The following is a 57,671-nucleotide window of genomic DNA, read 5'->3' on the forward strand; positions in this document are numbered from 1 at the left end:
ATTAAGCGAGTTCATTGGTAACTTCTTTCTAGAATTGATTGGGTAATTACATTCTATCAAAGAAGTCCAATGGACTTTTTTCATTTTTTAATTAGGGCAAGTGTTCAACTTCATTTTACAATTTACCTTTTTACATAATTAAATCCAGAAAAGAAATTACAATATGATCGTGAATAAGTGCTAATCAAATTGATGAACGACGCTTATTATCAAAATCCAAGCAGTGAACTCACACAAATAGAGCGCATAATTGCGCAAGGAAATCTGCCTCATCGCCAAGATTTATTATTAATGATTAAAGGTTATATTGCTTTAGTAACTGATACTATCGCAGAATTAGATACTACAACTAAATCACTCATTAAAGAAAAGATTTTCAATATTGCAAAATTTGACGACCTCTTTCTATCTAGACTTAAATGGACTGACACTCCCACCACCTTCAACAAAAAGCGGCAATTTTTTTCAGTCCTACCGTGCTCACAACGAGCTCTTCACCTGGGCAACAGAGACGACGGAACCCTTGTGGATGAATCGGACAATCATTCTTGTCGCCACGCCTGCCAACATGACCTTCTTTGAAACAGACAACTTAAGCGCACAGGGACTGAACGGGTCGGCTAAGATTGATACTGAACAGATGTCGCAGAAGACCAAGGAGCAGATTTTTATTAATTCATGGATAACGCCGTATAAACCGGTCTTTATTTCCATTGGCGAATACATCAAGGGCGTTCAAAAGGATCTGACCTACACGCTCTACCTCTTCGGTGGTATCGGCGCGCTGCTACTAGTCTTGTCAATGACCTTGGTCTACGCGATCATCCGCATCTACTAGGTTTCTCGGCTACAGTCTTTCCAACATTTACCGCAAGACCTGCTCTTTTTAACGTTTAGCTTCATACTGGAATTGCTCACAACTATCCTGCTGCGTTCGCGTGTCGGTATTCTAGTCGTCAGCATCAAATTCATCCTGCAATTTATTATTCGGATTACTGTATTTGCGCAAATCTAGCGTCAAACAACTGCTATTTAGCCAAAAGGAGGACCAAGAATGACAACACCAATTATTAAACTAGACCAAGTTACCAAGCGCTACGGCCAGCGCAAGAGTAAATTTTTGTCCTATAATGCCCCATTTGGCAGTACCCGCGAATGCGGGCACTGCTTTTTTTATTTTATTAAACCGCGGCAAACCGCGCCGTGCAATCCATAACAAAATTGCAATAACGGATTTTACGTCCCATTTAAGCAGCCACGCACAGACCTCGCATGTTAACATAAAAACCCGTAATTTTATCCACAACAGACAAGGCACAGTGCTTTGCACAGGGTTATGCACAATTCCCAGCTTGTTTAAAAAATTATGCACAGTATGTGGATATTTAGTCGTGTAATTCAGCTCAAGTACTGTTATTATAATAAAAAATATCCACAGGAGATCATGCGAATTCTTTTTTTAACGTGCTTTTTTAAGCAAATTTTGTGTATTCTCACAAAATATTTATCCACATCTTGTTAATTCTGAATTATTTTTATTCACCTGTGGAAAACATCCCGCTTAAATGGTAAAATAGACGTTGCTTATCGTTATCGGAGGGAACTAATTTGTTTGATATCAATAAATTTTGGCAGCATTTTAACAATGAAATGCGCGAACGCTTCAACGAGGTTGCGTACAACGCCTGGTTCAAAAATACTAAACCACTTTCCTATAATAGGGACACCCATGAACTGCGGATCGCTGTCCAGAACCCAGTAACCAAGGGCTATTGGGAGAAGAACCTGTCCTCACAGCTGATCCAGTCGGCTTACGGCTACTACAACATCGAGGTCTTGCCCGTCTTTCAGATTGAGGGCAATTCAACTAGCGAGCGCCTAGTCACGCCTAAGCCGCAGACACAGACAACACGTGAACGGCCTCGGCAAGAGAGCTCCAACGTTTTTGTGCGCAACCTCAAGCTTAACGAAAAATACACCTTCGACAACTTCGTCCAGGGCGAAGGCAACAAATTGGCGGCTGGCGCGGCGCTAGCGGTAGCCGACAGTCCCGGCAGCTTCTACAACCCGCTCTTTATCTTCGGCGGCGTCGGGCTCGGTAAAACCCACCTGATGCAGGCAATCGGCCACCAAATGCTGGCGGAACGCCCGAGTGCCAAGGTTGTTTACATTCAAAGTGAAACTTTTGTTAACGACTTTATCAATTCCATCAAAAATAAAACGCAAGATCAATTTCGTGAAAAGTATCGTACCTGCGATTTATTATTAGTCGATGATATTCAATTTTTTGCTAAAAAAGAGGGAATTCAAGAAGAATTTTTCCATACTTTTGAAACACTTTATAACGATCAAAAACAAATTGTAATGACTAGTGATCGCTTGCCGACCGAGATTCCTGATTTGTCAGAACGGTTAGTATCACGCTTTACTTGGGGATTACAGGTCGAAATTACTCCACCAGATCTAGAAACACGAATTGCAATTTTACGCAAAAAAGCCGAAGCCGAGAATTTAACGATTGATGATAGCACTTTAGATTACATTGCTACTCAAGTTGACACGAATATTCGTGAACTAGAAGGTGCGCTCGTTAAAGTGCAAGCACACGCAACTATTGAACATGAAGACATTAATGTTAATTTAGCTCGTGAAGCATTAGCAGACTTAAAATTGGTTCAGAAAAATCAAGGACTTCAAATATCAAAAATTCAAGAAGTAGTTGCAAATTATTTTCAAACTTCCACCTATGAATTAAAAGGAAAAAAGCGCGTGCGGCAAATCGTAGTACCACGACAAATTGCAATGTACCTATCACGAGAATTAACAGACTCAAGTCTTCCTAAGATTGGTCAGGAATTTGGTGGCAAGGATCATACAACTGTCATGCATGCATATGAAAAAATTAGTCGTGAAATTAAAACCAATTCCGAAATCAAAACAGCAGTATTTGATTTAAAGCAGATGCTTGATCGTTAAAAAGTTATTAACTGTGGAAAAAGAATAAACTTATTCACATTTTTTGAACCAGTCGAATTACGTTATTTTAAGCGTAAATAACCTTTTCAACAGAAATCACAGGACCTACTAATACTACTAACTTATATATATAATTAAATAAAAACAATTATCATCAGGAGGCAATTATGAAATTTACAGTAAACAGAAATCTTTTTGTAGACAATCTCAACAATGTCATGCATGCAATCTCATCGCGGGCAACTATTCCAATCTTAAGCGGCATAAAACTTAGCTTATCTGAAAATGAATTACTTCTAACTGGAAGTGATACAGATATTTCTATCGAAATTCGTATACCAGTAAGTGAAGATTTATCAGTTGAGTCAACTGGATCAATTGTTTTACCAGCAAGGTTTTTCAGTGAAATTATTAGACGATTACCTGGTAAAGAATTTTCACTTGAAGTAAAATCCAGTTTTCAAACGCAAATTATTTCAGAAACCAGTGAATTCACGATTAATGGATTGGATGCTAATAATTATCCAAGATTACCGGAAATTCCTGATGAATCAACTTTTACAATTTCTGGTAAAACCTTCCATGAAATTATTAATGAAACCCAGTTTGCGGTTGCGACTCAAGAAAGTCGACAAGTTTTAACGGGAGTTCATTTTACTTTTAGTCCAACTCAAATTCATGCTGTAGCAACTGATTCACACCGGTTATCTAGTCGTGCAATAGATTTGGAAAATGGACCACAAACTAAGACTGATTTGATTATTCCCGGTAAGAGTTTACTAGAACTGGCGCGTATTATCGGTGAAACTGATCCTGAAATTAGAATTTGTCCTGGAAATAATCAGGTATTATTTGAAATTGGTAATATTTTATTTTATTCTCGTTTGCTTGAAGGTAGTTATCCAGATACTGAACGATTAATTCCCAAAGAAAGTACTACTAGTGTGGAATTTGATTTAGTAGAACTTTCAAGTGCTTTGGACCGCGCTAGTTTGTTAACTCACGCTGGTCGCAATAATGTAGTTGATTTAACAATCGATACAGGGAAAAAGACGGTAATACTTTCTGGTGAGTCCGCTGAGATTGGTAATGTTGAAGAAGATGTTAGTTTCAATAAACTAACTGGAGAAAATTTAAAAATTTCGTTTAATCCGGATTATTTGCGTGACGCACTGAGAGCTTCAGTTTCTGATACTATTGTGATGGATTTCACGAAGCCGCTTCGACCTTTTACAGTTAATCCTAATAAAACGGACATCAACTTTGTACAACTAATCACACCGGTTAGAACTTTTTAATTACAAACAAAAAAGTCATCGAATGATGGCTTTTTTTATGATCATTTTTGTCAGATTCGCTTAAATAAGTACTTATTTTTACTTTTTAGCTATTTATTGTTGAAGTATTTGTTTTATAAAAACCGTTTAAATGGCTTTATATTGGCTTTTGAGTTGTCTTTTACTTGGGAAACGAATATACTTATTATAGGTATTTATAGTGGTGAAGGTGGATATTATCAAAGAATTTAAAGTAAAGGGTAATTACATTACCTTGAGTCAATTTTTGAAGGAAGAAAGCATTATTTCTTCCGGTGGACAAGCCAAGTGGTATTTGCAGAATAATCCCGTTTTACTGAATAATGAAACAGAAAATCGACGGGGCAAAAAGCTCAGACCAGGGGATAAACTAGAAGTTGCACAAGAAAAGTATGAATTTCGGTAACTAAGTAAATGTACCTTAAACATTTTAATGCACAAAATTATCGTAACTTACAACAATTGGATATTGAATTTGATCCCAACGTCAATATTTTTATTGGACAAAATGCGCAAGGTAAAACCAATATGCTTGAAGCAATCTGCTTTTTGGCGTTAACACGCTCACACCGGACTAGTAACGACAAAGAACTCATTGCTTTTGGCAAAGATTATGCGAATATTACTGGGCACGTTTATAAGAGTCAAATTGATTTGTCATTACGTGTTTTGCTTACTAAAAAGGGGAAGAAAGTTTGGATTAATCGGATAGAGCAATCCAAATTATCCAAGTATGTTGGGCAACTGAATGCAATTCTATTTTCGCCTGAAGATTTAGAACTTATCAAAGGAGCCCCCTCATTGCGCAGGCGCTTTATGGATCAAGAATTTGGTCAAATTAGTGCTGAATATTTGTATTTTGCTGGTAAGTATAAACAGGTTCTACAGCAAAAGAACAATTACTTAAAGCAATTAGCCAATGGTTCCGCACATGATATGATGTTCTTAGATGTCTTATCCGATCAGTTAGCAGGAGTAGCTGCAGAAGTAATTGTTCGTCGGTTTAAATTTTTAACTTATTTAGATCGGTATGCTCGCGATGCCTATGCTTATATCAGTGCTGGTAATGAGGAATTGAAACTTGTTTATCGACCATCGGTACGAGAAATTAATGAAACTGATAGTGTTGAAGAAGTTTATCGCAAACTACTGATCAGTTTCCAAAGAAATCAATCAGGTGAAATTGTCAAAAAAACCACTTTAAGTGGTCCACACCGTGATGATGTTGAATTTGAACTTAACGGTAAAGATGCTCATTTGTATGGCTCGCAAGGTCAGCAGAGAACAATTGCTTTAAGTATTAAACTTGCAGAAATACAATTGGTTCACCACTTAACTACTGAGTATCCACTGCTTTTGCTTGATGATGTGATGAGTGAACTTGATCACAAAAGGCAGAGTGCGCTGCTTAATTACATTCATGGTAAGACGCAGACCTTTATTACTACGACAGATTTAAGCGGTATTTCCTGGGAAATAATTAAAAAACCAAAAGTATACCGAATTGAATCTGGACAAATTTATTTAGAAGAGGGGAAATTGAATGGCAGATAACGACAATCAAAAAGAAAATTTTGAGCAGATCAAGCAATATGAAAAAGAAGCTGATAAATATAATGCCAGTCAAATTCAAGTTTTAGGTGGACTTGAAGCAGTTCGAAAGCGTCCAGGGATGTACATTGGTTCCACTAGTTCTCAGGGCTTGCATCATTTAGTCTGGGAGATAATTGATAATGGAATTGATGAGAGTTTGGCAGGCTTTGCAACCAAGATTGAGGTAACAATTAATAGTGATGGCAGTGTTACAGTTCAAGATGATGGTCGTGGGATACCTGTCGACATTCAAAAGAAGACCGGCAGACCTGCACTTGAAACTGTTTTTACTGTTCTGCACGCTGGTGGTAAGTTTGGCGGTGGCGGATATAAGGTTTCTGGTGGACTTCATGGTGTTGGTGCATCAGTTGTTAATGCGCTATCAACTAAACTTGATGTTACGACGATGAGAGATGGGAAAAAATATTATATTGATTTCGATCACGGTCGTGTTAATACCGAAATGAAGATGACTGGGACAGTTTCGTTATCAGAACATGGTACAATTGTTCATTTTTTTCCAGATCCAGATATCTTTACTGAAACAACTTCCTTTGATGACCAAGTATTGAAGAATCGAATTCGGGAATTGGCATTCTTAAATAAAGGCCTAAAGTTGACTTTTACTGATCAACGCAAAGAAAGCGCTGAAACAGATGTCTATCATTACGAAGGTGGTATTCAAGAGTATGTTTCTTTTTTGAATAAGGGAACCGATGTTTTATTTAATGAACCAATCTATGTTGATGGTGACTACAATGATATTAATGTCGAGGTAGCACTACAATATACCACCGGTTATAAGACAACTTTAATGACATTTGCCAATAATATCCATACTTATGAAGGCGGAATGCACGAAGCAGGTTTTAAAACGGCATTGACTCGTGTAGTAAACGATTATGCGCACAAAGCAAAATTGTTAAAAGATAATGATGATAATCTCTCTGGTGAAGACATACGAGAAGGTATGACAGCTGTTGTTTCGGTTAAGCATCCAGATCCACAGTTTGAAGGACAAACTAAGACTAAACTTGGCAATTCTGATGCTAGGACAGCAGTCGATCATTCATTTTCCGAAACTTTTAATAATTTTTTGATGGAAAATCCGCAAGTTGCACGCAAAATTGTTGAAAAAGCACAGTTAGCTGAAAGAGCGCGGACCGCTGCCAAGCGGGCTCGTGAGGTTACTCGGAAAAAGTCGGGGCTTGAAATTGCCAATTTACCTGGTAAATTGGCCGATAATACTAGTAATGATCCAAGTATTTCAGAATTGTTTATTGTTGAGGGGAACTCTGCTGGCGGTTCTGCTAAGCAGGGCCGCTCACGATTAACTCAGGCAATTTTGCCTATTCGTGGCAAGATTTTAAATGTTGAAAAAGCTTCAATGGATCGTATTTTGGCTAATGAAGAAATCAGGTCCTTGTTTACTGCTCTTGGAACTGGATTTGGAGCTGATTTTGATGTTTCTAAGGCTCGATATCATAAATTAATTATCATGACGGATGCCGATGTCGATGGTGCTCATATTCGAACGTTACTTTTAACTCTATTTTATAATTATATGAGACCTATGATTGAAAAGGGCTATGTCTATATCGCTCGTCCGCCTCTATATCAGGTTCGTCAAGGAAAGGTAATTAAGTACCTTGATACTGACGAAGAATTACATGATTATTTAGGTAGTTTACAACCAAGTCCGAAAGCAACAGTTCAAAGATACAAGGGGTTAGGTGAAATGGATCCTGAACAGCTATGGGAAACAACTATGAATCCTGAAAATCGGCGGCTTGATAGAGTAAGCCCTGAGTATGCTAAAGATATTGATGATGTATTTGAACTATTGATGGGCAACGATGTTGCACCAAGACGCAAATTCATTGAGACCAACGCTAAGTACGTTGAGAATATAGATGCATAGGAGGTTTAAATGGATAACGACAATCAAGGTCAAGATCATAGAATAAGAAATGTTGATTTGACTAGTGTAATGAATAGCTCATTTCTTGATTATGCCATGTCAGTTATAGTAGCGCGGGCACTACCTGATGTTCGCGATGGGTTAAAACCAGTACAACGGCGTATTTTATATGGAATGAGTGAACTAGGCGTTACACCGGATAAACCATATAAAAAATCAGCCAGAATTGTTGGTGAAGTCATGGGGAAATTTCATCCTCATGGGGATTCTTCAATTTATTTAGCGATGGCACATATGGCGCAAGATTTTAGTTACCGCTATATGCTAGTAGATGGACATGGAAACTTTGGTTCTGTTGATGGCGATGAACCAGCCGCAATGCGTTATACTGAGGCACGAATGAGTAAAATTGCGGTAGAAATGCTTCGCGATATCAATAAAAATACGATTGATTGGCAACGTAATTACGAAGACTCAGAAAATGAACCAGTTGTACTGCCGGCTCGCATTCCCAATCTCTTGGTAAATGGGACTAGTGGAATTGCAGTTGGTATGACAACTAATATACCACCACATAACTTATCCGAAGTTATTACAGGGTTACATATGTTGATGGATAATCCTGATGTTACAACAAAGGATTTAATGAAAGCAATTCCCGGACCTGATTTTCCTACTGGTGGAACTATCATGGGTCGTGGAGGAATCTATCGTGCTTATGAGACCGGTCGTGGCAATATTGTTGTTCGGGCTAATACAACGATCGAAGCAGAGAAAAATGGTCGTGAGCGAATTGTTGTGACAGAATTGCCTTATTTGGTAAATAAAGCCGAATTGATTAAAAAAATTGCCGACTTGGCTCGTTCAAAAACAATTGACGGTATTACTGGGGTACGGGATGAATCTGATCAGACTGGTATGCGTGTTACAATTGATATTCGCCGAGATGCCAGTGCTAGTGTCGTTTTAAATAATTTATTCAAACTGACTCAAATGCAGGCTAATTTCGGCATGAACATGGTGGCTATCGCTGATGGTGCCCCACACTTTTTGAGCTTAAAACAGATGCTGGAATATTATCTTAAGCATCAAGAAGATGTTGTTACTCGTAGGACTAAGTTTGAATTAGAAAAGGCTGAAGCTCGAGCACATATTTTAGCCGGCTTAAAAATTGCTCTAGATCATATTGACGAAATAGTTCATATTATTCGTCAAAGTGATTCGAGTGATATTGCTAAAGCGGCTTTGATTAGTCGTTTCGGACTTGATGATAAGCAATCGCAAGCTATTCTAGATATGCGGTTGGTTCGCCTTACAGGGTTAGAACGGGACAAAGTTGAGGCAGAATATAAGGATTTACAACTTAAAATAGCTGATTACAAGGATATTCTTGCAAAAACTGAGCGAATTCATGAAATAATTTACAATGAACTTCTCGATACACAAAAGCGTTTTGGTGACGATCGCCGGACTAAGATTAGTGAGGGTGATGTTATTTCAATTGAAGACGAAGACTTAATTGAAAAGCAAGATGTCTTATTGACCCTGACTCATAGTGGTTATATCAAACGGATGCCAATTAATGAATTTAAGACTCAAAATCGCGGTGGTAAAGGTATTAAAGGAACGGGCATTAAGGATGGAGACTTTATTGAAAAATTGATCTATGCCAGTACGCATGACCTGTTGTTGTTCTTTACTAATAAGGGTAAAGTCTATTCCAAGAAAGCATATGAAATTCCTGAACTAGGTCGTACAGCCAAAGGATTACCAATTGTCAATCTTCTTCAATTTGAAAAAGGGGAGAAGATTGAAACAATCATTAATATACCCGAGGATGCATATGACAAGTACCTCTTCTTTATTACTAAAAAAGGAACTGTTAAACGCACGCAGGTGAGTGAATTTGCTAATATCAGAAATAGCGGATTAATTGCATTAACTTTGCGTGACGGGGATGAGTTAACTAATGTATTGACTACTGATGGTAAGCAGGACATTTTGATCGGTACACATTTGGGTTATGCAGTACGTTTCAGTGAAAAAGTTGTTCGTTCTATGGGTAGAACAGCCGCTGGAGTACGTGGTATTAATTTGCGTGACCATGATTATGTAATTGGATCCGACATTATTCGTGATCAAGATGAAGTTTTAATTGTTTCTGAAAATGGTTATGGTAAGCGGACTTCTGCTACTGAGTATCCAGTTAAGGGCCGAGGCGGTAAGGGAATCAAGACCGCAAATATAACTGCAAAGAATGGACCACTTTCTGGTGTAACTGTAGTCGATGGTACACAAAACATTATGGTTATTACCAATGACGGAATTATGATTCGATTCAAGATTGAAGATGTTTCGCAAACTGGCCGTAGCACGATAGGCGTTCGCTTAATTAAGGTTAACGACGGCAACAAAGTTGCTAGTTTGGCACTTGTTCCGGTCGAGGATCAAGTGGCTGAAGAGTCTAAAGAGTAGATGGACTAAAAAGAATAAATAATTAAATAAAACAAAAAATTATCAAATATTTTTACGTACTTGTTACTAGAGAAAACGAAATTTCTCATAGGATCACGTGAAGATACTTTGGTAATTTTTTATTTATGTGCTAAAATTAGAAATTGTGAGTAATGAATGATTACTCTCCTTGTTCTTGAATTTTAGCAAGAACCATTTAGTCCAGAAGGAGGTGCACTAGTATGACAACTACTAAGTACGAAATAACTTATATTATTAAGCCGGATATTGACGAAGAATCAAAAAAGGCTTTAGTTGAAAACTATGATAAGGTTATTACCGATAACGGTGGTACGATGGTTGAATCAAAAGACTGGGAAAAGCGTCATTTTGCATATGAAATCAATAAATATCGTGAGGGAACTTACCATATCATGACTTTCACTGCTGATAATGCTGACGCAGTTAATGAATTTGATCGTTTATCTAAGATTGACACTGCTGTTTTACGTTCAATGACTGTTAAAATAGATAAATAGGCAAAGCTTTATCTTTATCGTTTTCGTGATTTAGGAAAGGGAGGACCTATAGTATGATTAATCGAGTTGTACTTGTTGGCCGTTTAACGCGTGATCCTGAATTACGTACTACTGGGAGTGGAATCTCGGTTGCTACGTTTACTCTTGCCGTTGACCGTCAGTATACTAACGCTCAAGGTGAGAGAGGTGCAGATTTTATCAGTTGTGTCATTTGGCGTAAAGCTGCAGAAAATTTCTGTAACTTTACGTCTAAAGGTTCACTTGTGGGTATTGATGGCCGGATTCAAACCAGAACATACGATAATAAAGACGGGCAAAGAGTGTATGTGACTGAAGTTATCGTTGATAATTTTTCACTACTTGAATCACGTAAAGATCGTGAAACCCGTGGCCAAAATGGTGGTTTTACACCAAATAATAATGGCGGTTTTGGTAATTCAAATGCCACTAGTTCGCCAAATATGGGACAATCAAATCAGAATACTCCGATTAATAATCAGCCGGATACAACACAGGATCCATTTGCTGGTTCAGGAGATACAATTGATATTTCTGATGACGATCTTCCATTCTAACTTTTAAAAGAAAGGATCTAGGATATGGCTCAACAAAGAAGAGGCGGCCATCGTCGTCGTAAGGTTGACTTTATCGCAGCCAACCATATTGATTACGTTGACTACAAGGACGTTGATCTGTTGAAACGTTTTATCTCAGAAAGAGGTAAAATCTTACCACGTCGTGTCACTGGCACTAGTGCTAAGAATCAACGTAAGGTAGCTAAGGCAATCGAAAGAGCTCGCATTATGGGCTTGTTGCCGTTTGTTACTGAAGATTAATTAGCTGAATAAAATAAAATACACTAAGCCAATATTGGCTCAGTGTATTTTTGTATACAGATTTAAGCTTTATGGTAAGAGTTTCTTATCCCGTGAATACAAGGTATAATAATACTAATGTAGTTTACATTAATTTAGGAAGGATCTTACATGAAAGATTTTTTACGTAAGCTTGAATTTCCTGCTTTTATCAAGGATTCACGGTTAACGGCTTCAGTCCTAGTTATCTTGATTCTGTCGCTATTAGGCAGTATTGTAGCGATGATTATGAATCCATTATTCGGATTAGCAATGGTTGTAATTTTTATATTAACTGTTGCCTGTACCGTTTATGGTGCCTATGTCTTGGCTGGCAATGCCAATAATTTTGCTGTTAGCTTGTCATATCGAATTAAACGTAGCGAGCAAGAAGCGATGATCAAGATGCCACTGGGAATTTTGCTTTATGACGAAGATAGGCAAATCCAGTGGGTAAATCCATATTTACAACTTTATTTAAAAGATGATGATTTGATAGGACACACAATTAAATCGGTTGACCCAGATTTAGATGAATTAATTGACGATTCAATCAAGTCTAAAACTGCAGAAAATCATGTTGTTAACTGGGATGGACATCAATTTGAAATGGTCATTCAGGATAATTTAGGAGTTGTTTATTTATTAGATATTACGCGTTACGCTAAAATTGAACAACGCTATAACAACGAACTATTGGCGATTGGTCAAATCTTTATCGATAATTATGATGAATTAAGTGAAACAATGGGTGATCAGGAACTAACAGCGACGAGCTCTTATGTTCAAAATACTTTGAGTGAATATGCCAAAAAATTTAATGCATACTTAAAGCGAATAGATGAAGATCATTTTTTGTTGTTAGTTCATATGCAAGATTTGACAAAGATGGAACAAGATAAATTCTCTGTATTAGATAAAATGCGAATGGAAACGAGCCGTAATAATACACCATTGACTTTATCAATTGGGATTGCCTTTGGAAGCAGTCTGATAACTGAACTGGCTGATCAGGCACAATCTAACCTTGACTTAGCATTGGGACGTGGTGGCGATCAGGTTGTTTTGAATCAACCTGGCAAGGCTGCGCGTTTTTATGGTGGAAAATCTAATCCAATGGAAAAAAGAACCCGTGTGAGGGCTCGTATGGTTTCGCAGGCAATTAGTGAGCTGTTTAAAGAAGCGGATCAGGTTTTTGTTGTTGGTCATGCCAATCCAGATATGGATTCAGTTGGTAGTGGTATTGGTGTAGTTAAAATTGCTAGATTACATGGTGTTAAAGCAAATTTTGTCTTAGATCTTAATAAGACTAATTATGATGTAGGACGATTAGTGATCCAAATGAAGCAGGCTAAAGATAACGCAAACTTGTTTGTTTCGCCTGATCAAGCTCTAAATAGTGTGACAAATAAATCAATGTTAGTAATGGTTGATCATTCAAAATACTCAATTACGTATTCGAAAGATTTGTATGATCGATTGAAGAATCGAATTATTGTCATAGATCATCATCGCCGCGGTGAAGAATTTCCAGAAAATCCAATGCTGACATATGTTGAACCATATGCTTCTTCTGCTAGTGAATTAGTAACAGAAATGGTTGAATATCAACAACCAAGTTCTGGTAAACGAATTTTAACTGATCTTGAAGCAACAGCAATGTTAGCTGGAATTACGGTTGATTCTAAGGAATTTTCTTTACGAACGGGAACAAGAACCTTTGATGCTGCTAGCTATCTGCGTTCAATTGGTGCCAGCTCGGTAGGTGTGACTGAACTGCTCAAAGAAGATATTGAAAGCTTTTTGGAAAGGATTCGTTTAGTTAGCAGTCTAAAGATGATCAAGCCGAAGATGGCGGCTTTATGTGGATCGAATGATAAAATCGTCGATCCAATTGTTACGGCACAAGCTGCTGATACTGCTCTTGATATAGAGAATGTTGAAGCGAGTTTTGCAGTTACACGTCGTGATAAGGATACAATTGGTATTTCTGCTCGTTCAATGGGTGATATTAATGTTCAGGTTATTATGGAAAAGTTAGGCGGTGGCGGACACTTATCGAATGCTGCAACTCAGTTAAAGAATATAACGATTGAGCAAGCACTTGATAAATTGGTCACAGCGGTTGATACTTATGAAAAAGAAAATGAATAAAAGGAGAACAAAATGAAAGTTATTTTTACTGAAGACGTTAAAGGTCGCGGCAAACGTGGTGAGGTTAAGAATGTTCCTGATGGTTATGCGCAGAACTTTTTAATTAAACGAGGATTAGCCAAGGCTGCTACCAAAGCTAATATGCATACGCTTGAAAGAATTAATGCTAATGAAAAGGCTGCTTATGAAAGTGAAAAAGCCGAGGCAGAAAGGATTAAAGCACTTCTGGAAAAAGATGAAACAGTTGTCAATTTCAAGTCAAAAGCCGGTTCTGATTCACGTTTGTTTGGATCAATTTCAAGTAAGAGAATTGTTGAAGGACTAGAAGAGCAATTTGATATTAAGATCGATAAACGTAAATTAAGCTTATCTGAGCCAATTAAAACGCTAGGGTATACAAATGTCCCGGTTAAATTATTTAAGGGTGTAGAAGGCAAAATTCGCGTTCATATTACACAGCAAGATTAAGCTTTGAATTGGATTCTGATAAAAAGTGGTCATAACTAATGGATAATATTGTCTCACAGCAAATACCGCACGATGATGAAGCAGAGAAGGCAGTCTTAGGTGCAATTTTTATTGATCCTAAATCAATTGCTGATGCCAGTGCGGAAGTACAACCTGATGATTTTTATAAAAAGGCTAATCAGTTGGTTTTCCAAGCAATGTTGGACATATCTGACCGTGAAGATGGAATTGATCCGCTAACTTTGCAGGATGAATTGACTAAAAAAAATCAACTGGATGATATCGGTGGAATTGCATACGTTTCTGAACTAGCAATTGCAACGCCAACGGCAGCACATGTTGTCTATTATGCAAAAATTGTCCACCGTAAAGCTCTTTTACGCCGGTTGATTTCCGCTAGCCAAAAAATCATTACTAATGCTATGCAGGATTCTGATGATGTGACGGAAATTCTTGATAACGCTGAAAGTGAGATCATGAATGTTTCTTCAGAAAATAGTACAAATGGTTTTCGAAGCATTAAGGAGATTGTTAATTCAACAATTGAAGAAATAAATGATATTCCTGAAGATGGAAACATGGTTACAGGTTTGCCTACAGGATTTGTCGAACTAGATAAAATGACAACTGGTTTACATGAAGATGAACTTGTTATAGTAGCCGCACGTCCTGGTGTCGGTAAAACCTCCTTTGCTTTAAATATTGCCCAATTTGTTGGACTACATACTGAAAAAGCAGTTGCAATGTTTTCCCTAGAAATGGGGGGCGAGCAGTTAGTTCAGAGGATGTTGGCTTCTGAGGGATTAATTAATTCTCAACATTTAAGAACAGGACAATTAGATGAAGAAGAGTGGCGTAAACTAATTGTTGCATCGGGCTCCTTAGCTAATGCCAAAATTTATATTGATGATACTCCGGGAATTAAGATGAGTGAGATAAGAGCACAATCTCGGCGTTTGGCCAAGGAAAAAGGTAATCTTGGGTTAATTGTGATTGACTATTTACAACTTATTGAAGGTCCACGTAGTGAGTCTAGGCAACAAGAAGTTTCAGCCATTTCTCGGCAATTAAAAAAATTAGCAAAAGAACTTCATGTTCCTGTAATTGCATTATCGCAATTGTCGCGCTCTGTCGAGCAACGACAAGATAAGCGTCCAGTTTTGTCTGATATCCGTGAATCAGGTTCAATTGAACAGGATGCAGATATTGTTTCATTTTTATATCGTGAGGACTATTATCGTGAAGAAGATCAAGATGAAGATAAAAATCCTGAAGTTGGTGCAGAAGAAGATAATGGCGAAGTAGAGGTTATTATTGAAAAGAACCGTTCAGGAAGTCGAGGGACAATTAAGTTGATGTTTTCAAAACCGTATAATCGCTTTTCAAATCTCGATTATACTCATCATCAGCCTGAATAATAAAGAACAATATAAATTATTAATCATCAAGCTTCAAGATGATGGTTTGGGGCTTGATGATTTTTTGATTACAAAATTGAGCGTTTTCAGTGACAAACAGTTGTTTTAATTGTACTATTAATAGAGTAAGAGAAATTTTCACTAATTTTTTAGGGAAAGGACATAATATTATGGCTGATAAAGGATTTAAAGATAAGTTAGCTGGTAAAGCTAACGAAGTTAAAGGCAAAATGCAACAAGCTGCAGGCGATGTTAAAGACAAAGCTCAAGACGCAGCTGAGAATGTTAAAGATAAAGTCGAAGATGTTAAAGACAATATGAAGAAATAATCTTCAATTAAATAAGGCTGGGGAACTTAATTGTTTTCCAGCCTTATTATTATGTTCCACATGAAACAACTAATGAAGTTTATCTTGAACATTAGGAGGTAATTCTAAATTAGGACGCTCAGAATCATAGAATTCATAGAAAACTGGTGCTTTATTAGAATCGTTACTCTTGGGGTATAGTTCATAATTATTGGCCATTAGAGGCATAGTTACGTTGTTTTTGTATGAGTTCCAGATATTGCTGAAAATTTGGGCAATTAGTTTGCGCTCTTCTGGATCAAGAGTCATGAGCACCTTGCTCAGTCGGTAAGTACCAACTAGCTTATTATTGGTTAACTGATGCAATTCATGGATATCAGAGTTTTCAAATGCTTCAAATAAATCAGAAAAAGTTTCATCCCTCTTTTCTTGAGGAATAGAATTGTTAAAGTTAATTAATGCATGACGAATTACGCGACTGCCAGCAGATAAACCATCAGCTAAGGTAAAACTATCACGCCCCACTGACCAGCGACGTGGATCGTGCTGATTACGCATGGCAGCCGTGCTTTTGACAACGATAGTTTGTTCGGGATGGTCAAGCATTGCTCCAAAAATTGAGCCTTGAGGGATGTATGTTCTCATTTTTGCCATCGTTTTAATAAAACCGGGACTAGTAGAGACTTTGTGAAAATATCCTGGTCCATCAAAATTAATTGCCTTAAGAACACGTTCTTGAATTTCTGGTTTGACTGCGCTCAAAGCGTATTGCGCAAAATTTCCTCCTTTTGAATGCCCGACTAAGTAAATCCGTTGGTTAGGAAATTTCTTAGCAATTGTTTCTAAATATTTAGCTGCAACATTTTGTCCGTAAATTTCGGGCAAAAAATTCATCCGCATGTCTTCTCTCCAGCCAATCATCGTACCATCAGTTCCACGAAAGGCAATTACAATTGTCCCTTTGTCGATAGCAAAAGTCGCAGCACTAAATTGTAATGGGTGAGGTTCTTTTTCTAAGCGATTAGTCCAATCAAGAATTTTTATTTTACCAATTCTTGGGCTCTCCGGTAATAACATAACTTCAGAAGCAGTTTCTGAATGCATCTGGTTTTGGAAGGTAGGTAAATCTTGTAATTTACCTGCCAATTCGCTAAGTGTATGCTCAATAACAGAATTATCTGCAGGTAAATATACTAAGGATGATAATAAAGAAGCGTCAACGCTATTAAATGGTCTTTCGGCAAATGTAATATCGCCACGCCAACGTAAATAATCTAGTGAACCAGCCATAAAATTATTACTCCTTCCATTAATAAACTATTTCTATTGTATAATCCTTATGACAATAATGATTAAATTAAGACTAAAAAAGCAATAGACTTAACTATTGCTTAAAGATTAGTACTTAACTATTTATCGATAGTGGCATAACTAATGCGCTTAATGTCTGGATACTTGCGCAAGGCCATAATAATATTATTTTCATCGATATTGTTATTAATAATTCCATCTACAAAAAAGATAATTCGTTCATCACTAACATACATGATTTTAACCGAAACATTCTCTACATAATTAGCAGTTAATTCTTTCTCAATTGTCTGTAAAATATTAGGTTGATTTATTGCTTCAATTTGAATATTAAAGCGAATGTGGCGAATAATTCGATCAATTAGGTTGTCATCATGAAACAGCATTTGAATTATAAACAAGAATATGGTTGTAGCTATTCCTACTATGTAAAGTCCTGACCCTATCGCCGTTCCGATAGCTGCAGTGGCCCAAATCCCAGCAGCAGTGGTTAAACCAGAAATTTGCTGTTTTTTAACCAAAATAGCACCGGCGCCGATAAAAGAAATGCCAGTAACAATTTGAGCAGCAATTCGTGATGGGTCCAAGGCAATATTCGGAGTTTTCAATAAATCGGCAAAGCCATATTTGGAAATAATCATAAAGAGTGCAGATGAAAAAGCAACAACAATATGGGTGCGGACACCAGCACTTTTTCTTTGAATGGCACGTTCATATCCAATTAATGCGCCACATAACGATGCTACGATAATTCGCAGTAGCCATGAAAATTCCATGGCAAATTGTGATGAAACAAAAGACATTCTATCCCTCCAATTTTTAGATCATAATGGTATTATAACGCTAAAAGACAATAATAATTAGTACATGAAAAAATTGGAGAAATAATTGAAAAGCACTTGCTTAATCTTTAGGAATATGGTTAAATAAGTATCGTTGTTGAGTTAACAACGCTGACTTAGCTCAGTTGGCAGAGCACGTCACTAGTAATGATGAGGTCGGAGGTTCGAATCCTCTAGTCAGCATTTAATAGATTTATATAGATTGATTAACCTTTATTTATCAACGTTTTACGAAGATAAGTGAGGGCTTATTTTTTTGTATAAAAGTAATTTTGGCACAAAATTTGGAACATGAATTAAGGTATGTGCCACAAGCTAATTTTAAAAGTAGAATAAGAGCTGATATGGTGGGCTTTGATCCTGCTTTTTTGTGTGCAAATTAACTGAGCATAAAAAAATTATTTTATCTAAATAATTTGATATAATGTATAGGAACATATATTCCGCAATGAAAGGAAATTTATGAAAAACAATAATTTAAATCAACGACCTTTTTCAAATCTTAGTACAAATAAGTTTATAGATGAGAAAACAAATGAGTTTTTCTCATAATATAAATAATTGGACATCATTTCGACAAAATAATTTACATCTGTTAGGTGCTGTTCGACAAAAAAATAACTTTAATGCAGGGAAATCTATAATTGACAGAAGTGATTAGAATAAAATGCTTGGTAGGCAAAACAGATGGACAAAAATAATTGCAGATAATAATAAGGCTGTGTTTTCTCAAATTAAACAAGTGCGAAATGCTGCATATGGTAAAGCATATTGGACAAATGCAATAAAAAATCCTACTTCATATTTTAGTCAAATTATTAAAATTACACGTAGCTTTGATAAGATAATTCGACCAGCGCTTCCTAAAATACCTAAAATTTCACCAGGACAAACTTACGATCAGATTATAAAGAATGGTGGTATCTGTTTATCTTTAGAGAGTGATCATTGGATCATTTTACTATCGAACAGTAAAGTAGATAGGGAACTTATTGATGAATGCAGAGCATCACAAAAGTATAGTTTTGATGATATTGCGTGCGCTTTTTATTCAAGAAATAACCACAAAAATATTTTTAGAAAGCTAGATTATTTAATATCTACAAATTATGAAGATAATTCAATAAAATTATCTGATGGTTACCATGATCAAATAATTAGAGTTAAAAAGTTATTACAAGATAACTTCAGCAACGCAGGAGTTTTGGTAAACACTGTTATGAGTTGGCTTGAATATGCGGTGGCAGCTAAATTTGGAGTGGTAGAAGATAACGATGGTTTTAGACTAGGTAAGAAAATTCAAGATTTAGATGAGTTTATTGGAAAAGCAAGTGTAGAAGACTTTAATGCTGATATATTGTCATATTATGCAGTATTTTCTTACTTAAGTGATTTATGGGATCCTAAGAAGCAAAAATTTGAAGATGGAAGAGAAAAGATCGGAATTGGAAGACATTCAGTTCAGCACGGCAGAGTGGATCCTGCTAGATTTGTAATTCATGAAGAAATTATCGAAAAATTAATTTGTGCAGTTTATGCACTAGTAAAATTACCAGATGTAGAGTTTATAAAAAATAGTTTAGTAGCGTAGTAAAGAGATAGGGCAATGTTGTCTCTATCTCTTTTTTTCGAATCTGTATAGAACTATAAAGTATAATATTTGTAAGTTGCTACTGATTAGTAGTAGATGCTATAATGACATAGGAATTCTACTTGGAGGTTTGTAATGGAAGTTGCTGAGGCATTAGCAAGGCTAAAATTCCTTGTGAAGCATGATCATTTTCAAATGGTTCGAAGAATAGACAAAATGGCAATGCCAGTTTCAGTGACTTTGGCGAAAGAAATAGTTAAACAGTTGTCGATCAGTGATTTTGTTAAACATGAACCGAATAGAAGTAATCCATTACAATTTGTCTGGGTATTTAAAAAAAGCGATGGACAAGTTTACTACATTAAATTTGTGTTTACTGAAGATAATCAAAAAGTAGTATTTATTAGTTTCTATCTTGATTATTAAAGGAGGGCTTATATGGCTTACCAGAAGGATTTCACGACTACTTATACCATTAATGGACGTAAGTATACAGTAAAAGCACCTGCTTTTTTTGACAGTCAAACCAATAAACTGATTCCAGATAAGGCATTAGATGATCAAGCTGCTGAAATTGCCCGTCAAAAATATCGTGAAGAAATGGGTTTATTGTCACCAAAAGAAATAAAACAATATCGAGCTAAAGTTGGATTAATACAACGTAATTTAGCAGAATTAACCGGATTGAGTCCAAATACGATTGCTCTTTACGAAACGGGTGCATTTCCAACAAAGGCTAATAATAGGTTGTTAAAATCTCTCATAAAAAGCGATAATGTACTTAAACAATATATTTCTGATGAGAAGAATAATTATTCTGATGAATTGACTGCAAAGGTTAATTCTTATTTGAACAATAGTGATAGTGTTGTGGAATCACAAACTGAGCAGCCTAGATTCACTGCTGTGCAGTTAGCTAATTGGTTTCGAGTTGAAAATTATTTTGAGCGGGATAATGATTTGAATATTGATCCATTAACGCAAATGAAAGTCATTAAACTTCTCTATTTTGCATATGGTAGATTTTTAGCTGAAACTAGAAGTAGACTGTTTTCTTCTCCTATTATTCATTTTCAATACGGTCCATTAATAACTGAAGTACATAATAAGTTTAATGGTCAGCGTGTTTTAGATATTGATAAACCAGATAAAGAGGCCATGGATGACTATAACCTGGTTTCTAAAGATGGTGAGATTATCGATTTACTAGATAAGGTTAATAAGGATTACATTAATTACAACGCTGCTCGGTTAAGTAAGCAGACTCATCGGCCCGGATCACCATGGAATTTAACTCCGGATCGAGAGATAATTAAAGACCAGTTGATTTTTGATTCGTTTAAACGAGGAGTAGAAGAATATTTTGAGAAAGAGTAAATAATAATGGTTGAAGAAGCATATAGTGAGGAATTAGATCATGAAATTGATGCAATAGAAGCAAATAAATTATCAAAGAGTGGAAAATTGAAATCTAAGTATGCTTTTCATTGTCTAGATTCGAAATGTCAAATACCATTAACTTGTACTAATTGGTGTAAAAAGGGACGCCGGTACTATTTTAAACCCTCTAATAATTCAAACCTACACGTAGATAGTTGTTCAATGATTACTTCTGAAGAATTTAAAGTTCAGAATGAAAAAGATATTAACGAGTCGAAAAGTACTATAAGAAATGGTGGATATATAATAATTGATAAGTATCCGGAACGTTCAAAAGTCCAAGGAACGGTTAATAAAAAAACTATTTCGTTATCGAAAAATCAAAAGGGTACTAGACTAAAAAATAAGAATACTGATATTGCTGGTATCAAAAGGCAAAATTCTCATCGTAGTTCTATGTATACATTAATTCAATTCTGGAAAGATGATAATGTTCCAAATGATCATCGTTTTCTGATTTTAAATGGGAAAAAGATGTCGTTGAATGAGTTATTTATTAATTTATCAGATTGTAATCAGCAAGTTGATACTATGCATATTTTTTATGGAAATGCCAGAATATCTCATGAAGAGGGGGGACCTGCTTGCTTTAATTTTTATGGTTTTGACAAGGCCACTCTTTATGCAAATTATGAGAGGTTAAGGAAAAGACCAGCTACATCAAAAATTAATAAATATATATCGTCGAGAAAATATGCGAACGTATACTTTAGAGGTTTCTTGAAAAATAAAAATGGTCAATTTAAATTTTTATCTTTCAATGATTACTTATATCAAGATATCTATATTGATGATTAGCTATGGTAATGCAATCTTATGATTTAAATATAGTAATACATAAAAAATTAGTGTGTTTAGTAGTTGAAAAATACATAGAAAATGTGTCTGCAAAAAACGCAGAAATTAAAAAATACTATTAAATCTTGGCATTAAAAACCTTGATTTATTAGTATTTTTACTTTGAATAAGAATCTAAAATTATTTGATTTGTGTTGTTGGAGTTATTGTTATCTGAAGAGTATTTTACTTTTGGCTTATTAGTGTCTAGGAATTGATCCATTTATTTGTACCTACTCGATACCAAATTATGTCATTGCTATCCTTTTTTCTTCATAAACAGCGTGTTTATCAGTATAGCTCACATTCGTGATGTTTTTACCAGGCTGTTTGTAGACAGCTCTGGTCCCTGTAACATAGAACAAAGCCCTTGAAATTTTAGATTTTCTAGCTAGCTTATGCATGGCAACCCTCTTATATTAGTAGTTCTGATAAAAGTATTTTTACTTAAAACAAAGTATCTCTTGCCTTTAACGCGTTAAGTTTCGTAAACTCGATAAATATGCTATTTTCTAAAGAGCCTGTGATTAATTCTTTTTCCTCTAGAATAATTATATCTGTATGTGCTTTTTATTCGAAAATTGCAATTTTAAGTTGAATACCCTATTTGATTTGATAGATGCAATCTAATCTTCTTTTATATAATTCATCGGGGGTGTGGTAGGCTAAAATCTTGCGCAGCAGGTTATTGCACCATTCTTCAATGCCGTAGATTTGCACTGAGTCATAATCCTTGATGTGTTTGCCTTTAAGGATAAAGCGCCTGATTAACTGGTTATGCTGCTTAATCCCGCCCTTATCACAAGAAGTGTAGGGGTGCGTAGTAAACCAGTGTCTGTGATATTTGTTCTAACTGAGCTAAATCCGCAAATTCAGAACCATGATCGGTGATAATGGTCTTAAAGACCTCATTCTAGTACTCCTGGTATTGGCTGTGTAAGGTTTTAAAAGCTGCCATCACACTAGCAGCCGTCTTATCCTTAATGGTGATAATCATGAACTTGCGCGTCATGTGTTCATATAGAGTTAAGAGGACATTGTCATCTGTAGTTTTATGACCTAAGACTAGGTCGCATTCCCAGTGACCAAATTCGCGGCGCTGGTTAATAGCAGCAGGTCGCTCACTAATACTGCGCCCCAGTCTGCGTTTATGCTGGCGCACGCGTTTGGCTTTCGTCTTGCGGCTTAAGCGTTCGGGCAGGCCCATTGCCTTAATCCGTAATAAGCCGCATTCCACATAATGGTAAAGAGTCTTAGTACTGACTACCTGTTCACGGGTGAAGGCGCCACTGGCTAAGGCCGGTTCACACGGGCATCAAGCGATCAGCCTTGTTTAAAGAAGTGCTGGTCAACATATTGCATGAAGCGCGTTTTGACTAAAAAGGCTTGCTTGCGGCCACAGTTTAGGCGAATTGCCTGATAGCGCTGGTGGGCAATTTTAGCATCATAGCGGTGACGTTTACCGTGATATAAAGAAATTTTGGCCCTACTCAAGCTCATATTTCACGGTTGTCGGTGAACAATTAAGGCTAGCAGCAATTTGACGCAAAGACTGGCCTTGCCTGCGCAAAACTTGGAGAGTCACCCGCTCTTGAAAAGAAAAGTGCTTGCCCTTTAGGTGAGTAGATATGGTAGAAATAAGTGAGTTCATTGGAAATTTCTTTCTAGAATTAGGTTGGTAATTACATTCTATCAAAGAAGTCCAATGGACTTTTTATTTTCTAATCAGGTCAAGTATTCAACTTCATTCTACAATTAACTAATTGATTATCTTTTTGTTCGAACCATTGACGTGCAAAAGAAATTAAAGGATGCAAATTGATTACTTAGATTATACCTTTACTTAATTTAAGTGATTTAACTTCATTTGGATATTTAGCTTCAAAAGTTGTACCTAATTCGTTGAAAACATCATATGAATCCATATCTACAATACGATATTTAGTCCAAATGGTTTTGCCATTATTTTGATATAAATAATCAAGCGAACTATTGATTCCATACGGAATATTTAAAGGTTGATTTTGTGCAATCTCTTTAGCATTGTTACCCCAAATAGCTATTGGTAGATACGGATGTGATTTTCTTACAACGCTTGGAAGATTTCTGAAATATTCAGGAGTAAGTCTTAAACTCTCAGTTTGAAGTGCTCCATATAGTTAGACATTAATCTGACCATTAGGAGTACTTTTTTCATGATTAAATATTCAAGTGATTAAAAAATTGAAATTTGCAGTAAATAATTGTCTCACCAAGAAACTTTAGCTAGTTTAGAGCGAGAATACGGCATTGATCATACTTCAATTAGGGATTGGGCAGAACAAGTCCGCGAACACGGCTTAGCCTTAGTGGTTAACTTCTGAATTAATGCTAAATGTGGTACACTTCTATCATGAATATTAAGTGGGGTACTCAAAGTAGCTGGGGTTTTAAATCTTTCGCGGTCGAGTAGTAAGGCTCTGGCTTGTGGCTTATCAGGCTAAAGGCTACTTTAACCCCACACACCACCAGCCATGACAAAAAAGAAGAGTCAGATGAAGCTTAAGCCCGCTAAGAAACTAACTGAAGTAGAACAAATTGCGTCGATAAGTCGCTGAGTTAAAAGTGCAAAAAACCGACCTAGAACTGGACAGCTTAATTCTAAAAAAGTGGCTGCCCGATATCCGCGCTCACCAACCAGCAAAAAACGGGAATAGTCGTGGAGATTCGGGCTGAGCGACCTCAGGTGCCGTTAAAGGTCTTGCTTAACAAGTTGCAGTTGCATCTCAACTGCAAGCACTGACTAAACCACCCCGACAAGTACGTAGCTGTTAAAGCCGCAATTAAGTCTATCTTCTACCAGGAAAGCGATGAGACTTACGACTATCGGCGCATGTATTGATATACTCTTAGATCAAAGCTTTAGCTATGCGCCCAACATGAACCTGATTAATTATATGCTTACGAAGCTCAAGTAAAAATTGCCTAAAACAGCTCAGCCTATTTTGCATTCAGATCAAGATTTTCAATACCGTCACTGCGGCAATCAAGCTAAATTAAGGCAAATGAAGATTAAGCAAAGTATGTCGCGCAAGGGCAATTGCCACGATAATGCGCTGGGAGAGACAATCTTCAGTCTGATGAAGCGGGAGAAGCTCAACCAAATTAGATCAGTTCACTAGCAGAAATGCAAGCAGTACTGCGCGATTACGTTTACTGGTTCAACCACATCAGAAGATCAAACAGACTAAAATACACGATTCCGATTAAATATCGGAACCGTGCATTGGGTCTCGCGTAATGATAAAGTGTATAACTTTTTAGCCGCATTTTACTGTGAGGGGACGTCTTTATTACTTGGCTAAAAACCTTCTAGCTTAAAGATTAAGTGAAGAGGTTCATTAGCCTTAATTTGAAATTCAGAATGAATAGGGGCACCCCAAGAATCATCTCCACCAACTCCCATTTGTTTAGCAAGAATTCTTATCCTTGTACAATATGGTTGTGGCAACTCATATTGATGATGTGCATTTTGAATCTCATATTCACTAAATGGTAAAACACTTTGTTCAAATGGAGTATTGAGCGCAGTGAATTTTAGACCATGTCCTTCATTGTCGGTCACGTTTAGCCAGCGTGTTTCACGATGATTTCCAGTTTCCTGTGGTACTAAATAGGGTGTAAAGTTATTTTGAGCAGTTCCGCTATAAATGCCTAGCTTGATACCATTATTACGGTCTAGATAATTTTCATCGGGACCTAAGCCATAAAACATATAATTGTCATATTTTTTAGGTAGCCTAAAATCTATACCAAAAGCTGGAATGTTAGGTAAGTTATTATAACCAGGGTAAGTCGCTGAGATAGTTACTGTACCGTCTTGAGTAATAGCATAGGAAATAGTATTGTAAGCTTCTGTAGGTAATTTTAGTTGAAATTTAAAGATGACAGTAACCTTTGTAGTAGTTGATGAAATTTGAGTATCTACTAATTTTTGATATTTACCTGCCAGTAGCCATGCTCCTGACTTAAAACTAGCAGTATAGCCATCGTCATTATTTGTAAGAGCACGCCAATAACTAGTTTTAGGAATCTCAGAAATAAACTCCTGGCCATTGTATCTATATGAGCTTAAACCTCCCTGTGCTTTTGATAGTTGTATGCTAAAGTTTTCACCGTTTATGCCAATATTAGTACTTCCAACGACTAAATGGAGTTTGTCTTGGCGAGAAGTTGGAAAATCTGAAAAAATGTAATGTTTTAGTATCTGTTGAGCAAAACATATTTCAAAACCTTTGTTAGCCCATTTTGTATCGTTTTTAAGTTGAACTGAAATTTCAGCTATATATTCGTTTTGATTATCTTTGACTTGTGCTTGTAGCCAGTTCAAAGGTTGATATAGACTTTTACCAGGACTAATTGATAAACAAAAGTTTTTTTGCCATATTGAATGACCATTCTTTAATATTTTTGCAACAAAAACCATGTCATCGGTAGTTATAAACAGATTCTTGTTATTTACGAAAAAACCATCGCTATCAATTTTAATTTTAATGTTGGAGTAATTCTGTTTAATCTCAACTGCTTTGGGAGATGGGATACGATCTGCAAGAAGGATGCCATTACCACAAAATTCATAATCACTTGGACGATCATCCCAGTCACCACCATAAGAAATACATTTTTTTCCATTAGGATCGATGGATAAAAAACCTTGATCAATATAATCCCAAATGAATGCACCTTGATAATTAGGATATCTATCTTCTAGATCTGTATCAAGCTTCATGCCACCAGTAGAATTTCCCATCGAGTGCATATACTCGCATTGAATAAATGGTCTATTAGGATGCTCTTTTAATTGTTTAGCGCAATCTTGAGGTTTCCAATACATATGGGTATCCATATCTGAAAATTCTCGGTAAGCTCCTCCTCTAAAGAACCCTTCATAGTGTACCAAACGTGAATGATCGTGATTATGAAACCACTTAGAACTTTCAACTAAATCTTTTCCAGCATATGATTCATTTCCCAAAGACCAAATGAGTATTGCGGGATGGTTCTTATCTCTTTGGAACATTGAATTATCGCGATCAATGACAGCTGGCAACCATTCAGGATGATCTCCAGGTATATTCCAGTAGTCTCCTAAATCGTCTATTTGTAACCAACAGCCATGAGTTTCTAAATTAACTTCGTCAATCACATAAATACCGTATTGGTCACAAAGCTTATACCAGAGTGTCTGGTTAGGATAATGTGAGGTTCTAACTGCATTTATGTTATGTTGCTTCATAAATTTAATGTCAAATAGCATATCTTCTCTAGTAATACTATGTCCAAAGCGATAGTCGAATTCGTGGCGATTAATGCCTTTGAAAATTATTCTTTTACCATTAAGAAGCATAATACCGTTCTTTTTTTCAAATCGTCTAAATCCGATTTTTGTAGAAACTGTTTCAATAATATCCCCATGATCAATAATGCTAAGAATTACATGGTACAAGTTGGGCGTTTCAGCACTCCATAAAGCAGGGTTAGATAACTTAAAACTTGTTTGATTTAACTGTTCAAAGGATAAAGTACGATCTATTACGATTGTACTATTGGAATCTGTTAATTGTAAATGAAACAGAGTTTGTGCATCCCAATTTTCGACATCGGCTGTGATACTAAAAGTATCCTCAGATAAATCGGTGCTAAGTTCAGAATGACAATTTAAATCTTTGATATAGGTCTTTGGTACAGCATAAAGGTATACATCGCGAAATATCCCTGACAATCTAATCATGTCCTGATCTTCTAACCAACTAGCACTAGAATATTTAAAAACTTCGACTGCTAATCGATTGGTATCATTGGTTAAATAGTCACTAATTTCAAATTCACTTGGCGTGAAAGAATCTTCACTATATCCTACGAAGTTTCCATTTAACCAAACGTAAAAAGCAGTTTGTACTCCTTGAAATGATAAGAAGACTTTTTTATTTTTAAAACTATCGTTAAGCTGAAATTGTTTGACATAACTAGCTACTGGGTTCGATTTTTTAGGAATGGCAGGTGGCACTAATTCTTCATGTCCATCCCAAGGATACTGTGTGTTAACATAAATTGGGTTGCCATATCCCTGTAGCTCTAGTTGACCAGGCACTGTTATATACGAAAAACCGCTATCATTAAAATTGTTTTTGTAAAAATCTAAGGGTGCCGTTGATAAGTTTGAAGCTATGTGTACTTTCCAAGTACCATTTAGGCTCTGTTTTAAACTAGTTTTTTCTTTAACAAGTTCTGCTGGATTTTTGTAAAATTCAAAATCCGCGTGGGCTTTAATACGATTAACCTCAAAAATCTGTGGATCACTTAGCCAATCTAAATTAGGGTTTTGTAATTTTGTACTCATAATGCTTACACTTTCAAAATGTTTTATTAAAAAAGGCAGAAAAAGTTCCCTGCCTCAAAAACTAGTAAAATTAATTGTTTGTCTTTTCTATTTCAGGCCAAACTTTGTCATAGTCAACACCAATGATTTCTTTAGTGGTGCGTTTAACTTCTTCTGTTGCATCTGCTTTGGAGCCACCAGCCCGAAGCCTTGTAATTTCATTAATAATAATTGTGTGGCTTTGCTTATTTAACTTGTAACCAAATGAAATAAACAATGCGAGGAAAATTAAAGTACCTGAACCAAATAAAATGACATTCAATATTGCATTTTGTGTTGCAACCGGCTGGGTAACAGCATTTTTAACAAATCCGTTATTGTCAAGATACATACCAATAAAAATACCAGATAGGCCAGAAGTAAGACCACGTACGAAACTTATAACTGCTTGGAAAGTACCAGCCTTATTTTCACCATTAAGTAGTTCTCCTAGATCGGGCATAAATGGAAACATGTTCCATGGTAGGAACCAGTCAATAGCTCTTGAAATAATGAAAAGCATCATCATAATGAATAATAATATAAAGGTGTTTTTAGGCTGTAACTTGCCCAAAATATATAGGACTATAAATGTAATTAAATCTATTCCCAGTGTGATACCGTAAAGCTTGCGTGGGCCGAATTTTACAACAGCCCAGCCACCAAGTAAAGTACCGATAAAGCCAAAGCCAGCAAAAGACATAATGTAACCAGCCGTTGTGGCGGTTCCATGTAGGCAGAAGATAACATAATATGTCCAGACCATATTCATTACATCAAAACCAGTAAATGATAACAGATAAATCAAAATTTGTTGAGTGTAAGATTTAACTCGAAAAACACGGATATAGTCTAACAACTGGTGGCCAAGAATTTTCCAGAACGAACCTTTAGGTTTGTTTTCACTGGATGACCCATTTTTTTCTTCTTCTCTTTCAACAACACTTTCAACCTGATTAATTGACATTTCCCAGGTGTTAAAAGCAGTAAGCCAAAGCCCAAATAGGTATACAATACCAAAGAAAACAGCATTGAGAGTCAGTGCCATAGCACTATGTTGACCGAATATTTTAAATAATTGCGCAGGAATGAAATTTGCAAAAAAATTAGAAAATGCAGCAAACACTAATCGTGTTGTAGAAAGCAAGGTTCGTTCGTTAAAATCAGTCGTCATTTCATTTGGTAAAGTTGAGTATGGTACAGTAATCATTTGCTGAATTAACAAAAATGCTAAATAAACAAAAAAGTAATACCAATAGCTCAATCCACCAAACCATAAACAAATATAAGAAAGAATAAATGGAGAGCCAAAAATCAGAAAGAAGTGGCGTCTACCAAAAATCTTACCCAACTTAGTGTGATAAAAATTATCAGTAATTCCTCCTGCTACTAAGCCAAAAATAGCAGTTACCCAACTGCCAATTGCAATAATGGAAGCGCCTTGTGTAGCCGATAAATTGCAGAATGTTGTAAAGAAAAACAACATCCATGCCGATTGAACGGCTTGCGCGCCCCCACTACTAAAATCTGTTAGTCCATAACATATGGCTGTCCAAAGAGTGATTTTTCGTTTTGTATAAATTCGTTTTGAAAGTTTATTCATTTTTAAATAATTGCTCCTAAATCTATTAAGAATCAATAAGTAATCCAATTTTTAGGAAGCGGTTCCAGTATTTATTGTAAACATAAATGTTATGAAAAACCAGCTTTTTTTAAATAATATTTGTCAAAAGATCGGTAAGAATTTATAAGTAACAATAACTATATCAAACAATAAAAAATTTTAAAGAGTGGTCTAAAGTATGCATGATAGTAATAAGTTATTGTTTAGGTAAAAACTTATTATTTCTTGTTATATTGGTATAGGCCAAAGTGGATAATACTAAGTTGTTTTATGAAAATTACTGTGGTAAATTTTAAAATATGGTAGCGGTTCCATGATTGTTGCTAATAAAGTTAGGAGAAGTATCAATGGATTCTAAGGAATATACAGTTTCAAAAAACGGATCTTTAACGGATTTTTTGTTATCGCCAATTAATTATGAACGCCAAACAACAGTTTGGCCACAGAAGTTTCGAGAGGGGCTTCGCCCGAGTCCGTACGAATACGAAATGAAAGGTATTGATAACGAATATCCAGGTCGAGCATATTTTTTAACTCACAAAGTAATTGACAATCAAAAATTAGATAAAACTATTAATTATACTAAAGTATATTCTGGTTTTGAAGATGATTTTGTTACTTTATCTACTGATGTACCAGTACCAACTATTCTGAGATGTTGGGCTAAAACTTACATAGATATGGATGAGCCAAAAGTAATTTCTTTCGAGATTTCAACTCCAGGTGGAATGAAAGTTTGGGTTAACGATCGTTTAGAAGTAACTTATAAAAATTATACGAGAAATACTGCCAAAGCTAAAAATATTGAATTGTCTTTGGACAAAGGTAGTAATGAAGTTGTTGTTTATTTTGATGATCTAGCAGAAAGAGACGCAGATTTTATCTTCTCGATGATCAATTTAAGTAATGAAACTTTACATGGTCATATTCCTGTAAAAGATGCTGAAGCTATTAGAAATGCTCAGGATGTATTGGCGTCAATTTACTTTTTGAAAGATTATTATGACAAGGGCAACATTAAGTTTTTTGTTGATTCACCAATAAATACCACTTTGAGAATTCGGTTTAATCCTCCGACAGAAGACCCATATAGCAATATGCAAAGTGGGAATATTACTGAATTTAAGCAGGGAGATCGTGAAGTAGTAATCACCAAAGGATCTCATGATTACATTGTGGGAAATACTTATGACTTTCAGTTTGCATCACTCACCAATGTCGAATTTGGTATTAAATTGTCAGATGATTCTTGGGTTACTAGAGTTATTAGGCTAACTGTTTACAATACACAAAACTATGAGAATGTAATAACCGGTAGAACACTTGAAGAGCGTAAAAAACAAGCGCTTGAATATTATGCTAAACAAAATCTTGATGATGTTAACATTGCCATGGTTAAGATGTATTTAGGCAAGCCGCTCACTTACACAAAGGGTCACAAGTTACCTTTTGAACTAGAAAGTGCATTTAATCTGGTTGATAATCATGGGGATTGTTCGGACTTTATTTTGGCACCTTTGCTTAGCTTCATGATCAAATATCCTGATAGAATACCAAATTCAATTAAGAAAATGCTAAAGAAAATATGTTTGGAATTTAGATATTGGATTGATGAACCAGGTAATGACGTGATGTGGTACTTTAGTGAAAATCATGCACTACTCTTTCACAGTGCACGTTATTTTGCTGGATATCTATACCAAAATGAAGAATTTAGTGTAAGCAAGCATAATGGACAAGAGCAGTATCAACTGGGTAAAAAGCAAATTGAAGATTGGTTTGATGATTTTTTCAAGTATGGGTTTGCTGAATGGAATTCTTTAACTTATATGCCGATTGACCTAATTGGTTTCTTTAGTTTATACAATGCTGCACCAGATAAGAGCATTAAAGCGCTCGCTAAGAAAGGGCTAGATTTTTGCTTCCAAATTATTGCTATCAATTCGTTTGGTAAAAATTATGCGTCAACTTATGGCCGAGTTTATGAGCACAATTTGAAAAATATTTCTTTAAGTGAAATTGCTAGTTTATCAAAGGTGGCTTTTGATATCGGGTGTTTTAATGATGCTTTGCGAGATGCTGCACCATTTGCACTTTCAGACTATGTTCCAAACGAAAAACTGCGTAAACTATTTGTACCAGCAAAGCCAATGAAATTTGAATATGTTCAAGGAATCAACTGTGCTCATTCATATATTTACAAAACGCCAGAATATGCAATGGCTAGTGTAATTAATTATCAGGTTGACGAGCACGGGGTTCAGCAACATAATATGAATGTAGCGTTAAGGGGTATGATTAATAACATTTGGATAACTAATCCAGGTGAGCATAAATACAGTGGCGATCATAAACCTAGCTATTGGGCAGGAAATAATAGAGAACCTCAAATTAATCAATATGATAATTATATGTTTATGACATATAGATTAACCAAAGAAGATTTTCCGTTTATCCATATGTATTATCCATTTTGGGAATTTGATGAAGATATGGTTGGTAAAAATTGGGTAGCTTTTCGTAAGGTCAATTCTGCTTGTTTTATTCATTTTTCTAACCCGATTAAATTAACTAAATATGGTCCAGAAACTAACAGAGAATTTATTAGTGATGGCACAAAGCACTTTGTGTTCATTACCTGCTTTACTGTAGATGGTAAACTTCCTTCAGAAGATGAACTGCTTGAGCGTTATCAAGTAGATGATACCAAGTATACAGTTAAGGCAAATGAGCATCTGTTTAAAGTTGTGCCAAAAAAACTGTTAGTTGATGATCAAGAGGTAACAACTGATAATGTCAAGTATATGAAAATTGGTGACTTTGTAGAATAATGAATGGAAGGTAACTATGGAAAATGTTGTAATCGGTATAGATTTTGGTGGGACGACTATTAAGTTTGGAATGGTTACTGAAAGTGGCCAAATCAGAAGCAAATGGTCTATTATGACACCTTCTGCAACAGATCCAATGGATACGATGAGAAACATTGTTCGTGAAGTTCGTCAACATTTGATTGATAAAAAAAAACGACTCCTAGGAATTGGATTGGGCATACCTGGTTCTGTACGGCCAAATACGCGGCAAATATATGATTGTAACAATTTAGGTTGGAATGATAATATTGATATTATTACGCCGCTTACTAATAGTTTGAATGTGCCAGTAGTAATTGAAAATGATGCTAATGCTGCAGCAATTGGAGAACAATGGAAGGGTTCTGGCACTGCAAAAGATTTACTATACGTCACGCTAGGAACCGGAGTAGGAGCAGGTATTATAATAAACAATCAGCTAATCCATGGTGGAACTGGAGCTGCTGGAGAATTAGGACATGTTATTGTCAATTCTAAGGGACCTAAATGTACTTGTGGGAATAAAGGTTGTCTGGAAACGATATCTTCTGCTACGGGAATAGTGCGTCTTTATCAAAAGGAGATTAATAACAATAACAAAGATATTACAGCAAAAGACGTGTTTGACTTGGCTAAACAAGATTTTATACCAGCAAATAATGTAATTAATAAGGCTTGCGATTATTTAGGTTTAGCTATAGCAAATGTAGTCAATGTTTTAAACCTTAAAGAGGTAATTATTGGTGGTGGTGTTTCCAATGCTGGCGAATTTCTCAGGACAAAAGTTGAACAAGCGATAAATAAATATATTTACTCTAGCAATAAAAGCTTTACTAAGGTTAGATTGGCAGTTCTTGGGAATGATGCTGGTATTGTAGGTGTAGCAAAATTGGTCTTAAAAAGTAGAGCAATTAGTTAATTACTAAAGTGCTATCTTAATTTAAAATTTATATATATTGTTTGATCTGATTTTAAAGGGTAGATAGAGGTGGAACTTTATCTACCTTTTTTATTTTAGGTAGGTGAAAATAAGATGAAAACGAATTTAAAGTTAAAACTAAGAAGCAATTCTTCTAAAGAAGCTGAAATTAGTAATGGAGTGATAAAAATCTCATTTGATGATGAAGGAAAGGTTAGTCATTTAAGATATAGAGGCAGTGATCTACTTGCTAATTTAGCTGGGGAACCAGATGATCCTGATAAATATAATAGTTTCTACTGTGACTATCATATAGGTACTAAGACGATTAGACTACATCCTACTTCACTCAAAATAATTGAGCAATCTAAAAAGTGTATTCATCTTGCCTATATTGATGATACAGGACAATTAGGCTTAGAATATCATGTTATTGTAAAAGATAGTGATACGGGAATTTATTTTTACATTAAAGCATGGAATAATAGTAAAACAAGTTTTCATATTAACGAGTTACGTACGGTATACCGCTTAAATAGTTCTCTATTCTCCATTGCTTACAATGGTGTACGTATGGGATTGCAACCGCATTCATCCATCATGCTACAAGGTAAAAAATTGCAGGATGAAACTTTTTTGATGAAAGATGGATCTTTATATGATAGTAGTTTGGTTTATTCAAAATATGATTATGCTGGTTATTTTAAGGATACAGATTTTTGGGGTCAATATGGTCCAAAGTTAGGTTTTTGGGTTATTACACCTGATAAAAGTTATTATGGATGCGGTCCATTAAATCAGGACTTGATGGTTCACTATGATGCTATTACTTTAAATTATTTAATCAGCGAGCATTTTGGCAAAGGTATAACTGAAATAAAACCTAATTTTCAAAAAATTTATGGTCCTTGGTGCGTTTATCTTAATAACGGAGATATTCAAGATGTAAAAAAACGAGTCATTTATGAAAAAAAGGCGTGGCCCTATGATGGGATTATTGAACGAGAGTATCCTAGCGAATTATATACTATTACTGGGAAGATTATTTCCGAATACAATAAAAAGAATTGTACTGTAATTTTGACGAATACAAGTATTGAATGTGTTCCAATTTATCACCAAAAGTCCAATTTTGTATATTATGCAAATACCGATAATGAAGGAAAATTCAAACTAACTAATATTCGGCCAGATAAATATTTTCTATATGCTTATGAAAATTTTTCTGATGATGTAGAAACTCACTTATTAAAAGAGGTAATAATTAATAATAACGTGAACTTAAATACTCTCTGGATTGAGCGAAAAACAGAAACTATTTGGCAAATTGGTTTGTGCACACATACCACGTATGGTATGAAATTTAGCGATCAACTTAGAAATTATAGCTGGAAAGATTTGGTACCATCAAATTTAGATTATTATGTTAATTGGACTAATGATTGGTATTATCTACAAAACGATTGTGGTGTATGGCAAATTCATTTTAGAAAAGAAGATATACAGTTTGATGGACAAAATTACGAACTACAAATTTCTCTTGCTGGAACGACACAAAAAAACATGGAAAATAGTGATGGGTGTGCAGCGAGTATTAAGTTCAATAATGGTTTGATTTCAACACTTATTTTTCCCAATGATAGAGCTGCTTATCGATCGGCTATACAAGGTGGTAGTCATCATTTATGGAAGATTAGCTTACCTGCTGATAAAATTTTAGATGATAACGTTATAAGTATAACTACTAATGGCTATTTGATGTATGACACTATAATTTTAGTTAAAAAAATTAGCAGCACTAAGGAAATAAATGATGAGTAAAAACAAGAATGATACATATTCTCTTTCAATGAAGAATGAAGGAACAAAAATACCTTTATGGAGAAAATTAGGATTCTCAGCCTTTCAATTATCTAATGTGATGATCACATTAATCACTACTTGGCTAATGTATTACTATACAACGTTTCTTAAGATACCAATTGTAATTGTTACACTAATGTTTACAATTGCAAAAATTATTGGTGCGGCAATAACCCCCATTTATGGTTATGCCTCGGATCGGTTGTATCAAACAAAATTTGGCCGAAAACATGGACGAAGAAAATCAATGTTTTTAATAGGGATTCCTTTAAAAGCAATTACATATATTTTAATGTGGCTTCCTAGAATGCCGCACCAATTATATTTTGTTTTTTTCTTACTCTATTTTTTGGTGACGCCTATGCTATCGACATCGCAGTTGACCCTAACTTCTGAAATGTCTGAAGATTCAGGTCAGAGAGCGCAGTTAATTGGATTTAACCAGGCGGGGGCAGCTACTTCTGGTATATTTGGTTCTTTATTTATTGCATGGATTTTTAAACTTTGTAGTCAAGATAGTGCCAATAGTTTTCTTATTGCAGCGTTTGTTTATGACATTATTGGAACAATTATGTTGATTGTTTTTTATAATTCTGTTTATGAGAGACCAGTAGATGAATCAACTATTTTAGAAAATAATAATTTGAGTTTGTGGCAGCGTTTGATCAATATTTTTTGGAATTTTATTAGTGCAATTAGAATCAGATCATATTGGACCTACCTATTAATGTGGCAATGTGAGGAATTGTTCCGAACCATTCGCGGTGATATTAATACTTACTTTATTATTTTTGTCCTACTCCTAAGTCCTACTGAGGTTGCCGTTTCTACAAGTGCTGGCTATTTCTTTGGCATTATATTTTTACTTTTCTTTATATGGTTGCAATCAAAAACGAATGGCATGGTCTCATATCGTGTTGGTGCGTGGGAAGCGATTATTGTCTTTGTTGGTATTCTTATCTTAGCAATTCTTAAACCTACGCAATTGAATATGTGGTGGATAGTTTCTATGATAGCGCTTAATTTTGGGGTTACAGGTGTTGTTAATTCATCGCAATATATATTTACTTTTTTACCTGATGTGGATGAAATGGTCACTTCCAAAAGACGTGAAGGTGAATATGCTGGAATTAATACAACTATTGATACAGTTTTAGATTCTCTATTCACTTTGATTGTTGGTATTATTTTGCAAGTCACTGGCTTTAAAGCTGGTGCTAGGGTACAGTCACCTGCTACTATTAAAGCTTTATTAATTTTATATTGTATAGTTCCAATTGTTTTGTTACTTCTAGGGATTACTTTTTCTTATATTTGTAAGTTGAATGTAGAGAATCATAAAGTTATATTACAAGAAATTAAACGATTGCGGAATGGTGGCTCCAAAAAGAATGTTACGGAAAAAACGAAGTCTGTTGTTGAGAACTTAACTGGTATACCTTATGAAAAGTGCTGGGGCAATAATAATATTATGGATATTGTTAAAAAGATAGAAGATGAATATTAACTATGAAAAATTTCTTACTTGATTTTCAACAAAATATTTTTTCAATTGAAGCAAGATACTATTTTTGTAGTTATCCGAAGCCTGCAGTTGGTTGGGAAGATGGTATATATTATCCTAGAACAGCTTATATTGAAAAAGCTCACATTATTCAAAAAAATTTACTTGGTTTGAAATTGATTAATAAATCATGGTATGAAGTTAGTAAGGCATTATATGGGGACACTAAAACTTGTGCACATAATGTTTATGCTGAAACGCTTCACTTGGTTTTAGATCTAGATATTGCAAATTATCGGGTTTCTTTGATCCTCAGCAATGACAGCGAAGACGATAATCGAGTGGATATTATAGTTAATCATATTAACGAGAAAACTGTTTTGGTTCCTGCTAAGGGGCAAATACATGTACAATTAAATATCGCGCTATCAGTGAATACTTTTGACTTATCTATAATTAATCATGTTTGTCCACCAAGTTTAAGTCAGAGCAGAACAGCATATTTATGGTTAAACCGCTTAAGCTTGGAAAAACTACCATTAAAAAAGAAAACAGACAAATTAGGAATTTATATAGCTTCGGATTCAACCGCACAAACCTATTCCGTGGAAGAAGTACCCCAATCAGGGTGGGGTGCCGAACTATATCATCAAGTAAAAAGTAGTTTTGTAGAACTTAAACAATCTTCCTTTTACTCTCAATCAGTTCGGTATGACTGTGAAAAAGTCTTCATTGATAACCGTTCAATTGGAGCTAGATCTTCTAAAACTTTTATTTATGAAGGTAGACTAGAAGCAATTTTGCAAGATATCAGGCCGGGAGACTATTTACTCGTTCAATTCGGCGATAATGATGCTACATCTTATCGACCTGATCGGTACGTTTCACCAATTAACTTTGCTAAGTACTTGCAACAATATATTGAAGGTACTATAGCAAGAGGAGCTAAGCCCATATTGGTTTCACCGCCCGCCCAATTTAAGTATGACAAAGATAAACTTAAATTTAAACTTTGTTTTAAAGAATATCGAAAGGTGATGCAAATAATAAGTGTACAGCAACAGATACCTTTTATTGACTTGGGTAAGGAATCTACTAAACTATTAAATGATTTGGGGTTTGATGGTGCGCATGCTCTTTACTTACAAGTTAAAAAGGCTGATTTTCCAAATTTGGTTAATGATAAATATGATATAACTCATTTTCGGGATTATGGAGCCTTTACTTTGGGTAAAATCATAGCTAAACAATTATATAAATTAATAGGATCATCATATTTTACTGACCGAGAATTTAATCAAGATTTTAGAACGCTAGTAGATCACCGGTATAATTTGATCCACTTATGTTGGCCCAAGGTTAACAAGGCTGATTTTTATATTATTAAATCTTGTGATGGAGTAGAGCGATATCTGTCAACAAGCGTTAGTCCAAACGTTTGTTTCGAAGAAAAGGGATATAAAAATTTTGTGGTTATTCCATACCATGATAATAAGCCACTGCCTTATAAAGTAATCATAAAGTTGTAATATAATTGATATGAATATTTGTATGATTTATCAATAAAGAAGGATTTGTACATTTATAACACAAATACATATATATGATATTTTAGGAATAAAACTTGGTATAAAATAATTCTGATTAATGTTAGTGTCATTAGTCGAAGGAAAACCATTATGCCCCTTGTTCGGATGGAAGATTATTTCAAGAAAAGAATTAATTTAGGCTCTACAATTGGTAGAATAAAAGACGGAATATGAGAATGTGACAGTAAAACTATATAGTTTTCAATAATGATAATGAAACCATTCTTACTGATATTAAAAAGTAATGGTAGTATTTTGATTTATAGCGATTAGGGGAAATGATTACCAGTAAAAGAGAGGAACAAATTGTAGTACACAAGGGAATTGATCATACATTTATATTAAAGGAATATGATTCTTCAGCAATTTTATTGTTAATCAAGACCAAAAGAAAGTTAACGATGACTACAGATGCACAGGCTTTAGTTGTTTAATAGCAAATGATTTTGTTCATCGTGAAATTGCCCAGAATCACCTAAAATGCATGATGGCTTTACATCTAAGACTGAGTTTATACGTGATTCTACTGGTAAGGATCATATTATAAATAATGATGATTATCATGGTCAGCCTTACTAGAGACGACAATCTGGAATAAAGGCAAAGGTGGACTTAATCAACACATTTTCAAAGTAATTCCGAAAGATAACTTTTTTAACATTTTGTTTATCAAATACTGTTAAGTTATGTAATTAATTTTAAACTTAAGGCAGAAGCATAATTAATATTTACCAAATAGTAAATTTGCCTTATTTAGATAGTGGAGTCAGCCAAATACCCCATAATTAGGTAATCTAATTATGGGGTATTTGTTAAAATGCTGTTATTTAGTAAATCCTTTAAAATTATTTTTGGCAATGATCGAAAATGACATCAGCAACATGTTTGCCAGAATAAAAGACAAATCCTGCTTCTGTTCCGGGCATATTTGGTCCGTAAGTATCGCCAATTAACATTCCTGCGGCGTCATTACCTACAGCGTATAGACCGGTGATTGCTTTACCTGATTGATTTAAGACTGCGTGTTCTGGATTAGTTTTCAAGCCACCCATTGTACAGAAAGCACCAACTCCTAATTCAATGGCGTAGAAAGGTCCATTTTCAACTGGAATCATAAAGTCTATTTTTTTATTAAAGTCAATATCTTTACCATTATGAGCTAATTGATTATAACGCTTGATAGTTTTTTCTAGATTATTTAAGCCAACTTTTTGAGCTAATTCATGAATTGAATCAGCTTTGGTAAGATATGGTGCATGCTCATTAAATGCAGTCTGCATTTCTTCTTTTAAATGAGGTAGCTTGGTATCATGATAATCCCAAGTACCCATAGGCTTATATATTTTGTCTTCAGATAAATGATCAACTGTACTTTGATCTAAAATAGTAAAAATTTTATCTTGAGTAAAAAGTGCATTCCCCGCTAAGGCAAAATTATCAACTACTTCTTCATTGACAAAACGATCACCATTTTCATTAACCCAAAGCAGAGACTGCTGATCTGCTGCACCGTTCAATTCAGAATAGCGATATACATACCCTGGTTTAGTGTGATCTTTAAGATAGCCACCAAAAAGCATTGCAGTTCCCATCGCATATTTTTTTGCACCGACAGACCAAGCGAGTTTTAAACCATCACCAGTATTTTTTTCAGAATTAACAGGAATCAATTGATCGACATTGTAATGGGTCTCATTCTTGATTAATTCTTTACTGTTTAAATAGCCCCCCGTAGCTAAAATGACAGTTTTTGTTGTAACAACTTTTTCTGAATGATCATTCAAATCTTTTATAATTACGCCTTGAATATGTTTTTGATCATCTAAATTGATCTTAGTTACAGTGGTTGAGGTAATTACATCAGTTCCTTGTTTTTTAGCTTTGGGTTCTAGGACATCATGAATAACTGATTTGCCTAAACCTTTAAATAAATGCCAAGTACGGTAACCGCTACCTAGTGGTGCGACATCTAAATAATCAACGCCAAGATCTTTTAACCATTTGATTATACCAGCAGAGGCATCAATGTACTCTTTCCAGACCTGGGTATCCGCGCGATAATGCGAATAGGCCAATTCTTCAACAAGAACATCTTGTTTAGTTAATTTGACATTATGTTGTTTTTGAAGATATGAATCAACTGCAAAGGCTCCTTCGATATATTCACCACTACCACCAGTGTGCCGGCCTTTTTCGACAACTAAAACTGTTAAACCATGATGACTAGCTTCATAGGCAGCTGTAAAACCAGCTGCTCCTCCACCAACAATTACAATATCATAGTTGTTTTTTACTTCCATTTTGTTTATTCTCCTTTTTTGCTATATTATAAACGGTTACATTTATAATGTGATATAGTAATTATTGTCGGGAGTCGAATGTAGAAGTACAGGTAAAAAATGGATAGTGAACAATTAAAAGTTTTTTTAGCGGTTGTACAACAAGGTAGTTTTAAACGGGTAGCGGAGCAGAGATATGTTTCTCAACGGGCAGTTTCTCGGCAGATTTCTCGTTTAGAAAGTGAAATTGGAGTAAAACTATTTAACCGAGAAGCTAATCGTATTAGTTTAACTTCAGCGGGCAAATACTTTGCTGAAAGAGGGCAAGAATATTTAAACAATTTTGATTTAACGATATCCGAATTAAAGAATATTGCTACTTCAATTCATGATACGCTCTATATTGGTTATTTTTCTATTTTTGATGCTTTTATCATGGAACGAGAAATCGTTAATTATCAGACAACAAATCCAGACCTAAAAATAAATTTTTTCACAATAGAAGAAAGTGTTGAACATTGTTTGACTGATTTAGCGTTAAGTAGGTTAGATTGCGCTTATATCAATCAATACGGCAAATACGATATTCCCCAAGCAGATCTTTATGAATATGTTACGGTATATTCTAACGAAATGATGTTGGGAATTAGTAAACAGAACCCTTTGAGTAAGAAAAAGATTATTAATGAAACTGATCTTGTTGGACAGACCCTTTATTATTACAGTAGTGAAAGTTCTGATTTCATGAGAAAGACTTTTACAGCCACTTTATATGAAAATATTTATAATCATCAAATTATCCGAGTTTCTTCTATTGAACAGTTGATGACTAGTACTGCATTAAATCAAGGCATTGCATATATCCCGGCTGGGTTAATCGATTTGATTTTGCAACCAAATCCTGAAATTACTTACCATCATTTTCATTCAAAACAGAAGAATCAGCAGTATTCCATGCAATTAATCTATTTGAAAAATAATAAATCACGAGCTCTAAAAAGATTTGCGCAATCGATCCAAAAATTGAGTTTATAATTAAAAGATTTTAAGTTACTTAGACTCTTTGTCAAATGATATTGTTAGAGTAACTATTAGATATCTTGATGTTCTTTTCTTAACCACAGCTCTTGAATCTTCTAACTTGACACGCGCGACCAGATGACTGACTTGCGATAGTCGTAAGCTGTGCGTTTGATCAGTTTGATCTTGGTTGCTTCCTCGGGACAGCCATTTTTCTGCCTAATTTTCCAGATGTTTGAGACAATATTTCATTTATTGAATATCCTTTACTTTTAAAGCGTTATATAAATATTGTATGAATTTATGATCGTTTCCAACACCGAATCAAGATTTTATGCTATCAGTAATAATCTGTGTTTGCACTTGGCGCTCTTTCAAGTGTCAATTATAGGGGGCCCTGCTTCTTTTCAACTGATCAAAAAGTTTGAGGTAGAGTTAGGAGCATTTGAGTAGGCAGTGGCTGCGCCTAGTTTTGGGGTACATCACTTCATCACCAGAAATAAGTAAGAAGAGTTGGAAGGATAATCTTTATTTGAGAAGGAAAGTAAGGAGTATTAACGAAACATAAAAATTGTTATGTCTTAAGACATGGCTTATGAAAAGATACGTGTTTTGCTGTCACATAACCTTTAACATTATTATGTATACCAAAAAAAGTAGTCGTGAGACTACTTTTTTTGGTGTTCTAAATTTGCTTTGTTTATTTTTCAAGTAAATCAATTGTGCTCTTTTTAAAAATATTCCAGGTAGAACCACATACAAGGCCGATAATTAAACAATAAATGATGATTATTAAAGAGTTAGGGAGCTGACGCAAATAATTGATACTATGACAAAAGTCAAATATTTCTTGTCGAAATAGGTTAGCCACTAATGCCCAAAAAAATGACCAAAGCATCAAAATTCGATTAACGGCTTTTTGCTTAGGTGATCTGTTTTTATATTTTATTTGATTATTTGCTAAATGTGATTTAAATGCATTCAATTTAAGTCCCCCCTAACTAATTTGCTAATTTTAAATTAAAGATATTAAAGCACAATTAAGCGCTATAAGCAACTGCTAATTTTTGATTTGGATTAATAGCTTTGAATTTTATTAAAGGGATAGTAACGAAAAACAACTTTTCCAATTAATGCACTACGTTTAACTGGTCCAAAAAAGCGGGAATCTCTGGAAATATCACGGTGGTCGCCCATTACAAAGTAATATCCTTGAGGAACTTTATAAGTAAAATTAGTGGTAAAGGGTTCACCTGCATCATTGTCAGCTTTTTTAAAATGGTTGTTTAAGTATGGTTCTGGTAATAATCTGCCATTGATATACATTTGATCATTTTTAGAAACAATGGTATCGCCAGGAAGTCCAATAATTCGTTTTACGTAAAAGGCTTCGGGAACGTTTGGGGCAGCTTTTGGGGCACGTAGTACCACGACATCATTGTGTTTAGGTGAAAAGTTGCGCCATGTAACTAAGCGGTCATTATCTTCAAAGTTAGGTTGCATAGATGCACCCGAAACGCGATCATTTGAAATAACAAATCGTAATAGAAGGAAAAAAATTCCCAGAGTAATTGTCGTCATAACGATGACATCAAAGATAAATTTTCCCCAACTTTCTTTTTTAGTGGTTTTATTTGTATTCATAAATTATTCTCCTTTTCTTTATTATATCTCAAATTAAAGTGTATTTTAAGATCAACTAACTCAATAATTTGATTGATTTTTTGATTTTATTTAATATAATATTAATTATAGATTAATATAATCATCTGAAATAGGAGAGGATAATCATCAAAAACTTAGTTAAAAAAGCAAGAGAAAAGCGAAAATTAACCCAAGCTTCACTTGCTGAAAAAGTAGGGGTAAATGAACTGACGATAAATTCGATTGAGCAAGAGCGCTATCAACCATCAATTATTTTAGCTTATAAGTTAGCACAAATTTTTGATACTAATATTGAAACCTTATTTTGTTTGCAGGAGTACTTTGAGAATGAAGAAAAATAATCAAAAAAGGAAATTAATGTACTATTTAGAAGCATTTTTCTTTTTATTATGTTCAGTACTGAGCCTGTATGAATTAGGGCGAGATTTTTTATATAAAGTTGAGTGGATTAAACTGCTTAAAGATAGTGTATGGTTAGTCTTAGCTATCATTGTGACTATTGGTAGTTTTTTGCGTGCAAAAGATGTGGGTACCAGTGAAGATGATGATGAGCGCGATAGGTATCTAACGATGAAAGTAGATCAGCAGGCATATAGAATTACTAAGGTATTATTATTTGTGATTGGCTTTGGTCTTTTTGCTTGGGGTATGATTTTAAGTAAGAGTGTAGGATATAATGAACAAGTAATGGTTATAGTTATTATATCTGCAGTATTGGTAGGGTTATGGAATTTATTACTTTTAATTGAATTAATTTTGGGTCTATATAATTACCTACGAAAATAAGTATTATTTATGATGATTAGTAAAAGCTAATTTCTCATATACAATGAGAAATTAGCTTTTTGAGTTTTAATTTTAAATAATGATAGTAGTCAATTAATGCTGAATGCTCTAAACTGAAAAATAGATATAATGGTTAAAGTCATAGAAGAAGAGGCATAATTATGAAAAAAATTGATGGACACTTGCATTTAGTGCGTGCATTAGCTGGTTTTTCTGCTAAAGGAAGAATGACTTCTTTAGGTAACGGACAGGCGATTTGGGACGATGGAACATTTCTTAATTTAATTCCAGATGGCTGGGGTGATCATGATTTTACAGCGGAAGTAGCAATAAAAGTAATGAAAGATAATCAAGTTGAAAAAGCCGTCTTACTTCAAGGAAGTTTATACGGTTTTCAAAACTATTATTCTTACCAAGCCGTAAAGAAATATCCTGATAAATTTATAGCAGCCTTTTCCGTTGATCCATTTGCCGACAACGCAATGGAGATTGTTCATCGGCATGTTGAAGATCTAGGTTTTAGAGCAATTAAGCTTGAAATTAGTCAGGGAGGTGGTCTACATGGCTACCATCAGCCATTTCGATTAGATACTTCAGCAGAATTAGGAAAAATGTTTCATTATTTTGCTGATTATCCCGGATTTGTGATTACAGTCGATTATGGCGACTATAATCAATTTAGCTATCAGCCCGAAGCAATTGCTAATTTGGCACAACGTTATCCTCAATTAGACTTTGTTGTGTGTCATTTGTCATTTCCAAATGCCGATCATTTAAATCGTTTAGCTAATGCTTTAGTACAGTGGGCACCTTACGCTAATATCAGCACAGAAATTTCCGCAATTCAAGACATTGAAAAAGAAACTACATTTCCGTTTCCTCGATGTCAAAAAGATGTTGCACTGGCTAAAGATATTCTTGGAGCAAAGCGTATTTTCTGGGGTACTGATTCACCTTGGTCAGCCACATTTAATTCATATCATAACTTAGCAACTTGGCTGGAAGAAACGAATATCTTTACTGAGTCGGAATTAGAAGATGTTATGTACAATAATGCTAATCGAATTTATTTTAAGTCACCAAATGTGCAGGCAATGCGCAATAGTAGTGATTCCGTTTTTAAAAAAGAAGGTTAAAGAATGAATAAAGCAAAAGTGTTAGTTACGGGTATTATTCCAGAAGCTGGGTTATCTGAACTGAAACAGAATTTTGATGTCACTTATGAGCCTGAAAAAGAAACACGTAAATGGGTCTTAGCACATTTATCTGAATACGATGGCTTATTATTAATGGGAATGAAAGGTGATCGACAGCTAATTGATGCTGGTACCAAGCTCAAAATTATTACTACTAATGGAGTGGGTTTTGACCATATTGATCTTGAATATGCTAAACAAAAAAGAATTATAGTAGCAAACTGTCCCCAAAGTGTGCGCGTACCAACAGCCGAAATGACCTTTGCCCTTTTGCTAGCGACGGTGCGCCGACTTCATTTTTACGATCATGCGATTCGCTTGGGACAATGGCTTGATGTTTCTAGACAGGAAAACATGGGCATGGGCTTACAGGGAAGAATTTTAGGAGTATATGGAATGGGAAGAATTGGCTCTGAGGTAGCCAAATTTGCCCAAGTTTTTGGTATGAGGGTTATTTACAATAATCGGCACCAATTAGATTCTGCAACAGAGGCTAATTTAAATATTCAATATGTAGATTTTGAAACTTTGATTCAAATAGCAGATGTAGTTACCTTGCATGCACCAGCTACTCAAGCAACAACTGGTATTTTTAATGCACAGGTTTTTAATAAAATGAAAAATTCTGCTTATATTATTAATGCTGCACGAGGACAATTAATTAAGCAGGATGATTTGATTGCTGCTCTTAAAAATGGTGATATTGCTGGTGCTGGGCTAGATGTTTATGAATCTGAACCCAAGGTGCCACAAGCTTTGCGAGAATTAGATAATGTGGTTTTGTCTCCCCATGCTGGTACAGGAACTCTACAAGCACGTACAGCAATTGCACAGGAAGCATCACAAAATTTAATTTCTTTTTTACGTGATAAAAAACCGTTAAATCAGGTTAATAAATAATATAGTTTAAAAAATAGATTAGGTATTAGTAAAAGTAGTTATTTTATTGAAACTTGTTTCCAAAAAATATTGACTTTATGAAACATAGTGATATCATAATTTAATGTAAGCGATATCTTTTAATATGATATAAACTATATAGGAGTAATTAAAATGGCAGAGAAAAAAGAAAATAGTTTTCTTACCAAAAAAATAATTCCGCTATTTAATAGAATTTCCAGCGCTAGGCATATGGTTGCCTTGCGTGATGGAATGACTGCAGCGGTGCCAATGATTATTATTGGTTCGATATTTATGATTATTGGACAATTTCCGGCCCAAGGGTATTTAGATTTTATGGCACATATTTTTGGTCCTAACTGGGCTAATGTAGTGCAATATGTGACGAATGCTTCATTCCATATTATGGGTTTGGTTGCTGTTGCCGGTATTTCTTATAATTTGGCTAAAAGTTATCAAGGAATTGATCCTTTTTCAGCAATGATTGTGGCAATAGCAGCTTTCATTCTGACTATTCCCATGCAGGTTGGTAAAGACGGGGGCTTATTGATTCCACTGAAACAATTTGATTCGTCTGGTTTGTTCACTGCTTTATTAGTTGGGCTGTTTGTAACCGATTTATATGTTTGGTTAATGCATAAAAATCTAATCTTCAAAATGCCAGATACAGTTCCACCTGCAGTAAGTAGTTCCTTCGCAGCTTTATTCCCTGGAGCAATTTCACTATTTGTAGTTTGGTTAATTCGAATTGGTGTTGAAGCTACACCAATGAAGAGCATTCCTAACGTGATTACATTCTTCTTACAAGATCCGATGAGTAAAGTAACAAATTCTTTGGGTGGAGCAATTATCATTGAATTGATTGTATGTGTGCTGTGGTTTTTTGGTATTCATGGTGCCAATGCAATTTCTGGTGTAATTGATCCAATGATGTATTCTGCATTAGCCGCTAATGCAGCGGCTTTTAAGGCCCATGAAGCTATTCCAAATATCATTACCAAAACTTTCTTTGACAACTTTGTCAGAATTGGTGGTTGTGGTGCGACATTGGGATTTGTTATTTTAATGGCTTTCTTTGCCAAGGATAAGGAATTAAAAGCAATAGGTAAGCTCTCAATTGGACCTGCAATTTTTAATATTAATGAACCAGTTGTTTTTGGTGTACCAATCGTTTTGAATTATCAGATTATAATTCCGTTTATTTTGGCGCCGATGGCAAATATTATTACAACCTATACAGCTATGAAAATGGGTTGGGTAGCTAAAACTATTGGGATTTATCCGCCTTGGACAACTCCGCCAATTTTATCAGGAATTCTTTCAACAGGACATATTTCTGGTGGAATTATGCAATTATTTAATTTAGTAATGGACACAATTATTTACTATTTCTTTTTCAGAAGTATGGATCGAACTAAATTAAAGGCTGAACTGCAAGCAGAAAAAAGTTAAAGGGTCAACTAACTAATTATAAGAACTAAATCAGGAAATAACTATTGCGGAAAAAATATAAGCTAACTTCAACACAATTACGAATTTATAATTATATTGTAGCGAATAAGAAAGAAGTAATGGAATCAACTTTACGACAATTGGCGCATACTTTGCAAGTATCGCCTGCATCAATTGTGCGTACCCTAACTGCACTGGGATATAAGCATTATTATGACTTACAAAGTGCAATTGCATCTGAATTGAAAAGAAATAAAGTAGTTGATGATATTACTTACCAGGCGCAATATTATTTTTCTCAAGATGTTTTACCAGATTATGATCAAAAAATAGATTGTTTTAAAAAAATTGCCAAGAAGACAGCTGAGTTTATTTTCTTTGGCATTGGTACATCGGGCGATTTATGTGATTATGGCGCGCGCCAATTTGTTAATAATGGACGCAGTGCTTTTGCGATTGATGATCCTTTTTATCCCGTCAATTTAAGCCGAGACTCCTATCGAAATAAAACGGTTATAGTTTTATCAGTAAGTGGTGAAGGTCAGCCAACGATCGACCAAGTAAAAAGTTTTAGTAAGTTAGGTGCTAGGATTGTCAGTATTACTAATGAAGAGGACAATACAATCGCTCATTTGTCTGATTTAAATTTTGCTTATCATTTGGAGTACAAGATTATTGGACAAACGATTAATTTAACTACGCAGGTTCCTGTTGTATATTTACTTGAAAGATTATCACGAGCTTTATAAATTATTATGAACCAGCAGGAAAAAATACAATAAAGTGGTTAATTTATGTAAAGCTAATTGCTGAATTTACAAAATACATGTGAGTTGTAAAAGAAAAAATGATATGTTCCCCAATTTAAATAAATTTTTGGGAGAGCATATCATTTTTTGATCTCAACTTTTTTATTTTATCAATAATGCAATTGCTTCGTATGGTTTTAAATTTAAATGATCAGGTATTTGAGTTAATTTTCGGTCATAATTACTAATCAAAACTTTTGCTTGCTGATTTTGATAAGAATTAGGTAACTGGTATGATAATTCATTACCATAAAAATTATTGATTACTATTAATATTTGACTTTTATATGTTCGATAATAAGCATAAATTTGAGGATGATTTAGGTCAATCGGTTGATAATTTCCGTATGCAATGATTGGATATTCTTTTCGTAAGTGAATCAACTTTTGATAATAAGAAAAAATTTCACCGTGATTCAATTCATCCGTAACATTAATTTTATCTTGGTTTTTAGGTTTTAGCCAAGGAGTTCCTGTAGTAAAGCCGGCATTATGTGAATTATCCCAGTGCATGGGGGAACGACTATTATCACGTGATTTAGCTTGAATTATTGTGAGTGCATCATGTGAACTCAGTCCTTGATGAAGTAATTCTTGATATGCATTTTTAGTTTCAATATCGACATAGTCATCAATCGTTTGATAGTTAGGATTGATCATACCAAGTTCTTCGCCCTGATAAATGTATGGCGTTCCACGTAGTAGATGTATCACTGTCGCGAGCATTTCGGCAGATTTTTCACGAAAATGTACGGGGTCACCAAAACGACTAAGTGCCCATGGCTGATCATGATTATTCCAGAATAATGCATTCCATCCACCGCCAGAGCTCATTCCTAATTGCCATTCATTTAGTGATTTTTTTAGTTTGAGAAAGTCAAATGGAACTTTTGTCCATTTTTGTCCATTTTTGTAATCAACTTTTAAATGATGAAATGTGAAAACCATTGATAACTCATGTCGATTTTTATTTGTATATTCAACCGAGTTCGCTACATTAGTTGATGACATTTCCCCAACAGTAATTATGTTAGGATTTTGACCAAAAGTTGCTTGATTAAGTTCCTGTAAATATTGGTGAACAATTGGTTGATCAGTATACATTAGTTTGGTGTTAACATTATCAGGTGCATCGGGCAAAGTTTCACTTTTGCCAATTACATTTATGACGTCAAAGCGAAAACCTTTAACGCCTTTATTTTGCCAAAAATTGACAATTTTAAATAATTCTTTTCGGACTGCGGGATTATGCCAATTTAAATCTGCTTGAGTTTTGTCATATAAATGTAAGTAATATTTGCCAGTTTTACCAAATGGAGCCCAAGCAGGTCCACCAAATTTTGAAACCCAGTTATTAGGCAAACTACCATCAGCTTTTGGGCTCCGAATATAAAAGAAGTCCTGGTAATGCTGCTCTCCCGCTAAAGCTTTTTTAAACCATTCATGTTCGGTTGAACAATGGTTCAAAACCATGTCCAGCATCACATCAATATTATTGTCTGCTAGCTTTTTAACTAATTCTTCAAAGTCAGCCATGGTACCAAAAAGAGGGTCAATTGTGTAGTAATTGGCAATATCATATCCATTATCATTTTGTGGTGAAACAAAAAAAGGATTAAACCAAATCATATCAATATGAAGTTGTTTTAAATAAGGTATCTTTTGAATAATTCCAGGCAAGTCTCCAATTCCATCACCATTACTATCGTAGAATGATCTAGGATAAATTTGATAAATAACTTTATCTTCAAAATTCATAAAACAATTCCTCCATGCTTTGTTTTTCGACGAGCAAAGTCAACAAACTTAAACTTATCTGGACGATGTCGTGAAATCGTGTATTGAAAAAAGGATGTGTCTTTTAAATAAGTTAGGCTACGAACAACGACAACTAAATTAGTATCTTTTAGTTGTAATTCGTTAACAATTTTATTATCTGCAGCTTCAACGGTAATTTCTTTTGTGGCATAGTCAATGTTTAATCCTAGTTCCTTCTCAAAATAAGAGTAAAGAGAACCTTGGGCTTGATTTATAGAAATACTGGGGACATATTGTTTTAAAATGTAATCTTCATCAACTACGATAGGTTCATGTTTGCTGAACCGTAAACGTTTGACATAAGTAGATGAAGTAGAAGTTAACGATAATTTATTACTAATATTTAAAGGTAAATCTGCATCCATTAATGATAAAACTTTAGTTGTTGCATGCATCTGCTCTTGGACATTTAATTCATTAAAGGTAGCAATATTAGAAATTGGAAAAGCGATGCGTGTTACGTCAAGTACAACAGATCCCTTACCTTGTAATTTTTGAATTAATCCAGCAGACATTAGTTCGTCTAATGCTCGTCTAATCGTTTCACGTGAAACACAATATTTTTTTGCTAAAATCGGTTCACTTGGTAAAAAATCCCCTACATGATATTTTTTTTGCTGAATTTGCTCTGTCAAATCAGCGGAAATTTTTAAATATTTTGCTACCATCACATATATACCACCTTTTTATTTTAATAATATCATTTATGGTAAAATTTTGACTTTAACAATTAATTAAAGTATTTACAATTTAATAATAAACAATTCATTGACACTTGTCTATACAAGTCATATAATCTATTTTAGAAAGCGATATCATGGAGGCCTAATATGGATAATAAGATTAAGTTAGTAGCACCTACTACTGGGAGGGTAATTAATCTCAGTGAAGTTAATGATCCAGTTTTTTCGCAGAAAACGTTAGGTGAAGGTTTTGGTTTAGCACCTAGTTCTGGGGAAATTATATCCCCGATTTCAGGACAAGTAGTGATGATTGCTGAAACTAAACATGCAATTGGCTTAAAAACTCAAGAGGGAGTTGAAATCCTGATTCATTTAGGTATCGATACTGTAGAACTTAAGGGTAGGCCTTTTACCTTAAATGTTAAGGCAGGCGATAATGTTCATGTAGGTGAACATCTAGGGACAATGGATTTAGAAGCTATTAATGCTGCACATAAGCAAGATACTATTATTGTTGCTATTACAAATACTGCTCAAGTCCTAGATAAAATTGATTTGAATTTAGGTATGATTAAAGCAGGAGAAGTAGCGGCAACTATCAGTTTAAAGCAATCTTCAAAAGAGGCGGTGATTCAAACTAAAGAATCACAATATCAAACAACTGCTCGAGAAATATTAACTGCAGTTGGTGGTATGGAAAATGTAAAGAGTGTTATTCACTGCTTTACTAGACTGCGATTTACATTAAAAGATGATGGTATTCCTAATGATAAGCAGGTTAATGCGATAAAGGGAGTAATCGATGTTGCACGAGCAAACAATCAATATCAGGTTGTCATTGGACAAACTGTCGATGATGTTTACGATGCACTAATTAAGTTGCTTGGACCAAATTATTCACAGCAAACACAAGAATCAGTAGAAAAGTCACCTGTACCGAAAACTGTAGGAGGAAAAATTAAAAATGGTTTCTTTCAATTAATTAGTGTTATTACTGGATCAATGATGCCAGTAATTGGGTTATTAGCAGCTAGTGGTATGTTGAAAGGAGTTCTGAATATTCTGACTAACTTTTACCACATGTCAACAACTTCTCCGACATATACTATTATCAATGCAATGGGAGATGCTGCCTTTTACTTCTTACCAATAATCGTTGGATTCACAGCTGCACAGAAATTAGGATCTAATCCAGTCATAGTTTCTTTAATTGGCGGCTTCTTAATCTATCCTGATTTAGTTAAAATCTTTGCTAGTGGTAAATTCACATACTATCTTGCTGGCGTAGGAATTAATGCTAACTTCTTTGGCATTCCAATTCATATTCCACAATATACATATTCAATCTTTCCCATGATTTTTGCTGCTTGGATGGCGGCTAAAATTGAACCGTGGATTAAGAAGTGGATGCCAATAACTTTGAGACAAATTTTTACACCATTAGTAGAAATTTTCTTAGTTGGGATGACGGTTTTAATCATTGTAGGTCCCGTGATTTCATTTATTTCTGAAGGAATTGCTACAATCTTACAATGGCTTTTAACAGTTAATAGTGCGCTTTCCGGTTTAATAATTGGTGGTTTTTACCAAGTTTTGGTTATTTTTGGATTACATTGGGCAGTGATTCCACTAATTGCTAATGATATTGCGGCTAATGGGCACAGTGTATTGAACGGGATAGTATCAGTAACAATGATTGCCCAAGGTGCTGGAGCATTAGCAGTTTGGGTTAAGACTAAGCATAATCCTGACTTAAAGGGATTATCTTTAAGTGCCGCAATTTCAGCTGCAGTAGGAATTACTGAGCCTGCAATGTACGGTGTTAACTTAAAATATGGGCGAGTATTCTTAACCTCAAGTATTGGCGCAGCGATAGGCGGTTTAGTTAATGGATTGTTGAAAGTTGATATGTATGGTTTTACAGGGAGCTTAATTGGATTTCCATCTTTTGTAGCAAAGGCTGGTCAAGGTAATCCAAATAATTTAATGAATTTCTGGATTGTGTCAATTATAACTATTATTGCTTCTTTTACATTAACTTACTTCTTTGGATATCATGAAAATGATGCAGATAATCCTAAAAATGCACCACAAAAGAAAACTTTAGATAATTTGTAATTTAAGGAAAAAGTACCGGGACGTAGACAGTTCCGGTGCTTTTTTGATAAAACAGAAAAAATTCCAACTAAATTAAGGTGTATAATTTAATTTAGTTGGATATAGTTATAAGCATACGGACTTACCTTACTTTAAATATCTTTAATAGCGATTATTTTGACGATAACACAAGCATTTGACTGCAATTTAAAAAAGGAGCTATTTTTTATGATCTTTAGCAATCTTTGGTTAATTATCTTTGCCACTATTTCGTCTCTTTCTCGTGGTATCATTTCTGTAATTGATCGCTATCAAATGGGTTATCGCAAGCAAAGTTCAGTTGATGTAAATTTTATTAATAATCTATGCAGTTCTATTTTAGTAACCATTTTTCTTTTTTATATCAGAGAACATTATTCGAGTCCTCGATTTACAAATAATTATTTGCTTAAAGTTTTTATATACGCATTCTTAGCCCAAATTGTCGCTTATGGTTATAGTTTTGTCTATCGTAAAGTATCTATTATGCAATCGGTGATTTTAAGTAAGCTAACAGATTTGTTTATTCCGTTAGCAATTTTTTTAACAATGGGCTATTTTAGTAAGGCATCCTACTTGGTATCAATTATTTCAACACTGATTGTTGTTATTTATATTATTTTTGAACAACGTTCGAGTAAGCTGGATTTTCATGTTCTTGGTCAGACTTTCAGTGTAATTGCACCGTTATTAATTTTACAAGCGGCAATATCACCATTACTAACTAAGGGTTTGATAAAACCAATTGATTTGGTCTTTTTTACAATTATGACCATTTATCTACGTTGTCTTATTTCACTAATAACTTTCTGGTTTAAAAATAAAACTTTTAAAATCAGTACTGAAAATCTTTCTAAAAAAGTTTGTATTCTTTATACGGTTCGTGCAATTTTAACCCTATTGGCTCAAACCACCTATACACTTGCAACTTCATCGATAAATTCAAGTATTGCATGGGTCTTTTTGAATATGACCTCTTTATATAGCGTGTTTTTTGGAGATTTATTCTTAAAAGAAAAAATGAAATTAGCGGATATATTAGTGATAATCAGTATTTTGGCATTGGCCATAATTTCCAAAGAATTTTTATGATAATTTTATTGTTACTTGATGAAGTGATTTATCAATAGTACAACTAGTTATACCTAGATAGACAATATTAAGCGATAAATTAGCATTAGTAGTCTATTTGCTTTGAGTTAAAAATTATTTGGCTAGCCAAATTTTCAAAATAGTTAAGAAGAAAAAATGAATAAGTAGATATGTTTTTGTGTTTATTATTGTAATTGTTGAGATCGTTAGTTGAGATTTGTAATAACACACTAATTCTAAAAACAGCACAAATAATATAGTTTCATGAACATTTGTGCTGTTGAATTGTATGTAGTTATTATTTGTTTTTTATACTATTGATATTTATACATTTATGTTTCTTTGGTAGTATTTGAGAAATACAGGTATAGTGAGATAAATTAAGGTTAAAATATATAACAAACAATTTAACAGTCAAGTTGTATTCTACATTTTACTTAATCTGGTAAATGCAATACAAACATCTTTCAAATATACACAAAACTTATTTTTGACAAATTTAATAAATATATTAAGCATAAAATGATAATTATATATCGCTATGATATTAAGATCAGGTCTTTATTTTTTTACAAAAGTTAAAAATAAAAATATTGATTATATTAGCAATTTTTTAATAGCTTAAATATATAGTTATTATTGTTGCTTTTATACTCGCTTGTTTTTAAATTATTATGAAGCAGTAGCATGAAAACTAATATGTAGTAAAAAAGTTTGGTAGATATATAATCATATTTAATTTTTTGAAAATGTTTCTACTTTTCCTTTTATACCTAATTTGTTATATATTTTAGCCTGTAATGCTTTTATTGCCAATTGAGCGCTAATTTTTTGCTGATGAGTAACTCCTTCTATTATTAAAATGGCATTAATTGTTTCTTCAGTTAGCATTGTTCGCTTGCCATCTCGCCAATTAAGGGACCGACAAACTGCTCCCTGATCATCATAATAAATAATTTCTTCTTCACGTGGTGGTTCATTTTTTTCTGTACCTAATGGACAGAAATTTTCATTTCCTTTCGCTAAGCCTAAATGCATTGTTCCAGCGATTGCATCTAAATCTTCACCACCACACGGAACACCATATTCTAATGAAATACTATTATATATGTCGACAAGAGGATTAATGGGTGTAAATGTTTTGTTTTGCTCGACTCGCTTAAGTAAGGCTTCAATTGAAGAGCGTGCACCCTTTTTCTTTTTGAATTGACTGAAAACATTGCGCCATTCACTAATAACTTGATTATCTTTAAACTCAGGTTCGTTTAAAAAAGATTTGGCTTTTTCTTCAGCTTCATGCAACATGTATTCATCTGATTTTAAGTTGAAAGATGCTCGATTATTAATCCCTTTAACTACTAAGGAAAAAATTTGTGCATCAGGGAAAACATTCCAAAAACTATTATCGACAATAAGCGTAGACATCTTTATATCTCCTAATAAGAAATTTAAATACCAATGATTAAAATACTTAATTTTCTAAAATTATACTATAAAAAATATAAAAAAACATACTTTTTATAATAATGTAATATTTATATTTAAATTTATTAACAAAATGTTTTAGTATAAACTTATTAAGTAATATTGGTTTAAAATTTATCTTTGTGAATCTTAATAAATCTGAGGTCTTTGGCAACTATATATTATGCCGTTAAATATTTGTATATATTATATTTATATAAATAACACAATGTTGATATATTTACTTTTAATAATAATCACTTTAATTGTTCAATCAGTGATATAACTATTGCCAACCAAAGGATTAATTAAGCTAATTAATTATATTTTTAATACTTATAAAAATTTATATATTAATTACTTATTATAATTAATTTTATACCATAAAACAAAAATTGTTATTACAAGATAATGATTTTGTTTTTTAATTAGAAGTTATAAATAGTATCTATTATAAAATGATTTCCTGGGAAATATTTATAATGTTATGCATTAAAATCAAAGCAAGTCAAGGCTAATATATTTGCTAGTGATAAAACTGTATTTATTATTGATTACTAATGTACTTATACCGATATAAATCATGCAAAATTAAATTATTAATATTAGTTTTAGCAAGTTGATTTTATAATTTGCTATGGTCGATTAATTACATTTTCTAAAATACACATTAGTTAAGGGATTTATATTTTGTGGTGACATATTAAATACAGGTAGCTAAAAGGTGAAATAATTATTTAGACCGAAAATCGGAAATAAATAAGTTTTTCTTATTACATCTCGAATTGTACTAGTATGTTTTAATTGATGAACATTACAGAATTTTTGGTTTTTTGACTTAATAAATAAAGTTGCTTTTATTTTCTGAGAATAATAGTTCATTATTCGACTAATAGCATAATTATTCTTTTTTGTTTTCTCTAGCCTGTATAATAGCTCTGGTTATATTTTAAATTTATGCTATTTTATATTATATTAATTTGTTTACAATTAACGATAAAGTGAAACAGATTTTACCAACCACTAGCAAATCAAACTAGTGATTGCTTTTATAAGTATTATCGCTATTAATGTTAAATAAAATCATTCCGGCTCAAAAAGAAAGTGCTATCATTAATAATGAAAGGGAGTGACTTCATTGTTGAATTGGATATTAAAGCAGCCAGATTCTACAAAAAAGGTGCCACAAGCTAAAATTGCAAGTACATATAAATGGCGTCAATTTGGAGTTTTACTTGCGACGTGTATCGGCTATATTGGGTATTACATTATTCGCTTGGTATTCACAACTGAACAAAATGATATTATGAAAGAGTATCATTTTACGGCTGCGAATATTGGTTTGATTCTTTCATGTTTTGGTATTGGTTACGGTGTAGCCAAACTGTTTATGGGGGTTTTTGCGGATAAATGTGATGCTAACCGTTATTTAATGGTTGGGTTGTTATTATCCGCTATTTTGAATATCTTTTTAGGATCAACACAGAATTTGTACTTAATGATGTTTTTAATGTTTTTAATGGCTGTTACTCAAGGAATGGGTGCAGCAGCCTGTCAAAAAATGATTCAGCTTTGGTGGGGACCACGCATGCGTGGCACAA

45 protein-coding genes, 1 tRNA gene and 3 pseudogenes (1 of these 49 running past the window's edge) are annotated in these 57,671 nt (G+C 34.3%); 37 read left to right on the forward strand and 12 right to left on the reverse strand.

The features are described from left to right. Positions 1–529 precede the first annotated feature (529 nt). The 15 genes from ACYIAQ_RS05855 to ACYIAQ_RS05925 all read left to right on the forward strand — a co-directional run bounded on the left by ACYIAQ_RS05855 (position 530) and on the right by ACYIAQ_RS05925 (position 16,022). Positions 530–838, forward strand: coding sequence for a hypothetical protein (locus tag ACYIAQ_RS05855; RefSeq protein WP_483564042.1), 309 nt, complete (start codon positions 530–532; stop codon positions 836–838). Positions 839–1,054: 216 nt separating this feature from the next. After that, complete coding sequence (locus ACYIAQ_RS05860; protein WP_483562876.1) at positions 1,055–1,216, forward strand: hypothetical protein; 162 nt, start codon at positions 1,055–1,057, stop codon at positions 1,214–1,216. Positions 1,217–1,608: 392 nt separating this feature from the next. Next, positions 1,609–2,976 carry a chromosomal replication initiator protein DnaA gene (dnaA, locus tag ACYIAQ_RS05865; RefSeq protein WP_483562877.1) on the forward strand — a complete coding sequence of 456 codons (1,368 nt, stop codon included), beginning with the start codon at positions 1,609–1,611 and terminating at the stop codon, positions 2,974–2,976. 167 nt (positions 2,977–3,143) lie between these two features. Next, a complete protein-coding gene (dnaN, locus tag ACYIAQ_RS05870) occupies positions 3,144–4,274 on the forward strand; it encodes a DNA polymerase III subunit beta (protein ID WP_483562878.1) in 1,131 nt (376 codons plus the stop codon). 202 nt (positions 4,275–4,476) lie between these two features. Next, the gene (gene yaaA / locus ACYIAQ_RS05875; RefSeq protein ID WP_483562879.1) at positions 4,477–4,698 is read left to right on the forward strand and encodes a S4 domain-containing protein YaaA; all 222 of its coding nucleotides are present in this window, start codon (positions 4,477–4,479) and stop codon (positions 4,696–4,698) included. A gap of 8 nt (positions 4,699–4,706) precedes the next feature. Then, complete coding sequence (gene recF, locus ACYIAQ_RS05880) at positions 4,707–5,846, forward strand: DNA replication/repair protein RecF (RefSeq protein WP_122017515.1); 1,140 nt, start codon at positions 4,707–4,709, stop codon at positions 5,844–5,846. Next, the gene (gene gyrB, locus ACYIAQ_RS05885) at positions 5,836–7,806 is read left to right on the forward strand and encodes a DNA topoisomerase (ATP-hydrolyzing) subunit B (protein ID WP_122022445.1); all 1,971 of its coding nucleotides are present in this window, start codon (positions 5,836–5,838) and stop codon (positions 7,804–7,806) included. Before recF ends, gyrB begins: the two co-directional genes overlap by 11 nt. Positions 7,807–7,815: 9 nt before the next feature. Beyond that, positions 7,816–10,281 carry a DNA gyrase subunit A gene (gene gyrA / locus ACYIAQ_RS05890; protein WP_483562880.1) on the forward strand — a complete coding sequence of 822 codons (2,466 nt, stop codon included), beginning with the start codon at positions 7,816–7,818 and terminating at the stop codon, positions 10,279–10,281. A 221-nt stretch (positions 10,282–10,502) separates the two neighbouring features. Beyond that, positions 10,503–10,799, forward strand: a complete 297-nt coding sequence (gene rpsF, locus ACYIAQ_RS05895; RefSeq protein WP_122017518.1) for a 30S ribosomal protein S6 — start codon at positions 10,503–10,505, stop codon at positions 10,797–10,799. Between the two features lie 53 nt (positions 10,800–10,852). Further along, on the forward strand, positions 10,853–11,374 hold the full coding sequence (ssb, locus tag ACYIAQ_RS05900) for a single-stranded DNA-binding protein (RefSeq protein ID WP_483562881.1): 522 nt from the start codon (positions 10,853–10,855) through the stop codon (positions 11,372–11,374). 24 nt (positions 11,375–11,398) lie between these two features. Continuing rightward, positions 11,399–11,635 carry a 30S ribosomal protein S18 gene (gene rpsR / locus ACYIAQ_RS05905; RefSeq protein ID WP_090093298.1) on the forward strand — a complete coding sequence of 79 codons (237 nt, stop codon included), beginning with the start codon at positions 11,399–11,401 and terminating at the stop codon, positions 11,633–11,635. Positions 11,636–11,785: 150 nt separating this feature from the next. Beyond that, positions 11,786–13,807 carry a DHH family phosphoesterase gene (locus tag ACYIAQ_RS05910; RefSeq protein WP_483562882.1) on the forward strand — a complete coding sequence of 674 codons (2,022 nt, stop codon included), beginning with the start codon at positions 11,786–11,788 and terminating at the stop codon, positions 13,805–13,807. A 12-nt stretch (positions 13,808–13,819) separates the two neighbouring features. After that, on the forward strand, positions 13,820–14,275 hold the full coding sequence (gene rplI, locus ACYIAQ_RS05915; protein WP_122017521.1) for a 50S ribosomal protein L9: 456 nt from the start codon (positions 13,820–13,822) through the stop codon (positions 14,273–14,275). A 38-nt stretch (positions 14,276–14,313) separates the two neighbouring features. Next, complete coding sequence (dnaB, locus tag ACYIAQ_RS05920) at positions 14,314–15,693, forward strand: replicative DNA helicase (protein ID WP_122017522.1); 1,380 nt, start codon at positions 14,314–14,316, stop codon at positions 15,691–15,693. Positions 15,694–15,863: 170 nt separating this feature from the next. Continuing rightward, positions 15,864–16,022 (forward strand): YtxH domain-containing protein, encoded by a 159-nt coding sequence (locus ACYIAQ_RS05925; RefSeq protein WP_122017523.1) that lies wholly within the window; start codon positions 15,864–15,866, stop codon positions 16,020–16,022. A gap of 69 nt (positions 16,023–16,091) precedes the next feature. Here ACYIAQ_RS05925 and ACYIAQ_RS05930 read toward each other — a convergent pair whose 3' ends face one another. Both ACYIAQ_RS05930 and ACYIAQ_RS05935 read right to left on the reverse strand, forming a co-directional pair. Further along, positions 16,092–17,291, reverse strand: a complete 1,200-nt coding sequence (locus ACYIAQ_RS05930; protein ID WP_483562883.1) for a DUF2974 domain-containing protein — start codon at positions 17,289–17,291, stop codon at positions 16,092–16,094. A 119-nt stretch (positions 17,292–17,410) separates the two neighbouring features. Further along, positions 17,411–18,115 (reverse strand): MgtC/SapB family protein, encoded by a 705-nt coding sequence (locus ACYIAQ_RS05935; protein ID WP_483562884.1) that lies wholly within the window; start codon positions 18,113–18,115, stop codon positions 17,411–17,413. A 149-nt stretch (positions 18,116–18,264) separates the two neighbouring features. Between ACYIAQ_RS05935 and ACYIAQ_RS05940 the strand changes: the two genes are divergently transcribed. The 5 genes from ACYIAQ_RS05940 (at position 18,265) to ACYIAQ_RS05960 (ending at position 21,983) form a co-directional block, all read left to right on the forward strand. Then, positions 18,265–18,337 (forward strand) — tRNA-Thr (locus ACYIAQ_RS05940). A 484-nt stretch (positions 18,338–18,821) separates the two neighbouring features. Beyond that, positions 18,822–19,745, forward strand: coding sequence for a hypothetical protein (locus tag ACYIAQ_RS05945; RefSeq protein ID WP_483562885.1), 924 nt, complete (start codon positions 18,822–18,824; stop codon positions 19,743–19,745). Between the two features lie 135 nt (positions 19,746–19,880). Then, positions 19,881–20,171 carry a type II toxin-antitoxin system MqsR family toxin gene (locus ACYIAQ_RS05950; protein ID WP_483562886.1) on the forward strand — a complete coding sequence of 97 codons (291 nt, stop codon included), beginning with the start codon at positions 19,881–19,883 and terminating at the stop codon, positions 20,169–20,171. Positions 20,172–20,183: 12 nt separating this feature from the next. Next, positions 20,184–21,122 carry a type II toxin-antitoxin system antitoxin SocA domain-containing protein gene (locus tag ACYIAQ_RS05955; protein WP_483562887.1) on the forward strand — a complete coding sequence of 313 codons (939 nt, stop codon included), beginning with the start codon at positions 20,184–20,186 and terminating at the stop codon, positions 21,120–21,122. A gap of 6 nt (positions 21,123–21,128) precedes the next feature. Further along, entirely contained in the window at positions 21,129–21,983 is an 855-nt protein-coding gene (locus tag ACYIAQ_RS05960) for a hypothetical protein (RefSeq protein WP_483562888.1), read from the forward strand. Positions 21,984–22,625: 642 nt separating this feature from the next. Here the strand turns inward: ACYIAQ_RS05960 and ACYIAQ_RS05965 are convergent. After that, positions 22,626–23,673 (reverse strand): annotated as a pseudogene (locus ACYIAQ_RS05965) (IS30 family transposase). 79 nt (positions 23,674–23,752) lie between these two features. Then, positions 23,753–24,163 (reverse strand): annotated as a pseudogene (locus ACYIAQ_RS05970) (AAC(3) family N-acetyltransferase); the annotation flags it as partial. A gap of 744 nt (positions 24,164–24,907) precedes the next feature. On the opposite strand from ACYIAQ_RS05970, the pseudogene ACYIAQ_RS05975 reads away from it, so the two are divergent. Beyond that, a pseudogene (locus tag ACYIAQ_RS05975) lies at positions 24,908–25,302 on the forward strand (IS3 family transposase); the annotation flags it as partial. Positions 25,303–25,362: 60 nt separating this feature from the next. On the opposite strand, the gene lacZ reads toward ACYIAQ_RS05975, so the two are convergent. Beyond that, positions 25,363–28,401, reverse strand: coding sequence for a beta-galactosidase, LacZ type (gene lacZ, locus ACYIAQ_RS05980; RefSeq protein ID WP_483562889.1), 3,039 nt, complete (start codon positions 28,399–28,401; stop codon positions 25,363–25,365). A 70-nt stretch (positions 28,402–28,471) separates the two neighbouring features. Then, positions 28,472–30,022, reverse strand: coding sequence for an MFS transporter (locus tag ACYIAQ_RS05985; RefSeq protein WP_483562890.1), 1,551 nt, complete (start codon positions 30,020–30,022; stop codon positions 28,472–28,474). Positions 30,023–30,390: 368 nt separating this feature from the next. On the opposite strand from ACYIAQ_RS05985, the gene ACYIAQ_RS05990 reads away from it, so the two are divergent. The 6 genes from ACYIAQ_RS05990 (at position 30,391) to ACYIAQ_RS06015 (ending at position 39,204) form a co-directional block, all read left to right on the forward strand. Then, the gene (locus ACYIAQ_RS05990; RefSeq protein WP_483562891.1) at positions 30,391–32,874 is read left to right on the forward strand and encodes a hypothetical protein; all 2,484 of its coding nucleotides are present in this window, start codon (positions 30,391–30,393) and stop codon (positions 32,872–32,874) included. A gap of 16 nt (positions 32,875–32,890) precedes the next feature. Continuing rightward, the gene (locus tag ACYIAQ_RS05995; RefSeq protein WP_483562892.1) at positions 32,891–33,814 is read left to right on the forward strand and encodes an ROK family protein; all 924 of its coding nucleotides are present in this window, start codon (positions 32,891–32,893) and stop codon (positions 33,812–33,814) included. A gap of 114 nt (positions 33,815–33,928) precedes the next feature. Next, the gene (locus ACYIAQ_RS06000) at positions 33,929–35,635 is read left to right on the forward strand and encodes a polysaccharide lyase family protein (RefSeq protein ID WP_483562893.1); all 1,707 of its coding nucleotides are present in this window, start codon (positions 33,929–33,931) and stop codon (positions 35,633–35,635) included. After that, positions 35,628–37,184: an MFS transporter gene (locus ACYIAQ_RS06005; protein ID WP_483564043.1), complete on the forward strand. Its 1,557-nt coding sequence runs from the start codon at positions 35,628–35,630 to the stop codon at positions 37,182–37,184. The genes ACYIAQ_RS06000 and ACYIAQ_RS06005 overlap by 8 nt, the downstream gene beginning before the upstream one ends. Before the next feature lie 2 nt (positions 37,185–37,186). Further along, positions 37,187–38,710 carry an SGNH/GDSL hydrolase family protein gene (locus ACYIAQ_RS06010; RefSeq protein WP_483562895.1) on the forward strand — a complete coding sequence of 508 codons (1,524 nt, stop codon included), beginning with the start codon at positions 37,187–37,189 and terminating at the stop codon, positions 38,708–38,710. Between the two features lie 338 nt (positions 38,711–39,048). Further along, the gene (locus tag ACYIAQ_RS06015) at positions 39,049–39,204 is read left to right on the forward strand and encodes a hypothetical protein (RefSeq protein WP_483562896.1); all 156 of its coding nucleotides are present in this window, start codon (positions 39,049–39,051) and stop codon (positions 39,202–39,204) included. A gap of 411 nt (positions 39,205–39,615) precedes the next feature. On the opposite strand, the gene vprA is transcribed toward ACYIAQ_RS06015, so the two are convergent. Beyond that, positions 39,616–41,070, reverse strand: coding sequence for a vinyl phenol reductase (gene vprA / locus ACYIAQ_RS06020; RefSeq protein ID WP_483562897.1), 1,455 nt, complete (start codon positions 41,068–41,070; stop codon positions 39,616–39,618). Between the two features lie 99 nt (positions 41,071–41,169). Here vprA and ACYIAQ_RS06025 point away from each other — a divergent pair, with 99 nt between their 5' ends. After that, positions 41,170–42,084: a LysR family transcriptional regulator gene (locus tag ACYIAQ_RS06025; protein WP_483562898.1), complete on the forward strand. Its 915-nt coding sequence runs from the start codon at positions 41,170–41,172 to the stop codon at positions 42,082–42,084. Positions 42,085–42,769: 685 nt separating this feature from the next. On the opposite strand, the gene ACYIAQ_RS06030 is transcribed toward ACYIAQ_RS06025, so the two are convergent. Together ACYIAQ_RS06030 and lepB are read right to left on the reverse strand one after the other, a co-directional pair. Beyond that, positions 42,770–43,054, reverse strand: a complete 285-nt coding sequence (locus tag ACYIAQ_RS06030; protein WP_122022452.1) for a hypothetical protein — start codon at positions 43,052–43,054, stop codon at positions 42,770–42,772. 92 nt (positions 43,055–43,146) lie between these two features. Next, on the reverse strand, positions 43,147–43,713 hold the full coding sequence (gene lepB / locus ACYIAQ_RS06035; protein WP_483562899.1) for a signal peptidase I: 567 nt from the start codon (positions 43,711–43,713) through the stop codon (positions 43,147–43,149). Between the two features lie 146 nt (positions 43,714–43,859). Between lepB and ACYIAQ_RS06040 the strand changes: the two genes are divergently transcribed. The 6 genes from ACYIAQ_RS06040 to ACYIAQ_RS06065 all read left to right on the forward strand — a co-directional run bounded on the left by ACYIAQ_RS06040 (position 43,860) and on the right by ACYIAQ_RS06065 (position 48,817). Then, positions 43,860–44,075: a helix-turn-helix transcriptional regulator gene (locus ACYIAQ_RS06040; RefSeq protein WP_483562920.1), complete on the forward strand. Its 216-nt coding sequence runs from the start codon at positions 43,860–43,862 to the stop codon at positions 44,073–44,075. After that, complete coding sequence (locus ACYIAQ_RS06045; protein ID WP_483562900.1) at positions 44,062–44,520, forward strand: hypothetical protein; 459 nt, start codon at positions 44,062–44,064, stop codon at positions 44,518–44,520. The genes ACYIAQ_RS06040 and ACYIAQ_RS06045 overlap by 14 nt, the downstream gene beginning before the upstream one ends. Before the next feature lie 161 nt (positions 44,521–44,681). Beyond that, entirely contained in the window at positions 44,682–45,656 is a 975-nt protein-coding gene (locus ACYIAQ_RS06050) for an amidohydrolase family protein (RefSeq protein ID WP_483562901.1), read from the forward strand. Positions 45,657–45,659: 3 nt separating this feature from the next. Beyond that, a complete protein-coding gene (locus ACYIAQ_RS06055) occupies positions 45,660–46,616 on the forward strand; it encodes an NAD(P)-dependent oxidoreductase (protein ID WP_483562902.1) in 957 nt (318 codons plus the stop codon). 153 nt (positions 46,617–46,769) lie between these two features. Continuing rightward, entirely contained in the window at positions 46,770–48,068 is a 1,299-nt protein-coding gene (locus tag ACYIAQ_RS06060; protein WP_483562903.1) for a PTS sugar transporter subunit IIC, read from the forward strand. 44 nt (positions 48,069–48,112) lie between these two features. Then, complete coding sequence (locus ACYIAQ_RS06065) at positions 48,113–48,817, forward strand: MurR/RpiR family transcriptional regulator (protein ID WP_122017548.1); 705 nt, start codon at positions 48,113–48,115, stop codon at positions 48,815–48,817. A gap of 162 nt (positions 48,818–48,979) precedes the next feature. Here the strand turns inward: ACYIAQ_RS06065 and treC are convergent, their stop codons facing one another. Beyond that, positions 48,980–50,635 carry an alpha,alpha-phosphotrehalase gene (gene treC, locus ACYIAQ_RS06070; RefSeq protein ID WP_483562904.1) on the reverse strand — a complete coding sequence of 552 codons (1,656 nt, stop codon included), beginning with the start codon at positions 50,633–50,635 and terminating at the stop codon, positions 48,980–48,982. Continuing rightward, a complete protein-coding gene (gene treR, locus ACYIAQ_RS06075; protein WP_483562921.1) occupies positions 50,632–51,363 on the reverse strand; it encodes a trehalose operon repressor in 732 nt (243 codons plus the stop codon). Before treR ends, treC begins: the two co-directional genes overlap by 4 nt. 162 nt (positions 51,364–51,525) lie before the next feature. Between treR and ACYIAQ_RS06080 the strand changes: the two genes are divergently transcribed. Both ACYIAQ_RS06080 and ACYIAQ_RS06085 read left to right on the forward strand, forming a co-directional pair. After that, entirely contained in the window at positions 51,526–53,496 is a 1,971-nt protein-coding gene (locus ACYIAQ_RS06080) for a PTS sugar transporter subunit IIABC (protein WP_483562905.1), read from the forward strand. Between the two features lie 207 nt (positions 53,497–53,703). Beyond that, on the forward strand, positions 53,704–54,606 hold the full coding sequence (locus tag ACYIAQ_RS06085) for an EamA family transporter (protein ID WP_483562906.1): 903 nt from the start codon (positions 53,704–53,706) through the stop codon (positions 54,604–54,606). A gap of 735 nt (positions 54,607–55,341) precedes the next feature. On the opposite strand, the gene ACYIAQ_RS06090 is transcribed toward ACYIAQ_RS06085, so the two are convergent. Continuing rightward, positions 55,342–56,031, reverse strand: coding sequence for a B3/B4 domain-containing protein (locus tag ACYIAQ_RS06090; protein ID WP_483562907.1), 690 nt, complete (start codon positions 56,029–56,031; stop codon positions 55,342–55,344). Positions 56,032–57,208: 1,177 nt separating this feature from the next. Here ACYIAQ_RS06090 and ACYIAQ_RS06095 point away from each other — a divergent pair. Further along, a protein-coding gene (locus ACYIAQ_RS06095) for an MFS transporter (protein ID WP_483562908.1) crosses the window boundary here: on the forward strand, positions 57,209–57,671 show its 5' end (the start). 881 nt of this gene lie beyond the right edge of the window; only the first 463 of its 1,344 coding nucleotides appear in the window; it begins with the start codon at positions 57,209–57,211; its stop codon lies beyond the right edge, outside the window.

This window comes from Lactobacillus sp. X-49 (genome assembly GCF_057063645.1).

Coding starts and splice junctions, on each gene's coding strand:
- ACYIAQ_RS05960 (WP_483562888.1), top strand. CDS start 21,129: ATGGTTGAAGAAGCATATAGTGAGGAATTAGATCATGAAATTGATGCA.
- ACYIAQ_RS06085 (WP_483562906.1), top strand. CDS start 53,704: ATGATCTTTAGCAATCTTTGGTTAATTATCTTTGCCACTATTTCGTCT.
- ACYIAQ_RS06080 (WP_483562905.1), top strand. CDS start 51,526: ATGGATAATAAGATTAAGTTAGTAGCACCTACTACTGGGAGGGTAATT.
- ACYIAQ_RS06050 (WP_483562901.1), top strand. CDS start 44,682: ATGAAAAAAATTGATGGACACTTGCATTTAGTGCGTGCATTAGCTGGT.
- ACYIAQ_RS05930 (WP_483562883.1), bottom strand. CDS start 17,291: ATGGCTGGTTCACTAGATTATTTACGTTGGCGTGGCGATATTACATTT.
- recF (WP_122017515.1), top strand. CDS start 4,707: ATGTACCTTAAACATTTTAATGCACAAAATTATCGTAACTTACAACAA.
- ACYIAQ_RS06000 (WP_483562893.1), top strand. CDS start 33,929: ATGAAAACGAATTTAAAGTTAAAACTAAGAAGCAATTCTTCTAAAGAA.
- dnaN (WP_483562878.1), top strand. CDS start 3,144: ATGAAATTTACAGTAAACAGAAATCTTTTTGTAGACAATCTCAACAAT.
- ACYIAQ_RS06025 (WP_483562898.1), top strand. CDS start 41,170: ATGGATAGTGAACAATTAAAAGTTTTTTTAGCGGTTGTACAACAAGGT.
- gyrA (WP_483562880.1), top strand. CDS start 7,816: ATGGATAACGACAATCAAGGTCAAGATCATAGAATAAGAAATGTTGAT.
- vprA (WP_483562897.1), bottom strand. CDS start 41,070: ATGGAAGTAAAAAACAACTATGATATTGTAATTGTTGGTGGAGGAGCA.
- dnaB (WP_122017522.1), top strand. CDS start 14,314: ATGGATAATATTGTCTCACAGCAAATACCGCACGATGATGAAGCAGAG.
- rplI (WP_122017521.1), top strand. CDS start 13,820: ATGAAAGTTATTTTTACTGAAGACGTTAAAGGTCGCGGCAAACGTGGT.
- ACYIAQ_RS05955 (WP_483562887.1), top strand. CDS start 20,184: ATGGCTTACCAGAAGGATTTCACGACTACTTATACCATTAATGGACGT.
- ACYIAQ_RS06090 (WP_483562907.1), bottom strand. CDS start 56,031: ATGTCTACGCTTATTGTCGATAATAGTTTTTGGAATGTTTTCCCTGAT.
- ACYIAQ_RS05990 (WP_483562891.1), top strand. CDS start 30,391: ATGGATTCTAAGGAATATACAGTTTCAAAAAACGGATCTTTAACGGAT.
- ACYIAQ_RS05855 (WP_483564042.1), top strand. CDS start 530: ATGAATCGGACAATCATTCTTGTCGCCACGCCTGCCAACATGACCTTC.
- treC (WP_483562904.1), bottom strand. CDS start 50,635: ATGAATTTTGAAGATAAAGTTATTTATCAAATTTATCCTAGATCATTC.
- rpsR (WP_090093298.1), top strand. CDS start 11,399: ATGGCTCAACAAAGAAGAGGCGGCCATCGTCGTCGTAAGGTTGACTTT.
- ACYIAQ_RS06010 (WP_483562895.1), top strand. CDS start 37,187: ATGAAAAATTTCTTACTTGATTTTCAACAAAATATTTTTTCAATTGAA.
- rpsF (WP_122017518.1), top strand. CDS start 10,503: ATGACAACTACTAAGTACGAAATAACTTATATTATTAAGCCGGATATT.
- ACYIAQ_RS05985 (WP_483562890.1), bottom strand. CDS start 30,022: ATGAATAAACTTTCAAAACGAATTTATACAAAACGAAAAATCACTCTT.
- ACYIAQ_RS05945 (WP_483562885.1), top strand. CDS start 18,822: ATGCTTGGTAGGCAAAACAGATGGACAAAAATAATTGCAGATAATAAT.
- gyrB (WP_122022445.1), top strand. CDS start 5,836: ATGGCAGATAACGACAATCAAAAAGAAAATTTTGAGCAGATCAAGCAA.
- ACYIAQ_RS06055 (WP_483562902.1), top strand. CDS start 45,660: ATGAATAAAGCAAAAGTGTTAGTTACGGGTATTATTCCAGAAGCTGGG.
- lepB (WP_483562899.1), bottom strand. CDS start 43,713: ATGAATACAAATAAAACCACTAAAAAAGAAAGTTGGGGAAAATTTATC.
- ACYIAQ_RS05925 (WP_122017523.1), top strand. CDS start 15,864: ATGGCTGATAAAGGATTTAAAGATAAGTTAGCTGGTAAAGCTAACGAA.
- ACYIAQ_RS06005 (WP_483564043.1), top strand. CDS start 35,628: ATGAGTAAAAACAAGAATGATACATATTCTCTTTCAATGAAGAATGAA.
- lacZ (WP_483562889.1), bottom strand. CDS start 28,401: ATGAGTACAAAATTACAAAACCCTAATTTAGATTGGCTAAGTGATCCA.
- ssb (WP_483562881.1), top strand. CDS start 10,853: ATGATTAATCGAGTTGTACTTGTTGGCCGTTTAACGCGTGATCCTGAA.
- ACYIAQ_RS05860 (WP_483562876.1), top strand. CDS start 1,055: ATGACAACACCAATTATTAAACTAGACCAAGTTACCAAGCGCTACGGC.
- treR (WP_483562921.1), bottom strand. CDS start 51,363: ATGGTAGCAAAATATTTAAAAATTTCCGCTGATTTGACAGAGCAAATT.
- ACYIAQ_RS06045 (WP_483562900.1), top strand. CDS start 44,062: ATGAAGAAAAATAATCAAAAAAGGAAATTAATGTACTATTTAGAAGCA.
- ACYIAQ_RS05910 (WP_483562882.1), top strand. CDS start 11,786: ATGAAAGATTTTTTACGTAAGCTTGAATTTCCTGCTTTTATCAAGGAT.
- ACYIAQ_RS06015 (WP_483562896.1), top strand. CDS start 39,049: ATGATTACCAGTAAAAGAGAGGAACAAATTGTAGTACACAAGGGAATT.
- ACYIAQ_RS06060 (WP_483562903.1), top strand. CDS start 46,770: ATGGCAGAGAAAAAAGAAAATAGTTTTCTTACCAAAAAAATAATTCCG.
- ACYIAQ_RS05995 (WP_483562892.1), top strand. CDS start 32,891: ATGGAAAATGTTGTAATCGGTATAGATTTTGGTGGGACGACTATTAAG.
- ACYIAQ_RS05935 (WP_483562884.1), bottom strand. CDS start 18,115: ATGTCTTTTGTTTCATCACAATTTGCCATGGAATTTTCATGGCTACTG.
- ACYIAQ_RS05950 (WP_483562886.1), top strand. CDS start 19,881: ATGGAAGTTGCTGAGGCATTAGCAAGGCTAAAATTCCTTGTGAAGCAT.